The following is a 40999-nucleotide window of genomic DNA, read 5'->3' as shown; positions in this document are numbered from 1 at the left end:
AGGCATTCTCCAGGGGACCTACGAGACTTTCGCAGAGTGCGGTCGTCGCGACTTCGGCGGATCTCTTCGCGGGCGACTCTGTGTCACCGCCGGTTGCGGTGGCATGGGTGGTGCGCAGCCGCTGGCGATTGCGATGAGCGAAGGCACCTGCCTGATCGCCGAAGTCTGCCATGAGCGCCTCGCGAAGCGTCGCCACGATCGCTACCTCGATGAGATCCACGAGGATCTCGACACCGCGATCGATCGCGCTGTTGAAGCGGCGCGGCGAGGCGCGGCAATCAGCGTCGGCGTGCTTGCCAATGCCGTCGATCTCCTGCGACGCCTGCGGGACCGGGGCGTGACGCCCGATGTCATCACCGACCAGACGAGCGCGCATGATCCGCTGTGGGGTTACTACCCGGTGGGCTTCTCGCGCGAGGAGGCGGACGCGCTGCGGGTGAGCGATCCCGAGCGGGCCCGTGCCGCGGCCATCGACACCATGGTCGAGCATGTGAAGCTCATGCTCGAGTTCCAGACTCGCGGCTCGATCGTCTTCGACTACGGAAACAACATCCGCCAGCGAGCCCTCGATGCGGGCGTTCGCAACGCCTTCGACTTCCCGGGATTCGTGCCCGCCTATATTCGTCCGCAGTTCTGCGTGGGCCGCGGACCATTCCGCTGGGCGGCGCTCTCGGGCGATCCGGATGACATCCGCAAGACAGACGAAGCGGTCCTCGACCTCTTTCCGAAGGACGAGGGCCTGCGCCGCTGGATCAGGATGGCGCAGGAGCGGGTCGCGTTCCAAGGCCTTCCCGCGCGAATCTGCTGGCTCGGCTACGGCGAGCGCCACCGCGCCGGTCTGCGCTTCAACGAGATGGTCGCTCGCGGCGAGGTCAAGGCACCGATCGTCATCGGGCGCGATCACCTCGACTGTGGAAGCGTCGCGAGCCCCAATCGCGAAACTGAAGCGATGAAGGATGGCAGCGACGCAATCAGCGACTGGGCCTTGCTCAACTTCGCGGTCAACATCGCCTCGGGTGCGAGTTGGGTGAGCTTCCACCACGGTGGCGGCGTCGGCATCGGCTTCAGCCAGCACGCGGGCCAGGTCATTGTCGCCGATGGAACACCTGAAGCGGCGGCGCGCCTGGAGCGGGTGCTGATGAATGACCCGCTCATGGGCGTTTTGCGTCACGCGGATGCGGGGTACGACGAGGCGATTCGCTTCGCGCGGGCCAAGGGCGTCGCGCTGCCGATGGACCCCGCGTAAGCCGCGGTGACGGCCGCAGGACGCGGCGTGCACGGCGACCCTTGCGCGAGGCGCTGCGAGGCGCCGCTCGGGGCCACTTCGAGACTACGCGCTCTCAGGGCGCCGGGTGGCGCGCGTCAGCCGATCGTGCACGGCCAGCCACACGCCCTCACGCTCAGGAGGAAGCTCGATGAGGATCTCGTCGACCTGCACGGTGTCTGCCTCGCGCAGCGCCCGGTAGAGGTGCCGCGCGTAGCCATCGGCATCATCGGGCATCACGATTACCTGATGGGGCGCACCGACGAGCGTCGGTGTCAGCGCCAACACCGCGGCCGTCGCGTTGCGACGAGCCAACTCGTCCAAGCGCCCCGCGAGCGACTCCGATGGCACGATCGTCGCTCGCCGGCGCGGCGCGTAGTGAAAGGGCGATGTGCCCGGGGCGATGCCCTGCTCCGTGCCCTCGACCGCATAGGCGCGGCCAAGCACGCGGCGAATCTGCTCGAGCGTGATCGACCCGGGCCGCAGGACCGTCACGCGATCGCCGGTCAGGTCGACGACCGTGCTCTCAATGCCGTAGCCAGCCAACCCGCCGTCGAGAATGAGCAGGCGCTCCGAGTCGCGGAAGTCATCGGCGACATGCATCGCCGTGGTCGGCGAGACATGACCGCTTCGATTGGCGCTGGGCGCCGAAATCGGACCGCCGAATGCATAGAGCAAGGAGCGGGCAAGCGGCTGGCGCGGCGAACGCACCGCGATGGTGCCGAGACCCGCGACGCTCTCCTGGGGAACATCAGGATGTCGGGGCAGGATCATCGTGAGGGGCCCAGGCCAGAAGCGCGACGCCAGTCGATCGCATCGATGATCCCACCCTGTGACCAGGCGCTTCGCCGCGACCGCGTCGATGACATGGGCGATCAGCGGATTGTCGAGGGGGCGCCCCTTCAGCTCGTAGATGCGTCGCACCGCGCTGGCGTTGAATGTATCGGCGCCGAGACCGTAGACGGTCTCCGTGGCGAAGGCGACGATGCCCCCCGCGCGAAGCTCGTCCGCGGCTCGAAGGACGCTCTCATCGTCGTAAGGCAGGATGATCGGCATCGGCGAGGCGCGGTGAACCGTCAGCGGGGCGAGTCGTCAATGGTCTCGAGCTCGATGCGATTCATGGCGAGGCCGGTGCCCATGGCGCGATAGAGCGCCGCGATCGCCGAGTTGTAGTCCACGAGCGCCGCCGACTCCTGCAACTGGGCGTTGGCGAGGCCATCCTGTCGCTGGAACTTGAGGTTCAGGAACTCAGGGGTCAGCGAGGCGAGCGTCTGCTCATCGACGAGGAGAGCTCGGAGGTTCTCAGCCTGCGCCAACCGGAAGGCGCGCGTCTGGCCAATGAGCTGGTAGTTCGTCGAGACATCTCGCAGCGCATCCTTCACGCGGAAGACCGCGTCCTGCACCAAAGCGCGGTAGTTGATCACCGCCTGGCTGCGCTCGAGCCTGGCGCGGCGGTAGGTCGCCTCGCCGAAGCGATTGCCGATCGCCTGCGAGAAGGTGACGCCCACGATGTAGTCCACGAACTGCCCCTGTCCGATCTGCTCCCAACTGTTCCCGAAGGTGTTGTCGAGGCCGTTCCACTGGAGCTGCGCATTCAAGTTGAGCTGGGGCAGGCGCCCATTGTCGGCGACCACCTGCCGAATTGACGCATCGTCAATGTCCAGGAGCGCGCGAGCCACGGCGGGACTCTGCTGAATCGCCGTCGAAATCGCCTCCCGCAGGCTCGCCTGGAGCGCCTGGTCCACCATCGTGTCCGTCGGCAGGATCGTCGTCTCGTCGCCGATCGGCATGCGCGGGTCGTTCATCAGAAGCTTGAGCGAATCGACCGCCTGCTGCACATCGCGCTGGGCGCGGATGACCTGACTCTTGCGATTCTCAACGACCGCCACACTGTCGGCGTACTGGGCCAGCGTGGTGTCGAACTCGCGTCGCTTGGAGAGAACATCGCGCACCTCGACGCCCACTTCCACGAGCCAGAGGCGCACGGCGAGGTTGTGCCGCGCAAGGACGAGTCGCCAGTAGGCCGCCTCGGTGTCGGAGACGAGCGCCAGCAGGCGCTCGCGAAGCGCCTGGGTCGCCTTGCGATCGGCGTTCCGCGCCAGCCGGATCTGGGCAAGGCTGACATCACTTCCGAAGCCCTGAAGGAGCGGCTGCGTGATGCCGAGGTTGATGTTGTTGTTCCACGAGGAGTTCGGGAAGTAGAAGGCCTCGGGATATTGTCGGGTCCATTGCCAGTTCGTCGAGAGGCTCACCGAACCGCCGGTCACGAGCGGCTGCTGAATGCCCGTCGTGAAGTTCCAGTTCTGTGAGTTGTTGCCAAAGACCGTCGGCACGATCTCCCCAGGCGGCGCGAAGACCACCGTGGACTGGTCGATCCGGGCGAAGCCTGTACCCGCAAAGAGCACCGCGTCGAAGGCGGCCTCGGCCCGGACGATGTCGGCCTGCGAAACCCCCTGCTGGAGCCTGGCCCCCTGGATGCCCAGGTTGTTCCGAACCGCCGTCACGATCGCTTCCTGGAGACCGATCTGAAGGGCGCGGGGCTGGCGACCGTCGAGGTCGAGGCCGAGATCGATGGCGGCCCCCTTCGTCCAGACCTGCGGTCCGAGCTTCGCGAGTTCGTCTGCTCGCGGCGCGAGCATGGCGGGCACATCGCTGGGCGGCTGAACCAGCGGGCGGAAGTCGCCCGAACCGCTGCCCTCGACCTCCCGGGCCGCGGCGGCGTCGATCGCTGCTCGGAGCGAGGAGTCGTCGATCGGGTGGAACGGCGTCTCGCAGGCGACGAGAAGGAAGAGCGAAGCTCCCGCGATGGCCGCGGCACCAGCCCTCGGTGCAAGTGAGCTTGGACAACCACGCTTCGGGCGAACGGCGATTGACTCGGCCGACCGAGGCCTCTCCGGGTGCGACCGAGCTCGCCGGGCTTCACGACTGTGCAACATTGGCGCGGCAGTATACCGCCGCCGGTAAGATCCCGATCATGAGCCAGACTCGACGAATCCGCATGATTGCCGTGGCCTTCGCCTTCGCCCTTGGTGTGGTCGGCGTGCACTCCTCCGCCATCGCGCAGGGGGCACCGGCGCGCGGCACCGCATCGCCCAGCGAGGCTCCCTACTCCGCCGCAGTGAATGCGAACAATGTCTTCGTACGCTCAAGCCCGAGCGTGAGCAGCAGCTATCCCTTCCATCGACTCTCTTCCGGCGACATCGTGGAGGTGCTGGAAGAGAGCTACGGATGGGCGCGCGTGCGCTGCTCGGGTCCGGCCTTCGCCGAGGCCTTCGGCTTCGTCACCGCCGATCGGCGAGTCGAGCTCACGGATGACGGCTCCACGCTGCGCGTGACGGCTCGCACCGAGCTCAAGGCTCCGAACATCAACAGTCGGAGCGGTCCCGATTCGAGCTGGAAGCCTGTCGCTCGCCTCTCTCCGGGGGAGACGCTCCGAGTGCTGGGCACGGTCGAAGGTGATCGCGATCGGGCTTACAAGGTCGCGCTGACTCCCGCTGCCGAGGGCTTCGTCAACTTGAACTATCTGCGCCGCGCATCGGCGGCCGAGGTGGAGGCCTATCGAACCGGCGCGAGTGCTCGCACGCAGCCTGCCGCAGCAACGGGCACCCGCGCCTCAGACGCGCCGGAGCGCAACGCCTCCGCGCCGCGCCGTGGTGAAGGCGCCGGGGCTGCGTCAATCGCCGAGGAGCGACGGATAACATCTCGCCCGCGCGGTCAGGCCGCCGCGGCGACCGATGACGCACCGGCCATCGGCGAGATCGAGAGTGACCTCGTCGAAGAGCGGGTCGCGGTGCAGCGCCCGGATGGCACTGAAGCCATCGATGTTGTCGCCGAGTCCACCGAGGTGGTGACGACGCGCCGCGCCGCGACGCCGGAACCGGCGCTCTCCCCGCGCGAGGCTGAATCGCTCGCCCACCGCCGGGAGTTCGAAGACCTCGAGTCGATCTGGGAGACCGTCAAGAATCAACCGCTCGAGTCGGCGGAGATCTCCGTGCTTCGCTCGCGCTACGCCGACCTTCAGACTCGCCCGAATGTCCCCGCCGAGGTGCGGGCGATGGCGAAGGCTCGGACCGAGCAGCTTGGACTCCGCCTGGAGATCCAGGAGCGCATGTACACGCTCGAGCGCTTGCGGGCGCAGCGGACACAGGACCTCGACCGCATTCGGGCCATCTCGCTTGCGATGGAGGCGCGCAGCGATTACGACGCGGTGGGCGTGCTCAATGCGAGCACCATCTTCGATGGCACGCGTCTTCCCGCCCTCTATCGACTTCAGGATCCTGCCGTCGGCCAGACGGTGGCCTATGTGGCGCCTCGCTCCGACTTCCAACTCGCGACCATGCTCGGCGTGCTCGTCGGCATTCGTGGCGAGCGTCGCTACGACCCGGCGTTGCGAGTCACGGTCATCGAGCCGCGCACCGTCGACATTCTCACGCAGCGTCGAAGTCCGCAGGTGATCGCACCTGGTTCGCCGGAGCCGACGACCGTGATCATTGAGCAGTCGTTCACGCCGACGCCGTCAACCGAGGGCATGACCTTCGCGCCCGTTCCGCCGGACGCGCCATAAACGCCGAGCGTGGTATTCTCTTTCGCGTTCGAGACCGCACGCTGGGTGCACCTCGATCACGAGGGGCGTTAGCTCAATTGGGAGAGCGCCGCCTTTGCAAGGCGGAGGTTACCGGTTCGATCCCGGTACGCTCCATTTCGCGGAACGCTGGTGAGAGAGAGACGGTTCCGGAACGCTGGCGTCGCCGAGTCTGTGAGAGCGTGGGGCGCATTCGATCTCGCGAAGAATGCAAGGCGAGGCCGACCACCGAGACTCCGTCTCAAGGCGGTCGACTCAGTGCTGCCCAGATATCACGGGTCGATCGCAGCGCCTCCGACGGGGCTCACCGTAGCCGAAGCGCGGCGAGAAGCGCCGCCACCGCGGTTTCGATGCGCAGGATCGTCTCGCCGAGGGAGACCAAGGTTCCGCCCGACCGGGTCATGGCGTCGCACTCCCAATCGGTGAATCCGCCCTCGGGACCGATGACGAGAGCGATGCGTGAGGCGTCGCGTGGGACCACGGCGAAAAGCGGCCTGCCACCGGGATGAGCGACGATGAGCGTGGCGCCTTCCGCGACGGCGCGCTCGGCGAAGTGCGCCGGCGTCATGGCCTGCATGAGCCGCGGCGCCCACGCGGAGCGGGCCTGCTTGCACCCTTCGAGAAGAATGCGCTCCGCCCGAGGGCGATTGACCGAGGCGCCACGAATCACGCTTCGCTCGCACTCAAGTGGGGTGATCGTCGCGGCGCCAAGCTGAGCCGCCATGTCGAGGAGCGTCGACCAGCGATCCCCCTTCGGCACCGCCGTACCGACGAGAAGGCTCGGCGTTGGAGCGGGAATCTCGCGTCGCGCCATCACTTCAACCATGACGCCTCGTCCGCGCGCGTCGGCCACCACCAGTTGTCCTTCAGCCACGCCGCCCTTGCCATCGACGAGCACGACGGTGTCACCGGCCGCCATTCGACGCGACCCCGTGGCGTGGCGAGCTTCCTCTCGGTCAAGCGCGATCCGTTCGCCCACAGCCGGAAGCGGCGTTCGATTGAACCACGGAGCCGCGCTCATCGACGACCTCCATCGACGGGCGACCCGTCGCGCTCTCCATGGGCAGGCAGGTAGACATCGAAGCGCAGCAGCTTCGACTCGATGGCGTGCGCGACGCGAGGCGCAAGCGGCGCGGCGTGCGGCGGCCGCTTGACGATCACGCGACGAAGAGCGGCGCGGCGAGCCACCTCGAGCAACTCCAGAGCATCGCCGTCGTCACCGGCGATCGCGGCGAGGAACTGCATGTCCTTCGTCGGCAGGGCGCTCGCGCGGCGCTTCGGGGGGAACATCGGGTCCATGTAGATCGCCTCGGCCGGGGGTAACTCCGTGAGCCATGTCCGAGCATCACCTTCGAACAGGCGCAGTCGAGCAGCGGCGGCGGGACTGTGTTCTCGAGCCAGTGCAAGCGCATCCTTCAGCAGTTCGATCATGATGGGCGCTCGCTCGATGACCGTCACCTCGAGTCCCGAACAGGCGAGCGTCCACGCATCCGTACCGAAGCCGCCGGTCGCGTCGATCACGGAGCGACAGTCGCCGATCGCTCGGCGAAGATGCGATGAGCCGCCCGGGCGACGCCGTCGCGCATCACCTGCCAGGCCTGAACCCGATGTCGATCCATCGCATGGCCACCATCGCGCCCGCACCCCCTGCCCGGGTGCATCGCCAACGCCTCGAGCCTCAAGCGCGTCACCATGGCGCACCAGCGTGACTTCGCTCGGCTTCGGCGGTCGATAGCGCATCGCGGCTCTTCTCTTACACTGTCCGAATGGCCAAATCCAGCGAGGCGACCACCCCGCCGCGTGCCCCCGTCTTCGGCGGTGTGCTCGAGATGATCGGCAATACGCCCATGCTCGAGCTGAGGCGCATGGACACCGGCCCCTGCCAGCTCTTCGTGAAGATGGAGAGCATGAATCCGGGGAACTCGATCAAGGATCGCATCGCCCTCACCATGATCGCCGCGGCCGAAGGAGATGGCCGCCTCAAGCCCGGGGGAACGATCGTCGAAGCCACTGCGGGCAACACGGGCCTCGCCTTGGCGCTTGTCGCATCGCAGAAGGGCTACGCCTGCACCGTCGTCGTTCCCGACAAGATGAGCGACGAGAAGATCAGTCACCTGCGGGCGATGGGCGCCGAGGTGGTCCTCACCCGCTCCGATGTCCAGAAGGGCCACCCCGAGTACTACCAGGAGGTCGCTGAGCGCATTGCCCGCGAGCGGCCGAACAGCTTCTATGTCAACCAGTTTGGCAACACCGCCAATCCCGAGGCGCACTACACGACCACGGGTCCCGAGATCTGGGATCAGATGGAGGGACGCATCGACGCCTTCGTTGCCGGCGTCGGCAGCGGCGGGACGGTCTCGGGCGTCGGGCGCTTTCTCAAGGAGCGCAATCCCGAGTGCGAGATCATTCTCGCCGATCCCGAGGGCTCGATCCTCGCGCCGCTCGTCAACGAAGGGCGCCGCATCGAGCCCGGGAGCTGGCTCGTCGAAGGCATCGGTGAAGACTTCGTGCCAGGCATACTCGACCTCGAAGTGGTGACCAAGGCGTACGCCGTCTCCGACCGCGATGCCTTCCTGACGGCACGGGAGCTCCTTCGAGTCGAGGGGATTCTCGCGGGCTCAAGCGTCGGAACGCTGCTGACCGCGGCGCTCCGCTATTGCCGTGAGCAGAGTCGACCGAAGCGCGTGGTCACGCTCATCTGCGACTCGGGTGCCAAGTACCTGAGCAAGATGTTCAATGACTTCTGGATGATCGACAACGGCTTCATCGAGCGCGAGCGCTTCGGCGACCTGCGCGATCTGATCGCGCGACGACACCTCGACCGCGAGGACTACACGGTGGACCCGGAGTGCCCGGTCATCCAGGTCATCCGCCGGATGCACCTCTACGGCGTCAGCCAGATGGCGGTGGTCGATGAGAACGATCGCGTCGTCGGCATCATCGACGAGAGCGATGTCCTCCTGGCACTGACGCAGGAGCCCAAGGCCATTGCTCGCCGCCCCGTCCGCGACTTCATGGCGAGCCGGCTCGAGACGGTCAGGCCCGATCTGCCGATCGAGCACCTGCTGCCGATCTTCCGCGCCGACCGCGTCGCCATCGTCACCGACGAGAAGCACTTCTACGGCATCATCACGCGCATCGACCTCATCAACTTCCTGCGACGGCAGCTCCTGTGAGTTCCACCTCGAGCCTCCCCGCGCCGATCATCGACGACCCATGAGCGACCACACCCCTTCGCCTCACCCCGAACTTCATCTCGCCTCCCGTTGCATTCACGGCGGCCAGGCGCCCGACCCGACGACGGGTGCGGTGATGCCGCCGATCTACACCTCCAGCACCTTCGTGCAGGAAAGCCCCGGCCACCATCGCGGCTATGAGTACAGTCGAAGCCACAACGCCACGAGATACGCCTTCGAACGCTGCGTGGGTGCACTTGAGGGCTCAACGCTTCCCTACGGGAAGGATGTCACCGGCGGCGCCTTCGCCTTCGCGAGCGGCCTCGCGGCAACGGCGACCTGCCTCGAGCTGATGGACTCGGGCGCCACCATCCTCTGCATGGACGATGTCTATGGAGGGACCAATCGACTGCTGAATCGCGTGCGGGCTCGAAGCATGGGCCTGAAGGTGGTTCACGCCGATCTCACTCGGCCTGGCGCGATCGAGTCGCTCGCACGCGAGCATCGCCCCGCGATGATCTGGGTTGAAACACCGACGAATCCCACCCTCAAGGTGGTCGATCTTGAGGCCGTGGCGCGAGCAGGCCGCGAGATCGGTGCGATCACCGTCTGTGACAACACCTTTGCGACGCCCATTCTTCAGCGGCCGCTTGAGCATGGGATCGATGTCGTCATGCACTCGACGACCAAGTACATCGGCGGTCACAGCGACACGGTGGGCGGCGCCCTTGTCACCCAGCGGGCCGACCTCGCCGAGCGCCTTCGCTTCATGCAGAATGCGATCGGCTCGGTCATGGGCCCCTTCGACGCCTATCTCGGTCTGCGCGGCTTGAAGACCCTCTACCTGCGCATGAAGCGCCACTGCGAGAGCGCCAGCGCTCTCGCCGAGTGGATGAGCCGTCACCCGAAGGTGGCGCGGGTTGCCTACCCGGGACTGCCGGGGCATCCCCAGCACGCCATCGCCGCGCGGCAGATGCGCCTCGATGGCCAGCCCGCCTTCGGCGGCATGATCACGATCGATCTGAAGGGCGGCCTCGCCGAGAGCCGGCGTTTCCTCGAGCGCGTGCGTCTCTTCGCTCTCGCCGAGAGCCTCGGCGGCGTCGAGAGCCTGATCGAACACCCGGCGATCATGACGCACGCCAGCGTCCCCGAGGCGCAGCGGCGCGAGTTGGGAATCAGCGACACGCTGGTCCGTCTCTCGGTGGGCATCGAGTCGGTCGATGACCTCCGTGCCGATCTCGAGCGGGCGTTTGACGCGGTGTGACGCGTCAGTCTCGCGCGGACTCGGCGACCAGGAGTTCCGAACGAGCGCGCTTCACGAGGCAGGCGCCGCGTCGCGTTCACCACTCCTCGATCGCTTGGCTTCGAAGAAGCGCTTGAGCTTCAGGAAGTGCTTCTCGTAGAGGTGCCATGAGAGCCACGCGAGAATCAGCGTGGGAATGGTCGCCACCACATAGAAGATGAGCTGCGCCGGGATGAGCGATCCCATCACGGTGGGAAAGGTGATGAGCGCCGACTTGTCCGGGGGGCCGTAGACGAGGTCTCGCACCACCGCGCGCACCGGCACATGGAAGAAGTAGAGCGCGTAGCTGTACTTCCCGAAGATGACAAGAAAGCGGCTTGTGAGAAGCCGAGCGAGCGCCGATCCCGCCGGCGATGTCACCCCCCTGACGAGGCACGCGCCATAGAGCACTCCCGTGAGGCCGAAACCGATCACCCCCATCAATCGTCCCGACTGCGGAGTTGGGAACTCCATGCCGGTGCCGACATTGAGCCCTGTCACTTCATCGATGATCGCAATCGCCACGATCACGACGAGCGCTACCGGTGCAATCCACGCGGCCGGTCGACGGAACCTCGACAGTCCGCCCTCGCCGCGCGCCGCAAGCGCGAGCAGGGCTCCGATCGCCAGCACATCCATGCGCGCGGGCGTGAGCACATACACCGCGATGAAGTGAGCGCCCCCCAGCACCATGCCGAGCCGCACCAGGAATGCGGCGATGATGAGAGCGATGCAGACGCGCCCGAGCGCCCTCGCGCTCAAGGTCCAGACGAGGAGCGGCCAGACGAGATAGAACTGCTCCTCAATCGCGAGCGACCAACTGATGCCGAGAATGCCATGCTGGAAGTCGCCATGCCAGGCGATCGGGAAGTTCGAGAGATAGAGCCAGTACCAGATCTCCGATCCCTCGATGCGACCAAAGCGATCGAGCTTCTCACGGATCACCTCGGAGCCGGACATGGACGCGATCCACGGCAGCAGGACGAGCGAGGCGACGATCACCGCGTAATAGAGCGGGAAGATGCGCAGCGTGCGGCGCGCGTAGAAGTTCCTGGCACGGTGAGGGTCCCCCTTCGCATCGAGCAGGATGCCCGTAATCAGGAACCCGGAGAGCACGAAGAAGAGATCCACCCCGCTCCAGCCGAAGTCAACGCACCAGGCGAAGACCCGGTCGGCCTTGTCCGGCGAGAGCCAGATGAGCGTCTGGTGATGGAGCATCACCAGCAGGATGGCCATGCCCCGGAGACCATCGAGGGCCGGGATATGCCGCCCGGCCGAGGGGCGGCTGGATGGCGCCAGGGCCCACGAGGACGGCGGCGGATCGGCCATGTTCGCCCCGGATCTTGCAGTCCCGCCGTTCGGATGTCCAATAGAGGGTGACATGAACTCCCTGCTCATCGTCATCAGCGTGACCCTCGCCGCATCTCTTTCGAGATTCGATCAGGAGGCGGGTGGTCCGATTCCGCCTGACACGGAAGGTGCGGCGCAGGAGAAGTCGCCCGCCGAGGCGAAGCCCGACCCGATCATCGCCGACGATGCCGGGATCCTGCGGGGCCCGAGCGTCGGAGCGCATCAACCCCCGACCGCGGCGCCGCGTCCGATGGGTCGCGCGTCCCTGGTCAATCGGACCTTCGAGGGCCGCATCGTGCCGGTTGAGGGTGAGCCGGAAGCTGCGGCGCTGCGGGCCCTCGATCTGAGTGAGTCGGCGCGGCAGGCCGTCGATTCGATCGTGACGCGCCGAATCGAGGCGTTCGACGAGCTGGTTCGCACGAACTTCATCGAGATCGAGCGGGGCGCCGCAGCGCTGGCCCGGCTCGAGCATGTCACCAGCGGCACCGAACGCTGGGCCGCGCTCATGGAGTTCTCCGAGGCCTGGAAGGTCTTCGAGCCGTGGCGCGATCGCGGAAGTGTGATCGACGAGGTCGGTGACGCCGTGCCACGGGCGCAGCGACTCCAGGCGCAGCGGATGGTGCGGGCCTATCGCATGGCGCTGCTCCGCGAGCGAGCGGAGGATCTTGGCATCGAGCGAACGAGCGCTCAGGTTCAGGCGCATGTGCGCCTTGAACAGTTCGCGGTGCTGCTTCAAGAGTCCTTTGAACGCCAGCAGCGCCAGGGAAGTGAAGCGCTCGAGCAGGTCGCGCGTGAGTTGCAGCTCACACCGGAGCAGGCTGAGCAGGCGCGCACGATCTTCGGCGCCCTCGCTGAACGGGAGTTGCGCCGCGAAGCCACGGGATGGGATCGCTTCCGAGCGCTCGCGAGTTTCATGGAGACTCTGGAGCCGGCGCAGCGGGTGCGAGCGTGGCGCTATCTCAGGCGAGCCGACGACTCGGGCATGGAGCCGATGACCGCGCCGTGATGGTGCCTGAAGCACTCACTCAACCCACTGTCCGCCGCGCCATCGGGCGCGCTCCACATCGACACCGAGCTCCGGTCCCGGGCGAAGCGGATCACACGCCACCAGCGGCTCTCCCCCTCCTCGAAGCAGGTCCTGCACCAGCGAGCGCCGGCTCTCGAGCATGGCCGATTCGAGGAACATGAGTTCCATCATCCGAACATCGGTCTCGACCGGTCGATCTCGAAGACCCGCGATCGCGTTGCGAAGCCCCGCGGCCCCGCCCTCAAAGTGATCGCCGTGGAGTTCGACCATCTCGGAAACCTCTGGGTTCGCGAGCAGTTCCCGCGCGCGAGCCCCCTGCCCGCGCCGATAGGCGGCGAGCAATTCGCCGAAGAGTGCCGCCTGCGGAGAACTCGCACGCACACCCTGCCGCGCTTCGCTCCCCCCGCGCAGGGCCATGCTCAATCGAATGAACTTCGATCGCTCCGCCGGACGATCCGCCAGTGATGCGAGCGCCAGCGCCGCCGATGCCCCGAGGCCCTCGGGATCGAGCGCACCTGCCAAGCCGTAGAGCTCTCGCGCGAGGTCACGCTCTTCCGGCGTCCGCGCCCGAGCTTCGACTTCCTCGGCCAGGGTGAAGTACTCCATCGGCCGCGCCGGTTCGAGCGCCGCCAGTCGCTGCTCGACGGTCGGCGGGAAGCGACGGCCGGCACCCTGCGGCTCGCGCGCCGCCGCGATGGACATCGGCGACAGCAGCACGCACACCACTCCACAGAGAAGAAGTGGAGCGGAGATCTGGGCCATCGCTCGCCTGCGCCGTGCCAGGAGCCGTCTCATGCGCTTCCTCCAGTGCCGGGATCGAGCAACAGGCTCTGAATGACGATGCGCGCCCGCTCGATGATGACCGCCTGCTCGAGGACCGTCGTGGCATGAGACGCCTCATCCATCGCCCGCTCGACGAGCGTCGTCAGCGCCGCGCTCAAGGTGGGGCGATCGGCGACGGCGATGAACACCTCGAGTTCAAAGACGCGCCACAGCATCGCCACGAGGCGCTGCGGCTGATCGGCGGCGAGCGAGAGGCGTGCCCGATCGCGGCGATCAAGAACAGTGAGCGTCGCCGGAACTGGACGAAGCACCGCCCGGGTCTCGGCGCGCTGTCGAAGGAGTACGGCGAGGGCCTCGAGCGCCTCGACGGGATCCTGGACATCACGCAGCGACTCGGCACCACCCCCCTCGGCCTCCACGCGCTCCGCATGGGCCGCGCTGCTGCGCACGAGCAACGCCTCGACACCATGCCATGGATGCGCGGAGAGACGAAGCCGATGACCAAGAAGCGCCGAGAGCGCCGTCGCCCGGAAGCGCGGATTCGTGTGGGGCGGCATGCGCTCGCCCGTCAGGCGCTCGATGAACCTCGCATGGGTCATTCCTGGCGCCCCGAGCGTGGTGAACTGATCGACCAGCTCCTGCGCAACGCGGCGCGCCTGCCCGAAGCGATCGATGATGACCCCTTGCGCCGTCGATCGCAGCGAGGGTGGCTCTCCGACGAGCGCCTCGCGGACAAGCCGAGCGGCGTCGATCGGCCCAAGATCACTCGCCGACTCGACGCGTCGGCGTCGAATCGCGTCGATGCGCTCTTCGAGTGACTGCGCCTGCTCGAGGCGACGCGCCAGCAGGCCGTCGGTGCCCACTTCGCCATTCGGCGGCGCGACTCGACCACCGGGAGCGAGACCGGCGAGCGGCGGACGAGACATGGCCGTCTCGAGCGTCGCCATGCGCTGTGCCGCCTCGATGGATCGACCATCGAGAAGCCACGCGCCGACTACGCCGACTGCCGCGAGTCGATCGAGTTCAACGGCATGGGCAAAGGCCTTCTGCGCCGAGTCGGAAGAGCCCTGAAGCATCGTCTCAAGCGCTTGGCGACCGGGCGCCTGGCGCTCGCCGAGGGTGCCCGAACGGGCCTTGGCAAGGAGCGCACTCCGGCGGTCTAGCAACTCGCGCGGCGCGCGAGGCACCGGTTCCACGCGCTCCGATCCCGGGCGGAGCGCGGCAAGGATGCGCGAGAGCGCCGCCTGGCGCTGCTCGCGCGTGGCGCGCTCGCCCACCATCATGTCGGCATCGAACCATGGGGCCGAGCGATGCTGTCGGAGAATGCTGGCGAGCGCCCAGAGGCGCGCGGGCTCGATCGAGGCATCGAGCAACCACTGCTCCCAGCGCCGACGCGCGGCCTCGGTGGTCCGGACCTCGGGGCGCCAGTCGACGAGCGTCAGCAGGCGACCGAGGAGATCGGCGCTCGTTCCCGGGAGATCGGTCCGCATCGGCCGTCGCACGATCGCATCGATCGCGCGAAGCCATGCATCGTTGGCCTCTTCAGGCGTGCGGAGCTGCTGCTGCGCCTCGATCCACGCCTCCATCCGATCAAAGTCCTCTTGCGAAGTCCCTCGACCGACCCGTTCGAGGATGCCTGTCAGTGAGCGATCGAGCCATCCCGCGGCGAATCGCTCGAACGCATCGCCCCGTCCATCGGCGGGTGCTACTCGAATGGAGGCGAGTGCCTGATGCACTTCCGGTGAAAGGCCGGGCTCCGAGAAAATGGCGCCGACAATCCCCGCACCCCAAGCCCCGGCGCGGATCGACGCGGGATCATCAGGCGTCATCCCGGCGCTTGCTCGAAGCGGTTCGAGCAGGGCTTCCGCGAGGGAGGCGTCATCCACGGGCCGAACCACCGCGAGCGTGCGCTCGACGAGGCCGCGGCGGAGATTGCGATCGAGGCGCGGCCACGCCATCGCGATGGTGCGCTGAAGATCGGCCCAACGAGCGCGGTCAGCGAGGATGCTGCGCGGATCCCCGGCCATCGCCTCAAGGCGACTCGCCGCCACGCGCGCCTCGGCGATCGCCTGCATGAATGCCGGCGAGTCGAGAGCCGCCTTGAAGGTCGGCGCTCTTGGGTAGGAAACCGGAACTGACGCCACCGTGCTATCGCGTGGCCTGCCCGATGTGCTGCTGCCTTCGCTGGTCGCACGGGCGGGCTCCCGTCCCGAGCGACCTCGCTCATCGGTGGCGTCGCCGGTCCTGCTTAGGGCCGAGGCACGATCCGCAGAGTCACCCGCTCCTGCTCGCCCCGCCTCCCGCTGCGCCCGAGCGTGTTCCGCCGCATCGCTCCCTCGAGCCTTCGATGGAAACTCGCCCCAGATCAGCAGCACCAGTTGCGCAAGCAGCAGCACGGAGAGCACGAGGAGTGTCGAGACCACACCGATGAGCACTCGATCGCTGCGCGAGAGTGCAGGGCGGGAGGACGACTCGACCAAGGCGGCCGCGCCCAAGGCCGACCTCGTCTTCGCCGTGGTGGTCGCCTGCGCGCCCGATGTGCCAGATCCGTTCGACGACGACGCGAGTGATCGAATGGCCGCATGGAGCCGACCATCTCGCGCCGCGTCAGCAAGCCCGGCCAACACGCGCGATAGGCCAGCGGACGAGACTCCATAGCGCTGGGCGAGGACTGCGAGGCGCATCCGCGCCGAGGCGTTCCACCCACCATGGGCGAGCAGCACCGAGAGCACCTCGCGGTCGAAGTCGGTGAGCGCGAAGTGGCTCGGCCCTTGCGCCCCATTCGCTCCATTTGCCCCACTCGCCTTGCTCGGCTTGTTCACCTCACTCATGGAGCGCACCTCATGGCGTCGGCTCCGCGCGCGAGTGATCGGCGGCCGACCGAACGGACCCCGACTCATCGGGGCCGATCGCCGGTACTCGTGCATTGATCGCCCGCAGTTCAGGTCCCCAGGGTTCGGGGCCCCAGTCGGGAATCAATGCCCGATGCTGATTGAGTACGCGTCGCGCCTGTACCGGATCGGTGCGAGCGAGCGCCCGCACCTGGCGCACTCGGGCGTCGAACCACGCCCGATCGCCAAGTGTCGTTCCGGCGAGAATCATGCGCACACACTCAAGGAGGGTCGCATCGTCGCCCGCCCGCTCAGCAACGCGCGAGGTGAGTTCGAGGAGCTGCGCGTCGACCGACCGCCTCTCGCGCGCCTCGGCGAGCACCTTCAGGGCGATGTCCACACGCGGTCGTTCGCCATCCGCAGGAAGCGCTGCCGCCGCCTCGCCCACCGCCAGCGCGATGGCGTGGGCCGCAGTGTCATCAAGCGCTTCGCCCTCGTCGGCGAGTATCGCGGCGCCCATGTCGATGACCAGCCCACGCTGCTCGGGGCGAGCGTTTCGCTGGGCCGACCGGAGAATCGCGCGACGCCCAAGGCGAACGGAAAGCTGTGCGACCTCGCGCCCACCGTCGGCTGAGGCCGCCTGCGACTCGAGCCCTCGGAGCAAGCCCATCGCATCTTCGAAGCGACCTTCGAAGGCGGCCAACTGCATCTCGCGCAGTCGCAGCTCGCCCTCGATGTCGTCGAGTTCGAAGTCACCCGAAGCGCCACGCGCCCGAAGTTCGGAGAGCGCCGCATGAGCCTCGACGGGCTGTTCGAGGCCGGTCAGGAGCGCCACTTCGGCACGGCGTCGCAGCCAGATGCGCCGCATCGTCATGGTGGGGGCGTCCTCGGCGCGAGCGACCTCGAGGTAGCTTCGCGCCGCATCGCGTCGCTCATCCTCCCGGCCCCGCCTCACGCGCTGGTAGAGGATCTCCTCCGAGGCGACGAGCGCGTCGATCCACGCCGGTGAACCGCGCGGAATCGAGCGAAGCCGATCGAGCGCCGCGGTGTCGGTGCTGCGCTCGCCTCGAATCCGCGTCACCTCCGCACGGAGCGCCTGGGCGCTCTCCGGGAAGCGCTCGAGCAGTCGATCGAAGATTCTCTCGCGAGCCTCTTCGAGGGCCCGCCGATCGGCACCGCTGGCCCGCTGCGCCGCGCGCTCCGCCGACTCAGCCGCAAGCCAGAGGCTCTCGGCCGCCCGCACCGGAGGAAGCGACTCCGACGCCTGCTCGAAGAGCACGCTCGCATCGGCGAGGGAGTCTGCGCCGACCATGCTCCATGCCGCAAGATGCCGCGCGGATGCGACTCCCAGCGGCGTCGCCGCGGCATCTGACTCCGAGGCCGCGCCTCGCAGGATTGTGGCCGCGCGGAGGAACTCCGCCCGCCGAGCCTCAATGGGCGTCTCCGGTGGAAGTGCGAGCGCCGCCGTGTAGGCGCGAATCCCGCGCAGGTACCCGCCAACGAAGCCCCCTTCCGGCAACGCGAAGGCGGGCAGGAGATCGGCGAGGGCCAGCGCTTCAGCGAGCGCCTCCTGCGCACCCAGCACGGCCAGCGCTGACTGCACGAACCCGACGGCTTCCGGACGCGCGAGCACCTCGGGGCTGCGGCACTCAAGCACCGCCAGGCGAATCCACGAAGGAGGAACAACGCCCTTGAGCGCCAGCGCATTCAGCCACTTCGAGGCGAGGTCAAATGGACGCCCGAGCGCCAGTGCATAGAGACGCCATCCCGGTGCGCTTCGCCGAAGCGTCGGCGCTGCGCGGGAGTCTTCAAGCAATGCCCACCATGGCGCTGCGGCCTCCGGCCCTTCGAGTTGATGGCGCGACAGCGTGGCGCCGAGGAGCGCGCTCGCATAGAGGTCCTCGCCCAGCCGATCCATCGAGACATCCTCGGGACGAGGATCTTCGAAGCCCGTATCAAGAAGCGCAATGAACTGTTCGAGCGCCTGAAGCGTGCGCGGTCTCCAGGCATCACCCCGCTCGGTCACCCAAGTGGAGCGGGCCAGAAGGGCTCCGTGCAACAATGCCCACGCCTGCACGAATCGCGCCGTTTCGACAATCTCCCGCTTGCGATCCACCGCATCGAGGAGCTCCTCCGCCTCGATGCCCACACTCCGATCGAGCCGCCGCGCATCATCGCGCAAGTCGATCTCGAGGCGCCGCCGCATGCGATCGGCATCGGCGGCGAGCGCGGCGAGCTCGGGAAGAAGCTTGGCTGCATCTCCCTCTGGTGCGGCACCGAGGCGCACTTCGTCCGCCCTCCGCTCACCTCGCCGAAGCCTTGCGCGGAGAAGCTCCACATGCAGCTCATCCGCGTCAACAGCGGGAAGCAGCGGACGAAGACGCTCCGCAACGGACGACGCCACATCGACGCCGACGAGATCGCGACGAAGGCGCTCGAGCAGCACGCCTCGCAGGCGCTCGGCGAGATCCCGGCGATCGAGGTCGGCCGTCTCCCTCGCCAGTCGATCCTCGAGCAGGGCCTGAAGCAGTCGATCCTGTGCCTCACGCTCGAGCCAGAGCGTCAGGCGCTCATCGAGCTCGCGAGCCGTGGGCGCGCTTCGAGCAGCCTGCGGCTGCGGCGCCATGGCGCTCACTGCCGGCGCGACCGGAGCCGCGGCCGCGGCGAGGATCAAAACGAGAAACCCGCCCAGCCATGGGCGCTCAGACTCCCATCGACTGCGCGCGCGTCGCCCGCTCACTCCGTGAAGCGATCGGTTCGCCCGGAGAGTCATGGCCCATCCTCACCGGGAAGGTAGGTCACCTTCTCAAAGCCGATGTCATGCGCCACCTGCATGACCATCGCTGCCGCGCCGACGGTCGGCCCCGGATGCACGCGCACGAAGAGACCCTCGCTCCGCGAAAGCCCACGAAGCGCATCTTCGAGAGAGAGCCGATCGGCGAGACGCCGAGTCCCAAGGATGAAGACATCCTGGCCCGCTTCACGACGGACTTCGACAATCTGCGGCGCGAGGTCCTGCGCGCCGCCACCTCGGGCGCCGCCAAGCAGCGGCATCAATCGATCTTCCGGCTCACCGGCGGCGGTCGTGAAGAGGAAGTAGCAGAGGAGCAGGAAGGTCGCGTCGATCATCGCCGCCACGCTCAGCGTGATGCGCGATCGTCGTCGGGATCGTTGGGGCGAGAGACGCATTCAGCGACCTGGTCGTACCGCGAAGGTGACTCCGTCGATGCCCTCGGCGCGAAGCGCCTCGACCAGCGCGTTGAGCGACGACGCAGGCGCTCGATGGTCGGCTCGGACCACGGGGCGAAGTGGCGCTCCGTCGCCCCGGGCGAGCCGCTCGGCTCGAGCCCGCGCGGCAATCCGGCCCGCGGCCTCGGGCGGCATCACTTCGTCGAGCACCATGATTCGACCATCGTCGCGCAGATTGATGATGAGCCCCGGCTCATCGCCTCGCCCTCGCTGGACTCCGCGCTCCCTCGGCAGCTCAAGCTCGACGCGGACCATGGCGGCCAGTTGCGTGGTGGTGAGAAAGAAGATGAGCAACTGAAAGACAATGTCGATCAGTGGCGTCATGTCCATCTCGAGCGTTCGAGGCCGGAAGGCCGTGGTCCGAAAGATCATCCGCGACGCTCCCCACCGCTTCGGGGCATGGCACCGGAATCGACCAGGAGCACCATCTCGTCCATGAGTGCGCCAGCCTCGGCGGCGTAGGCATCGATCCTGTTCCGCAGCCACGAATAGACCGCCACGCAGGGAATGGCCACCACCAATCCCTGGAAGGTCGTGATGAGCGCAAGTGAGATGTTCGATGCAAGCCGCGCGTAGTAGTCGCTGTCACCGACGGCGCTCGTCGCCACGGTGTCGAACGCACCGATCATGCCGAGCACCGTGCCGAGCAACCCAAGAAGCGGCGCGACGGTCCCGATGGTGGCGAGACCGTCGGTCGAGCGGTAGAGGCGAGCGACCTGCTCTTCCCCAGCCTCGCGCAGAGCGTCCTTCATCTCGAAGGCGCCGAAGGGGCTTCTCAGGTAGCGCACGAGTCCGGGACCGAGCACTCGACAGAAGAAGGAGTCATTCGCCGGATCGGCGCAGTAGGCCGCGGCAGCTTCGACCTGGCGCTGTCCGAGCATCTGGCGCACCGCGCGGATGTCATCGGGAGGCAGCAGCGCCGCGCGTCGGATGAGCGCCGCGTGGATCACCACCAGCGCCACGGCGGCCACGCTCAGCAGGATGATGAGCCATCCGATCACTCCGCCGCCGGCAATGAACTTGAAGAGCGCCGAGTCGGTCTCGGCCACGATGAGGTGCGTCAGCATGATCATGGAGTCTCGGGAAGGATCGATCGGGCGCGGCGTCGGAGTTCAACAGCCTCCTGCGACTCTCCGAGGCGCTCGCTCGCGTCGGCGCTCAGCAGCAGGGCGCGGCGCGCGAGATGGGGCTGCACTTCGGCGAAACGCGCGGGCAGGTGCATCAGTTCGAGTTGAGCCGCGAGGGTGGCTTCGGGGGTCCCGTCGAGCAGCAGACCGCTTCCCGCCGCGAAACGCGCCCACGCCTCGGTCCACTCCGGCATCCGGCGTCGAAGCGAGGCGAGGACATCGCGCGCTCGGGCTCGCTCCGCAGGATCGGCGCTACGAGCTGCACGAAGCGCTCGAAGAAACTCGTCCATGCGACGCGCCTCCTCGCTCACACCCTCGGCGCTTCGCGCGCCACCTCGTGGTGGAGCCGGCGCTGGCGGCGGAGCAATCGACGGATCGACGATCGACATGATCATGTCACGCCAACTCGCGAGTTCCCCATCTTCGCCCACGCGAACGGCGCGAAGAACCTCGAGGAGCCGCGATCGCTCCGCATCGTCCGTCGGGAAGGGCGGGAGCACCGGACAGAGCCCCGTAGCGTCATCGACGAGCGCACGGCGCTCGAGCATGCCCGTCGGTCCGGGCTCGACCCAGGTCTCAAGCGCCGCGTCCCTGAAACCGGCGCGGCGCAGACGACTTGCGTCAAGCCAGGCGCGCCAGGCGCGGGGCCGATCATCGGCTGCGAGCGCAAGATGCAGGTCAACCAGCGCGGCGATGGCGCCAGTTGGGCCCTCCGGCGCATCAAGCGTCCACGCAGGCCCAAGCGCCTCGGCCGCAAGTCGCGCATCGCCTCGAACAAGGCGAAGTCGCGCCCGCCACAGGCGCTCGCCCTCGGCGAGCCACGCGGGAAGTTCAACTGGCGTTGCGCCGTCAACGGCGACCCGTGCCACGCGATCCCAACCGAGACGCTCGGAGGATTCCAGCGACGAACCCTGCCCCGCCGCGGGCGGTCGCGCTGGCCCTGCGCCGGGAGCGATCACCGCGCGACGAACGGTCACGCCGCCCCGATCCATGGCCGTGATCCGACCCTCGACGAGATCGCCGGATCGAAGCTCGACCACATCGGCGCTCGCGAGTTGAACGAGCCCAGTCGTCGCCCCCAGTGCCACCAGTGCCAGTAGAGCGGTCACCTTCGAAGCACGATCGCGCGCTGCGCCATGCTCCACCACTCGCTTGAGAGCAATGCACGGGGACACCGGCCAGTTCACTTCGCGCCTCCGAAGGGAATGAGCCGGAATGCACCACCCGTCTCGTCCGCCAGAGCGCGGAGCAAGCGCTCGTTGAGTCGGTCGCTGATCGCTTCAGCCAGCCCGCGCGGTGCCCCCGATCGTCGAAGGTCCTCCCAGACCTCGACCAGCCGATCGACTTCATTGTCGGCGCTGCTGAGTCGAGTGCGCATGTCGATCTCGGCATCGGCCAGCACACGCTCCTCCTGCGGAATGAGCAGCGGCGACCGATCCTGGAACTGAATGCAGTGAATCACGATGGGTCGTGCCCGCCGCAGGGCCTGAGCCAGCGCCATCGACGCCTGCTTCGGCGGGATCTCACCGTCGGTCATGAAGAAGATCGCGTCGGGAGCGACATCGAGCGAGAGCAGGTGATTGAATCCGTGGATCGGTTCGGTCCCCCCTCCGGGCCCGATCGGTCTCGCCCATCGAATGAAGCGTTCAAGGTCACCGCGACGGGCCCGCGCCCATCCCTCCTTGGCCGTGGGGAACGCCCGCGCACTCGTATCGAAGAAGACCACGCAGAAACTCGCCGAGTCGGGCAACTCGCGAAGACTGCGAAGGAGTTCATCGGCCAAGCGAATCCAGCGCCCATCAAAGGCCATGGAACCGCTCTTGTCGATCACATACCCGAAGCGCGTGCCGCGCGCACGAACGCCAAAGAAGGTCGTTCCGCCAGTCCCGCTCCCAAGCCCGGGGTCTCCGCGCCCCTGCCCGGTACCGGGTCCGAGCACACCATCGCCCGCGCCGGTACTCAGCGCACCCAAGTGGTCGAGCGCACCTGAGTCGCCACCGGCGACGGGAGTGTCGGGCAGATCCAGCGGATCGCTTTCACCCGAGGCCGCCTCAATCGCGGGTTGGGTCGGATCGGGGAGACGCGCCTCAAGCAACTGGTCGAGACCGACATCGGGCAGGAGCGCGATCTCCACGCCTCGCACGCTGCCTGCGGCGGGCTGGGGGCGCTCGATCACCACGAGCGCCAGCCACACCATGAGACTCAGGTGAATGGGCAGCGAAATGCCGATACCGAGAAGCAGCCATCGCTGTGCTTTCCAGAAGTCGATCGCCCGCCGGGAGAGCTCGGGTGAGTCAGGGGGTGCCGCAGTGCGATCAGCGGCAGCAACCCTTTCAGCGACGGGCGAAGGGTGTGGCATGCGCGGGTCTCAGTGCGGCGAGGCCCGGGGCGACACACGCCTGCACATGGCGATTCTACGGCGTTTGCTGCCATCCTCTCTGCGGATCCCGAGCCTTCGACTTCTCCGATCCCAGAGGGCTCGCTTGACCAGAGGCACGCGCCGTCGTCCAATCACCTTTCCACGGGTCGCGGTGGGTCTGACCCAGCGTCCCATCGGATGATCCCACCGCACGCGGACCAGCGCCTCATGTCACGCCCATCAGCCGATCGTTCGCCTGCCGTCTCGACCACGCCCGGCGCCGCACCCGCTCCGACGAGGCCCGCGCGGGGTCCCTACCGGCGCGTTGTGCTCAAGGTGAGCGGCGAGAGTCTCGCCGCTCCGGGCCAGCTTGGCATCGACACCGATGAACTGCGGGCGATCGCCGAGGAGATCGCGCAGGCGAAGCTCGCCGACGAAGGGCTCCAGATGGCGGTCGTCGTCGGTGGCGGCAACATCGTTCGAGGCGCCAGGCTCGCCGCCGAAGGTCGCATCAATCAGAGCACGGCGGACTACATGGGCATGCTGGGGACCGTCATCAACGGCCTCGCGCTGCGCGAAGCGCTTGAGCAGTGCGGAGTGCAGAGCCGCGTCATGAGTGCCATCACCGTGACTGCCGTCGCCGAGTCCTTCATCAGGCTCCGGGCACTTCGACACATGGAGAAGGGTCGCGTCATCATTCTGGTCGCGGGCACGGGCAATCCCTTCTTCACCACCGACACCTGCGCGAGCCTCCGCGCGATCGAGCTCAATGCCGAGGTGCTGCTCAAGGCGACCAAGGTTGACGGCATCTACAGCGCCGACCCGCGGACCGATCGCACGGCGGTGCGCTTCGAGCACCTCACTTTCAAAGACGCGGTCGATCGTCGGCTGCGCGTGATGGACCTCACCGCGCTGACCATGTGCATGGAGCATGGTCTCCCGGTCTGCGTCTTCGACTTCAAGACCAAGGGCAACATCCGCCGGGTCATCGCCGGCGAGCGTATCGGCACGCTCGTCGCGAATGAGTAATCCGCTCGGAGAAGGGATTCGTCATGGACATCGATACCGTCCTCCTCGAGTGCGAGGATCGCATGAACAAGTCCGTCGAGCACCTGGCGCGCGAACTGCGCGGGATGCGGACGGGCCGCGCCTCGACGGCCCTGCTTGAGTACCTCAAGGTGGACTACTACGGATCGAGCACCGATCTCCGCGAACTGGCGGCGATCAGCGTGTCCGAGGCCACGCAGCTCGTCGTCAAGCCGTTCGACCCTGGCGCTCGTGCGGAGATCATGAAGGCCATCGAGAAGGCGGGGTACAACCCGATGTCGGAAGGCGGCATCTTCCGGGTCAATGTGCCGCCGCCCAGTGCCGAGCGGCGCCGACAACTCGGCGGGCAGGTCAAGAAGCTTGCGGAGGACACCAAAGTCGCCATCCGCAACGAGCGGCGCGATGCCAACAAGCAGATTGAACAGATGCTCCACGACAAGGTGGCGGGCGTGACGGAGGACTCAGCCAAGAGCGCCAAGGCCGATGTCGACAAGCTGACCCAGGATCACACCCACAAGGTCGAGGAGATGAGCGCCAAGAAGATCTCGGAGATTGAGGAGATTTGACGATGGTCGGGGTCACTGCCGCTGGGAGCAGGGCGATCAGCGCGTACGGCGGGATCATCTCCCACTGCATCGGCTTTCACCGATCTTCATTCCTCGTGGCGCTGATCGCCGCGTCACTGCTCGGACTCACCCCGCTCTCCGCGGCCCAGACTCCTCCGGCGGGCGCCGCCGTCGAAGAACTGCCGATCCTTTCGATCGAGCGCGCCGGCCAGCGCGTCACGCACTCGGCGCGCCTTCGACTTCCATCCACGCCGCTTCCCGATCTCGATGGCGCCGGCGCCGTGGTCATCGAGGGCGACGGTCTCGTCATCGACCTCGATGGCGGAGTCTTGCGCGGCACCGCGGATTCGGTCGAACCCTGGGAGCGAACGGGGACGGGAGTTGTCCTGCGAGGTCGCGGGATCACTCTCCGCAACGGCTCGATCCGGGGGTTCAAGGTGGGCATTCTCGCCAGCGGCTGTGATGAGCTGCACCTTCACGATCTCGATGTCTCGGGCAACTGGGGCGAACGGCTCTCCAGCAGCAGCGCCGCCGAAGACGCCGGAGACTGGCTCTGGCCCCATCGCAACGATTCCCATGAGTGGCGCACCCGCTACGGCGCCGCGATCTGCGTCGAGCGCTCCGATCGCTGCCGGATCGAGCGCGTCCGCGCCGTCGGCATGGGCGCTCAGAATGGCATCGTTCTCGACCGCGTGAACGACTCGATCGTCGCCGACTGCGAGTGCTCCTTCCTCTCCGGGTGGGGGCTGGCGCTCTGGCGATCTAGTCGCAACACGATCGCCCGCAATCGCTTCGACTTCTGCGTGCGCGGCTACAGCCATGGTGTCTACAACCGAGGCCAGGACTCCGCAGGCATCCTCCTCTTCGAGCAGTGCTCGGACAATGTCATCGCCCTCAACTCCGCGACCCACTCCGGCGATGGAATCTTCATCTTCGCGGGGCTCGAAGCGCTCGGCCCCGAGTTGCCCGAGGAGGCCGAGGCCACCGACCCGGCGATGACCTTCTCGCTCGGCCGCGGGTGCAATCGAAACCTCATCATCGGGAACGACTTCTCCGATGCCGTGGCGCATGGGATCGAGGTGACCTTCTCCTTCGATACGATCATTGTGCTCAACACGCTGCGCCGCTGCGGAATCACCGGCATCTGGGGGGGCTACTCGCAGGGCACTCGCATCATGGCGAATGTCTTCGAGTCCAACGGCTCAACGACGAACTCCGGAGAGGAAGCGGCCATCTCGATCGAGCATGGCTCCCGGCTGCTGATCGCCCAGAACCAGTTCCGAAGCCAGGGCGTCGCCATCAAGCTCTGGTGGGATGACGATCGCGAACTCCTTCGGAAAGCATGGGCCCGCGCCAACGGCGCCGAGTGCCGCGAGAGCGTGGTTGTTGACAACACCTTCGTTGACTGCGGAATCGGGCTCCAGAGCCGGGAGTGCACTTCGATCTTCGTCGCGGGCAATCGAACGGAGCGCGTTGCGGTCGAGGTCGACGCGCTCCCTCCCATCGATCGCGTGGAGGCCGCTCAAATCGAGGCGGTCAAGACACTCCGCGAGGAAGCCAAGGGCAGCAGCGCCATGCTTCTCGCCCTCCGCGATCGACTCGACCGCATGCCTGGCCGCAGCGAGGCGATCGGAAGCCGCGCGTTTCTGGCGGGACGCGAGCACATCGTCATGACCGAGCGGGGCCCATATGACTGGACGGAGCCGCTGCTCATCTTCGATCGAAGCGAGGGGGGGACGGATCTCTGGAGGCTGCTCGGACAGGAGCCCTTCCGATCAGCCACAATTCGGGGCCCGGGCGGCGCGAGACTCGGCGGAGGGAGCGGCGGCCAGCCGATCGTCGTCTACTCCCCCTTCCCGAATCGCTTCACTTCCTACGAGTTGCGAGTCCATGTCGGCGAACAGCCTCAACCCATCGCGGTGCGTGGAGCGCTCTTCAACGCGGAGTGGGAAGCAACCTTCTTCGCCTGGACGGTCGATCCGCGCGAGGACCTCGAGGGGTGGCGCCAAGAGGCCACCCACGGAGTGCGCGTGCCTCTCAAGTCACTCGAACTGCGCTACGGTCACCGCGGCCCGTCGGATCTTGATGGCCCCGAAGATCTGAAAGGTGCGAGGCTCCCCGCGGACTTCTTCGGCATGATCGCCACCACCGAGGCGGAGCTTCCGGCAGGGCGCTATCGAGTCCGCACCTTGAGCGACGACGGCGTCCGCCTCCGCATCGACGGAAACACAGTGATCGAGCGATGGGACTGGCATGGTCCGACCGTCGACACGGCGGAGTTCGACATCGCGGAAGAGCGCCGCGTGCGCTTCGACTTGGAACACTTTGAACTCGATGGCTACGCCGTGCTCGTCTTCTCGATCGAGCAGATCGATGGTGAGCCAACCTATCGACCAGGTCGCCTGCCCTTCAGTGACCGCGCCACGCGGCCCGCGCCGCAGGGGCCGAGCGCGCCGCGGGTCGTTCCCCTCGGACGCCGCGGCGCCGAACAGGCAAACGACCCACCACCCTCTCCCGACGCCAAACCCACACCTGCCGCGCCTGGCGCGACGCCGGAGTGAACGCTCTCAGTGCGCTGCCCCGCCTGCCAACACGAGGAGTCGAAGGTCATCGACAGCCGCTCGGCCGAAGATGGCGCCTCCATTCGGCGTCGTCGGGAGTGCATGCGGTGCAGCCGTCGCTTTACCACCTATGAGCGGATGGAACTCCAGGCGCGCCTGGTGGTGGTGAAGAAGGATGGCTCGCGCACTCCCTTCGACGGGTCGAAGATCCTCGGCGGCATTCGCGCCGCGTGCGGAAAGCGCCCCATCTCGGAGAGTGACAAGGAGCAGATCGTGCAGCGCGTCGAGCAGGAGATCGTCAGGGACTTCGATCGCGAAGTGCCCAGCGTTGAGATCGGCCGGCGAGTCGCCGCGCACCTGCGTGAGCTCGACGAGATTGCCTATGTGCGCTTCGCCAGCGAGTACTTCAAGTTCAGCTCCCTCGATGAACTTCAGAAGGAGGTCGAGGAACTCCAGTCCCGGCCGAAGCCGCTTCCGAACCAAGTCCCACTCTTTGGCGATGGCCCGCGACCCGGCGGATCGCGGGAGTAGAAGCCTCGGAGCATCGTGATTGGAGGAGCCCGGTCACACAGGCCGCTTCCTCGAATCAATCGCCCATCCTCAGGCTCGCCGGAGGCGCAGGCTGTTGAGCACCACGCTGACGCTGGAGAGAGCCATGGCGGCACTCGCGAGAATGGGCGAGAGCAGCCAACCGGTGAAGGGATAGAGCACTCCGGCCGCAATGGGAATGCCGAGCGTGTTGTAGGCAAACGCCCAGAAGAGATTCTGGCGAATCGTTCGCATGGTGAGGCGCGACAAGGTGATCGCCTCGGCCGCAAGGCGCGGATCACCTCGCATCAGCGTGATTGGCGCGCTCTCGATGGCGATGTCCGTGCCAGTCCCGATGGCCATGCCGACATCGGCCTGCGCAAGCGCCGGGGCGTCATTGATGCCATCGCCCACCATGGCCACAATGTGCCGCTCCTCTTGAAGTGAGCGCACGGCGGCGACCTTCGCCTCGGGGAGCACCTCGGCCACCACTTCATCAACGCCCACGCGCCTCGCCACCGACGCGGCCGTACGACGGTCATCGCCGGTGAGCATCACGACGCGCACCCCCATTGAGCGCAGCGTGGCGACGGCATCGGGCGATGCGCTCTTGACGGGATCTGCCACCGCGATCACTCCCGCCATGGCGCCATCCACCGCGACGAACATCGGTGTGGCCCCCTGTTCGGCGAGCCGCCCGGCCTGTTCGGCGAGCGCTGTCGCCACGCCGTGCTCGCGCAGGAGCGACTCGCGCCCGATCAGAACTTCGCGCCCATCAACACGCGCCTGCACGCCATGACCGACGAGGGCCTTGAACGCCTCTGGCTCCACGAGAATGAGGCCCATCGCCTCGGAAGCGCGCACGATCGCCTGCGCAAGCGGATGTTCACTCCGCCGCTCCGCCGACGCCGCGATGGCAAGAAGCGACGCCTCGCTCCAGCCAGGCATCGGGTGGATCTCGGCGAGGGCAGGACGCCCCTCGGTCAAGGTGCCGGTCTTGTCAAAGACAACAGCATTCACCTGGTGCGCTCTCTCGAGCGCTGCGCCGCTCCGGATCAGGATGCCTCGCTCGGCGCCGCGACCTGTGCCGACCATGATCGCAGTCGGAGTGGCGAGCCCCAGCGCGCAGGGGCATGCGATGACGAGCACCGAGACGGCAGTCACGAGCGCCATGTTCAATCGCACCGCATCGGGTGCCGCGAACCACCATGTGATGCCGGCCCCCAGCGCGACCACCATCACGATCGGGACAAAGACGCCACTGATCCGATCGGCGAGTCGGGCGATCGGAGCCTTCGAACCCTGCGCCTCGCGCACGAGCCGCACGATCTGCTGAAGGGTCGTCTCGGCGCCGACTCGCGTCGCGCGAACCCGCAACGCTCCAGTGGTATTCAGCGTGGCGCCGAAGACCGTGGCCCCGATGATCTTCTCAACGGGCACGCTCTCGCCGGTGAGCATCGACTCATCCACAGCCGAAGCGCCCTCTTCAACACGGCCATCGACGGGGATCTTCTCGCCGGGTCGGACCAGAACCAGGTCGCCCGCGCGCACTTCGTCGAGTGGAACTTCGACCTCGGCGCCCTGCCGGATCACGCGCGCTGTTCTCGGGGCAAGTTGCACCAGTCGGCGAATCGCCTCGCCGGTGCGGTGCGATGCACGAGCCTCAAGAGTCCGTCCCAGGAGAATCAGCACGATGATCACCGCGGCCGCTTCGTAGTAGACAGGGGCCCCATGCGCGCGCCCGCCCTGATCCGAACTGAGCACGGTCATGAAGAACTCGGGGTGAATGGTGGCTGCAAGTGACGCGAGGTACGCCGCGCCTGTTCCAAGCGCCACGAGCGTGTCCATTGTGGCGCTCCCATGCAGAGCCGCGCGCCACGCCGAGCGAAAGATCGGCGCACCGCACCAGAACAGCACCGGCGTCGCGAGGAGACACTGCACCCACTCCGTGCCGGGCCGATTGAGGAGCGGAATCGCTCCGTGACTCATCGCGATCACCACCAGCGGCAGCGCGAAGAGCGCTCCGATGATCGTTCTCCACAGAAGGCTCCGGGCTTCTCGAAGCGCCGCGTTGTCGCCGCCGCCCGAGCCGCCGATCAGGCCACCGTGGTGGTGGTGGTGGCTGCCCTGACCATGGTCGGCACTCGCATCGTCAACGGAAGCGCCGACCCCGAACCCGATCGACTCCACCGCCCTCGTCAAGGAGTGCTGCGTCGCGGAACCGGGGGTGAAGTGGATCGTCGCAATGCGCGTGGCGAAGTTGACGCTCGCCGAGCCAACCCCGGGCTGGGCCAAGAGCTGTCGCTCGATGCGCGAAGCGCAGGACGCGCACGACATGCCCTCGATCGGAAGATCAAGGCGGCAGGACGCCGATGAGTGCTTCACTTGGCCGTGTGGCCCCTCGTCGGCCGGCAAACCCTGAGTTCCGCCTGAACCATGCTGTTCATCCGCGGCGCTCACGAGCCCAACCTCCCCCGCAGGAGAGGCTCTCTCAAGTCCCGCTGGGCGCGCTGGCCGTCGCCTTGGTGGCGCTGACGCTCGAGGTCGAGATCGTCAGTGGCTGAACCAATCGGAGCGTGGTGGCCGCGGCGCCCTCTCCGGATGGCGACGGACAGAAGCCCCCTCGGCAAGGCTTGCAGACACATCCCTGGGCAAAGAGCGTCACGGTGACCATGACCGCGACCGCGAGCGCCGAGCGCAGAATGTTGAAACGGACCGTGCTTCGGTGGGCGTGGCTCATGCAGATCTCCTCGGGCGACATCATCGCCGCTCGGGAGTTCATCGTCCAATCCGGCCGCGAACGGCCGAAAAATCGCTCTTCGGCGCCTCGTCGCCACGGCGATACAGTACGCCCCATGCCCGTGATCAAGCTGCCGGATGGCAGTGAGCGCACCTACGACTCCCCCGTCACTCCCGCCAAACTCGCCGCGGACATCGGCCCCGGCCTTGTCAAGGCGGCCATCGGCGCCAAGATCAATGGCGCCCTCAGTGACCTCTCGACGCCGATCAGCGCCGACAGCGCCGTCACGCTCCTGACCGACCGAGCCCGAGACGGGACGACTGACCCCGACGCCCTCTGGCTCATTCGCCACAGCGCGGCCCATGTCATGGCCGAAGCGATCGAGCGCCTCTATCCCGGGGTCCGGCTGGTCTACGGCCCGCCCGTCGAGAATGGCTTCTATTACGACATCGCCTTTCCCGATGGCCGCGCGATCTCCAGCGACGACTTCGCAAGGATCGAATCTGAGATGGCGAAGATCGTGGCTGAGAACCGTCCCTTCACGCGTTATGAGCTCGATGTCGCCAAGGGTCTCGAGAAGCTCCGTGGCGAAGGCAGCAAGTACAAGCTCGACAACGCCGAGAGGGCCATCGCCGCGGGCAGCACCTCGCTCTCCTGGTATGCGACCGGCGCGCCCGGTGCGAACTGGGAGGATCTCTGCCGCGGTCCGCATGTCCCCTCAACCGGACGGATCGGCGCTTTCAAGGTCATGTCGCTCGCGTCGAGCTACTGGCACGGCGATGAGAAGAGCGATCGCCTGACTCGCGTCTACGGCACCGCCTTCGCGCGGCGCGAGGATCTCGACGCCTACCTGCTCCAGCTCGAGGAGGCACGGAAGCGCGATCATCGCGTGATCGGCAAGCAACTCCGGCTCTTCGCGATCGATGAACTCGTCGGGCAGGGTCTCATTCTCTGGACGCCGAACGGCTCGGTGATCCGGCAGGAACTCCAGACATTCATCAGCGAGGAGCTCCGCAAGCAGGGCTATCACCAGGTCTTCACGCCACACATCGGTCGACTCGGGCTCTATCGCACCAGCGGGCACTACCCCTACTACCAGGAGAGCCAGTATCCGCCGCTGATTGATCCTGACGAACTTGCATCACTCGCCGCCGAGGGCTGTTCATGTGGCGAGCTTTCCAATCGCATGAAGGCGGGCGAGATCGACGGCTATCTCCTGAAGCCGATGAACTGCCCGCATCACATTCGCATCTTCGCGAGCGAGAAGCGGAGCTATCGCGATCTCCCGGTGCGCCTGGCCGAGTTCGGCACCGTCTATCGCTGGGAACAGTCGGGCGAGATTGGCGGCATGACCCGCGTCCGCGGCTTCACGCAGGACGATGCCCACCTCTTCTGCCGCGAAGATCAAGTTGCCGACGAAGTCCGGGGCTGCCTCGGGCTGGTGAAGCTCATCTTCTCGACCCTTGGCATGAGCGACTACCGCGTGCGGGTCGGCCTGCGCGATCCCGACTCGAGCAAGTATGTCGGCGATCCGGCGAACTGGTCGCGCGCGGAGGCGGCGTGTCGCGCGGCGGCCGAGTGGCTGGGCGTTCCCTTCACGGCGGAGGCTGGCGAGGCAGCCTTCTACGGCCCGAAGATCGACTTCATCGTGAAGGATGTCATCGGTCGCGCATGGCAGCTCGGCACCGTGCAGGTCGACTACAACCTGCCGGAGCGCTTCGACCTCTCCTATGTCGGCTCCGACAACTCTCTGCATCGACCGGTGATGATTCACCGTGCGCCCTTCGGCAGCATGGAGCGCTTCATCGGTTGTCTCATCGAGCATTTCGGCGGAGCGTTCCCGCTCTGGCTCAGCCCCGAGCAGGTGCGCGTGCTGCCGATCAGCGAGAAGAGCGAGGCCTACGCCGCCGAACTTCAGACGGCGCTTCGGGCGCAGGGACTTCGCGCCGGTCTCGACAGTGGAAGCGATCGCATTCAGGGTCGCATCCGGACGGCAGCCGAGGAGCGCATTCCCTACATGGCGATCGTCGGACCACGAGACGCCGAGGAGCGGAAGGTGAGCGTGCGAGTCCGCGGGCGACCGGAGAATGCCGGAGTGCTCGACTTCGCCGAGTTCGTGGATCGGCTGGTCGATGAGTATCGATCCCGGGGGGCCCGAACCCTCGCGAGCGTGCTTGCTCCTTGAAGGGCGGGATGAGGGCGCTGGGCCGCGATTGAGGTCGGCGGGCAAGCCCCGGGCCGTTCGGCCGGATGCGAACGCGAAGCGAGGTGGGACAAGCGGAAGATGGCACATTGAACGCAAAGAATGCATGGAAATCGGGGGTTGAGTGTTGCCTCGCCGCGATCGGGCCGATACCTTCCAGAAGTTGGCGGGAGCGTTTCCCGCCCGCGACTCCCGTGGATCAGGACTTCATCCGCTGATGATTCCCAATTTCTCTGCGACTGCATGAGCATGCGTGCCGTGCAGGTCCGAGTCGCCCCCGGTCAATCCGGTTCCGGTGCCCACCGCCGACGACGGTTCGTCGGTGCGGCGATTGTTCTGTAACCGTCATCACGAGGATCTTCGTATTCCCCCGTTCCCGCAACGCCGCCCGATGTCGCGCTATGACGCCCCGATGGGGCCGCGCATCAATGATCGCATCCGCATCTCCCCCATCCGGCTGATTGACCAGGATGGCACGGTAGTCGGAATCGTGGAGACCGATGACGCGCGTCGCCGCGCGAGCGAGCTCGGTCTCGATCTCGTCGAGATCGCCCCGGATGTCCGTCCGCCCGTCTGCCGGATCATGGACTTCGGAAAGTACAAGTACGAGACCGCCAAGAAGGAGAAGGCGAGCAAGAGCCGCACGAAGACCTCCGAACTCAAGGAGGTGCGCCTCGGTCGCTCCATGAAGATCGATCCCCATGATGTGGAGATCCGCATCAACCAGGCGCGTCGATTCCTTCTCGAAGGGCACAAGGTGCAGATCGTGCAGAACTTCCGCGGACGCGAACTCGCGCACAAGAGCCGAGGCGACGCCCGCATGGAGGACATTGCCCAGCGCCTCGGTGACCTCGGACGCGTCGAACTCGCGCCGCGATTGAACGGCAAGCGGCTCAGCATGATCATCAGTCCCGACCGCACAAGGATCGAGGCGTTCAAGCGCAAGGAAGCCTCGCAGCAGCCCGCCACCACGGGTTCCGCGGCTGTCGCGCCCCCCGCCGATCGTGCAAAGGAGTCCCACGAGGAGTCTCCCGACCGCTTGCCCGCCGCTTCGGAGAGCGGGGATCCCTCGCCCACCACCCCCCGTCCGGCGGCCGCCTCGCGGCCGAGCGAGGCGATGGAAGCCACCCCATCAGCCGCGTCGATCCCGAGCGAGTCCGCCCACGCTCTTATGCAATGACCTGACTGAACTTGACTTTGGTATGCAGCCGTGTGCATAATCATGCCCATGGTTGCCAGAGCCCATCGCTGCCATCTCATCGAGCGCATCATTGGTGAAGAGCGCATCGCCAGTCAGGCGGAGCTCCTTCGTCGTCTTCACGAACATGGCGTGGTCATCACGCAGGCAACGCTCTCGCGCGACCTGAGCGCCATCGGAGTGGTCAAGGGACCTCGCGGATATCAGCTCGCGGAGCCGGCGGCGGATGAGCGCGAGGGAGAGTCGGAGCACCTGGCTGCGGCCGTGCGCTCCCACCTTCGATGGGTGACCTGTGCGGGACAGATTGTCGTCCTTACCACGCCATCGGGGCACGCCTCCCTCCTCGCCGCGGAGATCGACAAGGCTCGCCTCCCGGAGAAGCTCGGAACCATCGCCGGCGATGACACGATCTTCGTGGCCTGCCGAGATCAATCGGCCGCTCGCCAGCTTTGCGAGCAGGTCCGCTCTTTGGCGGGACTTGAACAGGTCACGCCTCGCTCGGAGCGGCGTCGCCCGCTCGAGGTGCGACGCGCGTGACCCACGACCACATCACCGTCTGCATCGTCGGCGCTGCCGGGTACAGCGGCGCCGAACTGGTTGGCCTGTTGCTGAAGCACCCCGCGGTTCGACTCGCCGGACTCTTCGGCTCCGACCGTCGCGGTGGCACCCCTGAGCGATTCGACGCGCTTCATCCGCGCTTCCTCGGCGAGACGGAACTGACGATAGAGGCCGCCTCGGTCGAGGCGATCATGGCGCACGCCCCCGACGCGGTCTTTCTCTGCACCCCTCATGAGGCGAGCGTGGAGTTGGCCCCCGCACTGCGAGCGGCGGGCGTGGTGGTCCTCGATCTCTCCGCGGCCTTCCGGCTCCGCTCACCCTCGCTCTACCCCGAGCACTACGGCTTCGAGCACGGCGCCAGCGAACTTCTCGAGAGTGCGGTCTATGGCCTGCCTGAACTGCGCCGCGAGGAGATCCGGCACGCCGATCTCATCGCCTGCCCCGGCTGCTATCCGACCAGCGTCATCCTGCCCGTGGCGCCGATCCGCGCCGCGGGCCTGCTGCGCGAAGGAGGCGTGCTCATCGTCGACTCCGCCAGTGGTGTCAGCGGTGCGGGGCGCACCCCCAGCCTCAAGAGCCTCTTCTGTGAGGTCTCCTATCAGCCATACGGAGTCCTCCAGCATCGCCACGCGCCAGAGATGGCGCAGGAGTGCGGAGTGGAAGTGCTCTTCACTCCCCACCTCCTTCCGCTCGATCGCGGCATCGTGAGCACCATCCATCCGGCACTCGCCCCAGGCGTCGCCGCCGCCGATCTCCGCGCCTGCCTGCGGCACGCGTATGCCGAAGCTCCATTTGTCCGAGTCCTTCCCGAGGGGCGATGGCCTTCGATTGCCTCGGTGGTGCACACGAACTACTGCGACATCGCCGTTGGCTCCGATCGATCAGGACGACACGCCGTGATCGTGAGCGCCATCGACAACCTGCTGAAGGGCGCCGCAGGCCAGGCGGTCCAGGCCTTCAACATCCGCTTTGATCTTCCCGAGGGAACCGCCCTTTCCTCCACGCCACTCTCCGGGGTCTCAGGACGCACTTCATGACCAAGGCTCCACGCTCCAGCATCACGGTGATCAAGGTGGGCGGCGCCCTCCTCGACGATCCCCTCGCCACGCGCGCGATGCTCGACGCCGTCGTCGAAGCCGCGCGTCACGGATCACGATCGGCTGCCGCCGAAGCGCGCCCTCGGGTGAAGGCCCGCGAAGCGATGGACAGCGCGAACGGAATCATCATCGTGCACGGTGGCGGGCGCGCCGTCGATCGCCAGCTTGAACGCATGGGTCTCGGCACCGAGAGGCGCGATGGCATTCGCATCACACCGCCCGAGCAGATGGATCAGATTGCGGGAGTGCTCGCCGGGGTCATCAACACCGCGCTCGTCGGTCACTTCACCTCGCGCGGAGTTCCGGCGGTGGGACTCGGGCTCACCGATGGCCTCTGCTGTCGAGTCGAAGTGGCGCGGCGCTATGCCTTCGATCCCGGTCGCGTCGGCGAGATCACAGGAGGCGATGGACTTCTGCTCCAGCATCTTCTTCAAGGCGGGTTCCTTCCCGTGATGAGCTCCATCGGTCTCGATCCTGATGGTGGCCTTCTGAATGTGAACGCCGATGACGCAGCGGCGGCCGTTGCGGCGCTGGTGGGTGCGTCGACACTCCTTCTGCTGACCGATGTCCCGGGAGTGCGCGGTCTCGATGGCGAGATCGTTCCCTCGATCGACCGCGCTCAGGCGGAGTCGTGGATTGGTGAAGGCGTCATTTCCGGCGGCATGACCGTGAAGGTGCGCGGCGCCCTCGATGCCGCCGAACACGCGGGTTCCGCGGTCGGGCGCGTGCTGATTGCCTCGTGGAACGACCCGGCGACCCTGCGCGAGATTCTGACCGGTGGCCACGCGGGCACGCGCGTGATCGCATCCCGGGACCGATCGGTCAAGTCGTCGCCCGGTTCGACCGAGACCCCTGCGATGAAAGCGCCTTTGATCTCTTCAACCTCACACCCCACCGGAGCCCCTTGTGCCCACCACGCGTGAATCCACCCGTCCATCCGTTGAACTCGGCTGCAAGGACCTGCTCCGAATCACCGATCTCGCGGTCCACGAGATCCTTCCGCTGCTTGAAGATGCGCGGCGCCTGAAGGCCGACTACGCCCCTTGGCGACACGCTTTCGCGCAGAAGTCGATCGTGCTCCTCTTTGAGAAGCCGTCGCTGCGTACGCGCGTGAGCTTCGAGATCGGCTTCGCGAAGTTCGGTGGAATCGCCGTCTATCTCGATCACGAAACCCGGCCGATCGGGCAGCGCGAGTCGATCGCCGACTACGGCCACAACCTCGAGCGATGGGCCAATGCCATCGTGGCTCGGACAGCGCACCACGCCACCATCGAGGTCCTCGCGCAGAACGCGCGGATTCCAGTCATCAATGCGCTGAGCGATCTTCATCACCCCTGCCAGGCGCTCGCGGACTTCATGACCCTCGCCGAGCACGGGTTCAAGTTCAAGCACGGTCGCCTCGCGTGGGTCGGTGACGGCAACAATGTCTGCCACTCCGTCATCGAGATGGCCGCCACGGTCGGCTGCCGACTGGTAGTCATCACACCTCGCGGCTGCGAGCCGTCGGACGAGGTGCTCCGAACCGCCGAGGCGCGCGCCTGCCGCACGGGTGCCGTCATTGAGGTGACGAATGACCTCGACCGGGTCGCCGGATCCGACGCGGTCTACACCGACATCTGGACCAGCATGAACCAGCCGGATAGTCCGGAGCGCACGGCGCTCTTTGAGCCCTACCGGGTCGATGAGGCGTTGATGGCCCGAGCCGGAGGATCCGCGCTCTTCATGCACTGCCTGCCGGCCCACCGAGGCCAGGAAGTCACCGACGCCGTCATCGACAGCGAGCGATCGATCGTCTTTGATCAGGCGGAGAACCGCATGCATGTCCAGAACGCCCTGCTCCTTCACCAGCTCTCGAAGCCCCGCTGACCCCACCACCATGACCACCTCATCCAACCATCCTCCCCGCAAGATCTGCGTTGCCTACTCCGGCGGCCTCGACACGAGTTGCATCATTCCATGGCTCAAGGAGCGCTGGCCCGGCTGCGAAGTCATCGCCGTCGTCGCCGATGTCGGCCAGGGGGCGGCTGAACTCGAAGGCGTCGAGGCGAAGGCTCTGCGCACCGGCGCGAGCCACTGCGAAGTCGTCGACCTGCGGCGTGAGTTTCTCGAGTCCTTCGTCTTCCCGATGGTGGTGACCGGCGCGGTCTATGAAGGCCGCTACCTTCTGGGCACCTCGATTGCGCGCCCGATCATTGCGCGGGCGCAGGTCGATGCCGCGCGGGCACACGGCGCCGATGCCGTGGCCCATGGCTGCACGGGCAAGGGCAACGACCAGGTGCGCTTCGAGAGCACCTATGCGGCGCTCGCGCCGGAACTCCGGGTGATCGCCCCGTGGCGCCTCTGGGAGCTGCGGAGCCGCGAGCAGATGCTGGCCTACCTTCAGGAACGCAACATCCCGACCACGGCGAGCGCCACCAAGATCTACTCGCGTGATGCGAACCTCTGGCACATCTCCCACGAGGGTGGCGCGCTTGAGAACCCGTGGAATCCGCCGCCGGAGGACATCTGGACCCGGACGGCGAATCCGGAGAAGGCGCCCGATCGCGCTGACGAGGTCATCGTCTCCTTCCGGTCGGGCATGCCCGTCGCGGTCGATGGTCGCACGCTCGATCCCGTCGCGCTCCTGACTCGGCTCAACGAACTCGGTGCACCCCATGGCGTCGGGCGGGTGGATCTCATCGAGAATCGACTCGTCGGCATGAAGAGCCGAGGCTGCTATGAGACCCCCGGTGGCACCATCCTCATGGAGGCGCTGCGCGGGCTCGAGGAACTGGTCCTCGATCGCAAGACGCTTCACCATCGCGAGCGGCTTGCACTCGACTTCGCGGAACTCGTCTACAACGGCGAGTGGTTCACGCCGCTGCGTGCGGCGCTCTGGGCCGCCGCTGAGACGATCGCGAGGCCGCTGACCGGCGATGTCGCCGTGCGCCTCTTCAAGGGTCGCGCCGTGACTGTGCGTCGCCGCAGCCCGAACGCGCTCTACCACGAAGCGTTCGCCACCTTCGGCGCCGACGAGGTCTACGACCAGACGCACGCCGAGGGCTTCATCAGGCTCTTCGCCCTGCCCTCACGCATCCGAGCCCTGTCGGAGGCGGAGCGAGCGGCGTCGACCCAGCCCGGCTCGCCGCCGACCTCGCCCACCACCGCTTCGGCACCCGCTCCCGCCTCACCCGCGCGATCGGCGAACTCCCCTGCCCGCACCTCGGCACCGGCCCGGTAAGGCCGCCCCGTCACTCCCTGCGCGCCACGACTTCGAGAGGAGTCCACCCTTGACCACGCTCTATGCCGGCCGCTTCAGCGGCGCTGCGGATGATCTCTTTCGCTCGCTCAACAACTCGCTCCCGTTCGATCGCACGCTGGTGCAGGAGGATGTCGAGGGGTCCATCGCCTGGGCCAGGGCGCTCGAGCGCTGCGGCGTCCTCAATGCGGAGGAGCGCGACCGCCTGATCGCGGCCCTGCGCGAAGTGGCCCGACTCGCCATCGAGTCGCCCGAGTCGATCGAGGATGCCGACGACGAAGATGTGCACAGTTGGGTCGAACGCGAGCTGGTCGCTCGCGTCGGCGACCTCGGCAAGAAACTTCACACGGGCCGGAGCCGCAACGACCAGGTTGCAACCGACCTCCGGCTCTGGACGCTGCGCCAGATCACACTGCGCCAGCAGGAGCTCGAGGCAGCCGTCAGCTCGTTCGTCGCCCTGGCCGAGCGGGAGCGCGGCACCGTCATTCCCGGCTTCACTCATCTCCAGCGGGCCCAGCCGATTCTCTTCAGCCACTGGTGCCTCGCCTACGCCGAGATGCTCGCGCGCGACCGCGATCGCTTCGAGGACGCCGCGGAGCGAGCGTCGGAGTGTCCGCTCGGCTCAGGCGCCCTTGCAGGAACGGCCTACCCGATCGATCGAGAAGCCCTGGCCGGTGATCTCGGCTTCTCAGGCCCCACGGCGAACAGTCTCGATGCGGTGAGCGATCGCGACTTCGTCGTCGAAGCGCTTGCCGCCGCCGCACTCTGCGCGGTGCATCTCTCGCGCCTCGCCGAGGACCTCATCTTCTACACCTCGGCGGAGGCGGGCTTCATCGAGTTGCCCGACTCGGTGACGAGCGGCAGCAGCCTCATGCCGCAGAAGAAGAATCCCGATGCCTGTGAACTCCTTCGAGGAAAGACCGGTCGGATGCTCGGCTCGCTCGTGAGCGTGCTTACGGTCCTCAAGGGCCTTCCGCTTGCCTACAACAAGGATCTCCAGGAGGACAAGGAGCCACTCTTCGACGCGATGGCCCAACTTTCGATGTCACTGCGCATCGTGCCGCGCATTCTCGAAGGCCTTCGAGTCGACCGCGAGCGCACGCGCCGCGCCGCCGAGGGTAGCTACGCCAACGCGACGGAACTCGCCGACTACCTCGTCGGCAAGGGAGTTCCCTTCCGTGACGCCCACCATCAGGTGGGACGACTCGTTCGCAAGGCGATCGAGCAGAAGACACCGCTCGAGGCGCTCCCAGTCGAGGAACTCGCGGAGCTGGCACCGCGCATCTCCGGCGATGTCTATGTGAACCTGACCGTCGATGCCGCTTTGAACAAGCGCTCTGTCGCTGGTGGAACGGCCCCCGAGCGCGTCGCCGAGGGCATCGAGCGGGCGAAGCGTCGTCTCGGCGCCCGTCGCAAGGGCGCGACCGTGCGACGGACCCGGCGCGGAGATCCCCGAGCGCCCGTGGTTGAGTTCCGTGACGCGCGCATGGAGGACATCGATGACCTCTGCCGTCTCGTCGATCTCTGGGCGCTGCGCGGCGAGAACCTGCCTCGCACGCGTGATGACATTCTGGAGAAGATCACCGACTTCGGCGTCGCCACGGTTGATGGCGCCGTCGCCGGGTGCGCAAGCCTCTGGGTCTACACGCCGCAACTCGCCGAGATTCGCTCTCTCGGCGTCAATGAGACAACCCACGGTCAGGGGCTCGGAAGCGGGCTGGTGCAGTTCTTCCTGGAAAAGGCTCGCTCGCTCGGCATTCCGAAGGTCTTCGTCCTCACGCGAGCGCCGAAGTTCTTCGAGCGCTGCGGCTTCCGCCAGGTGAGCGTCAACAGCCTGCCCGAGAAGATCCTGAAGGATTGCTCCAAGTGTCCGAAGAACACCGCCTGCGATGAGATCGCGATGGTGATCGAGACCGGCGCGACGATTCCCCAAGCCGCGCTCGCGGAGCCGCACGATGCCTGAGCACACGAGCGCGAAGGCACGCTCGGCGTCCGCAGCGCCGAGCTCTTCCGCGGTGCCAGCGTCTGCGGAGGCGACGACCGCCGAGTCGATGGCCGCCGCACCCCAGTGGCCACGCGGCTTTGCCGCCGCGACAGGATCGGCCGCCATCAAGGCGCCGGGGCGCGACGACATGGCGCTCCTCGTCTGCGAGCGCGGTGCAACGGCAGCGGGCGTCTTCACACGCAACCTCGTCTGCGCGGCGCCGATTCGGATCTCCCGCACTCATCTGAG

Annotated in this window: 33 protein-coding genes and 1 tRNA gene (1 of these 34 cut by a window edge); 19 read left to right on the top strand and 15 right to left on the bottom strand. The window is 67.0% G+C overall.

What is annotated here, in order from left to right:
* Nucleotides 1–1246 (top strand): urocanate hydratase (gene hutU / locus KF724_08005; GenBank protein MBX3355626.1); only part of this gene is annotated, 1246 nt, incomplete at its 5' end.
* A gap of 84 nt (nt 1247–1330) precedes the next feature.
* Here the strand turns inward: hutU and KF724_08000 are convergent.
* Nucleotides 1331–2320 (bottom strand): threonylcarbamoyl-AMP synthase, encoded by a 990-nt coding sequence (locus KF724_08000; GenBank protein MBX3355625.1) that lies wholly within the window; start codon nt 2318–2320, stop codon nt 1331–1333.
* Nucleotides 2321–2340: 20 nt separating this feature from the next.
* Nucleotides 2341–4200 (bottom strand): TolC family protein, encoded by a 1860-nt coding sequence (locus KF724_07995; protein MBX3355624.1) that lies wholly within the window; start codon nt 4198–4200, stop codon nt 2341–2343.
* Nucleotides 4201–4238: 38 nt separating this feature from the next.
* On the opposite strand from KF724_07995, the gene KF724_07990 reads away from it, so the two are divergent.
* Nucleotides 4239–5828, top strand: coding sequence for a hypothetical protein (locus tag KF724_07990; GenBank protein ID MBX3355623.1), 1590 nt, complete (start codon nt 4239–4241; stop codon nt 5826–5828).
* Between the two features lie 62 nt (nt 5829–5890).
* Nucleotides 5891–5963, top strand: a tRNA-Ala gene (locus KF724_07985).
* 187 nt (nt 5964–6150) lie between these two features.
* Here KF724_07985 and KF724_07980 read toward each other — a convergent pair.
* Nucleotides 6151–6867, bottom strand: a complete 717-nt coding sequence (locus KF724_07980) for a 16S rRNA (uracil(1498)-N(3))-methyltransferase (protein ID MBX3355622.1) — start codon at nt 6865–6867, stop codon at nt 6151–6153.
* Nucleotides 6864–7586 (bottom strand): class I SAM-dependent methyltransferase, encoded by a 723-nt coding sequence (locus KF724_07975; protein MBX3355621.1) that lies wholly within the window; start codon nt 7584–7586, stop codon nt 6864–6866. The genes KF724_07980 and KF724_07975 overlap by 4 nt, the downstream gene beginning before the upstream one ends.
* Nucleotides 7587–7612: 26 nt before the next feature.
* On the opposite strand from KF724_07975, the gene KF724_07970 reads away from it, so the two are divergent.
* Nucleotides 7613–9022 (top strand): pyridoxal-phosphate dependent enzyme, encoded by a 1410-nt coding sequence (locus tag KF724_07970; GenBank protein ID MBX3355620.1) that lies wholly within the window; start codon nt 7613–7615, stop codon nt 9020–9022.
* Nucleotides 9023–9062: 40 nt separating this feature from the next.
* A complete protein-coding gene (locus tag KF724_07965; GenBank protein MBX3355619.1) occupies nt 9063–10286 on the top strand; it encodes a PLP-dependent transferase in 1224 nt (407 codons plus the stop codon).
* Between the two features lie 51 nt (nt 10287–10337).
* Here KF724_07965 and KF724_07960 read toward each other — a convergent pair whose 3' ends face one another.
* Nucleotides 10338–11540 carry an acyltransferase gene (locus KF724_07960; GenBank protein ID MBX3355618.1) on the bottom strand — a complete coding sequence of 401 codons (1203 nt, stop codon included), beginning with the start codon at nt 11538–11540 and terminating at the stop codon, nt 10338–10340.
* Nucleotides 11541–11685: 145 nt separating this feature from the next.
* Here KF724_07960 and KF724_07955 point away from each other — a divergent pair, with 145 nt between their 5' ends.
* Nucleotides 11686–12660, top strand: coding sequence for a hypothetical protein (locus KF724_07955; GenBank protein MBX3355617.1), 975 nt, complete (start codon nt 11686–11688; stop codon nt 12658–12660).
* Nucleotides 12661–12675: 15 nt separating this feature from the next.
* Here the strand turns inward: KF724_07955 and KF724_07950 are convergent, their stop codons facing one another.
* From KF724_07950 to KF724_07915, 8 genes are read right to left on the bottom strand one after another with little or no spacing between them, the layout of a single operon-like run.
* A complete protein-coding gene (locus tag KF724_07950; GenBank protein ID MBX3355616.1) occupies nt 12676–13476 on the bottom strand; it encodes a hypothetical protein in 801 nt (266 codons plus the stop codon).
* The gene (locus KF724_07945) at nt 13473–16295 is read right to left on the bottom strand and encodes a hypothetical protein (protein ID MBX3355615.1); all 2823 of its coding nucleotides are present in this window, start codon (nt 16293–16295) and stop codon (nt 13473–13475) included. The genes KF724_07950 and KF724_07945 overlap by 4 nt, the downstream gene beginning before the upstream one ends.
* 10 nt (nt 16296–16305) lie before the next feature.
* A complete protein-coding gene (locus tag KF724_07940; GenBank protein ID MBX3355614.1) occupies nt 16306–19068 on the bottom strand; it encodes a hypothetical protein in 2763 nt (920 codons plus the stop codon).
* Nucleotides 19065–19484: a hypothetical protein gene (locus KF724_07935; protein MBX3355613.1), complete on the bottom strand. Its 420-nt coding sequence runs from the start codon at nt 19482–19484 to the stop codon at nt 19065–19067. The genes KF724_07940 and KF724_07935 overlap by 4 nt, the downstream gene beginning before the upstream one ends.
* Nucleotides 19485–19868, bottom strand: a complete 384-nt coding sequence (locus KF724_07930) for a biopolymer transporter ExbD (protein ID MBX3355612.1) — start codon at nt 19866–19868, stop codon at nt 19485–19487.
* A gap of 44 nt (nt 19869–19912) precedes the next feature.
* The gene (locus tag KF724_07925; protein ID MBX3355611.1) at nt 19913–20611 is read right to left on the bottom strand and encodes a MotA/TolQ/ExbB proton channel family protein; all 699 of its coding nucleotides are present in this window, start codon (nt 20609–20611) and stop codon (nt 19913–19915) included.
* A gap of 2 nt (nt 20612–20613) precedes the next feature.
* On the bottom strand, nt 20614–21858 hold the full coding sequence (locus KF724_07920; GenBank protein ID MBX3355610.1) for a hypothetical protein: 1245 nt from the start codon (nt 21856–21858) through the stop codon (nt 20614–20616).
* Nucleotides 21855–23030, bottom strand: coding sequence for a VWA domain-containing protein (locus tag KF724_07915; protein MBX3355609.1), 1176 nt, complete (start codon nt 23028–23030; stop codon nt 21855–21857). The genes KF724_07920 and KF724_07915 overlap by 4 nt, the downstream gene beginning before the upstream one ends.
* A gap of 228 nt (nt 23031–23258) precedes the next feature.
* Between KF724_07915 and pyrH the strand changes: the two genes are divergently transcribed.
* From pyrH to nrdR, 4 genes are read left to right on the top strand one after another with little or no spacing between them, the layout of a single operon-like run.
* A complete protein-coding gene (gene pyrH / locus KF724_07910) occupies nt 23259–24059 on the top strand; it encodes a UMP kinase (GenBank protein MBX3355608.1) in 801 nt (266 codons plus the stop codon).
* A gap of 23 nt (nt 24060–24082) precedes the next feature.
* Nucleotides 24083–24643 (top strand): ribosome recycling factor, encoded by a 561-nt coding sequence (gene frr, locus KF724_07905; protein ID MBX3355607.1) that lies wholly within the window; start codon nt 24083–24085, stop codon nt 24641–24643.
* A 2-nt stretch (nt 24644–24645) separates the two neighbouring features.
* The gene (locus KF724_07900) at nt 24646–27204 is read left to right on the top strand and encodes a right-handed parallel beta-helix repeat-containing protein (protein MBX3355606.1); all 2559 of its coding nucleotides are present in this window, start codon (nt 24646–24648) and stop codon (nt 27202–27204) included.
* Between the two features lie 9 nt (nt 27205–27213).
* On the top strand, nt 27214–27735 hold the full coding sequence (gene nrdR / locus KF724_07895; protein MBX3355605.1) for a transcriptional regulator NrdR: 522 nt from the start codon (nt 27214–27216) through the stop codon (nt 27733–27735).
* A 69-nt stretch (nt 27736–27804) separates the two neighbouring features.
* On the opposite strand, the gene KF724_07890 is transcribed toward nrdR, so the two are convergent.
* Together KF724_07890 and KF724_07885 are read right to left on the bottom strand one after the other, a co-directional pair.
* Nucleotides 27805–30069 (bottom strand): copper-translocating P-type ATPase, encoded by a 2265-nt coding sequence (locus tag KF724_07890; protein ID MBX3355604.1) that lies wholly within the window; start codon nt 30067–30069, stop codon nt 27805–27807.
* Between the two features lie 154 nt (nt 30070–30223).
* Nucleotides 30224–30514, bottom strand: coding sequence for a hypothetical protein (locus tag KF724_07885; protein MBX3355603.1), 291 nt, complete (start codon nt 30512–30514; stop codon nt 30224–30226).
* A gap of 73 nt (nt 30515–30587) precedes the next feature.
* Here KF724_07885 and thrS point away from each other — a divergent pair, with 73 nt between their 5' ends.
* The 9 genes from thrS to argJ form a co-directional block, all read left to right on the top strand.
* Nucleotides 30588–32657: a threonine--tRNA ligase gene (gene thrS / locus KF724_07880; GenBank protein MBX3355602.1), complete on the top strand. Its 2070-nt coding sequence runs from the start codon at nt 30588–30590 to the stop codon at nt 32655–32657.
* 409 nt (nt 32658–33066) lie between these two features.
* Nucleotides 33067–33855 (top strand): translation initiation factor IF-3, encoded by a 789-nt coding sequence (infC, locus tag KF724_07875; protein MBX3355601.1) that lies wholly within the window; start codon nt 33067–33069, stop codon nt 33853–33855.
* A 48-nt stretch (nt 33856–33903) separates the two neighbouring features.
* Nucleotides 33904–34410, top strand: coding sequence for a hypothetical protein (locus KF724_07870; protein ID MBX3355600.1), 507 nt, complete (start codon nt 33904–33906; stop codon nt 34408–34410).
* On the top strand, nt 34407–35468 hold the full coding sequence (gene argC, locus KF724_07865) for an N-acetyl-gamma-glutamyl-phosphate reductase (GenBank protein ID MBX3355599.1): 1062 nt from the start codon (nt 34407–34409) through the stop codon (nt 35466–35468). Before KF724_07870 ends, argC begins: the two co-directional genes overlap by 4 nt.
* The gene (argB, locus tag KF724_07860; GenBank protein MBX3355598.1) at nt 35465–36451 is read left to right on the top strand and encodes an acetylglutamate kinase; all 987 of its coding nucleotides are present in this window, start codon (nt 35465–35467) and stop codon (nt 36449–36451) included. Before argC ends, argB begins: the two co-directional genes overlap by 4 nt.
* A complete protein-coding gene (gene argF / locus KF724_07855) occupies nt 36435–37394 on the top strand; it encodes an ornithine carbamoyltransferase (protein MBX3355597.1) in 960 nt (319 codons plus the stop codon). The genes argB and argF overlap by 17 nt, the downstream gene beginning before the upstream one ends.
* A 10-nt stretch (nt 37395–37404) precedes the next feature.
* A complete protein-coding gene (locus KF724_07850; protein ID MBX3355596.1) occupies nt 37405–38748 on the top strand; it encodes an argininosuccinate synthase in 1344 nt (447 codons plus the stop codon).
* Between the two features lie 49 nt (nt 38749–38797).
* Complete coding sequence (gene argH, locus KF724_07845; GenBank protein MBX3355595.1) at nt 38798–40729, top strand: argininosuccinate lyase; 1932 nt, start codon at nt 38798–38800, stop codon at nt 40727–40729.
* Nucleotides 40722–40999, top strand: partial view of a bifunctional glutamate N-acetyltransferase/amino-acid acetyltransferase ArgJ gene (gene argJ, locus KF724_07840; protein ID MBX3355594.1) — the start only. It continues 985 nt past the right edge of the window; only the first 278 of its 1263 coding nucleotides appear in the window; the start codon lies at nt 40722–40724; the stop codon falls past the right edge of the window. Before argH ends, argJ begins: the two co-directional genes overlap by 8 nt.

It is taken from the genome of Phycisphaeraceae bacterium (assembly GCA_019636735.1).
Classification (GTDB): Bacteria; Planctomycetota; Phycisphaerae; order Phycisphaerales; family SM1A02; genus VGXK01.
This window is presented reverse-complemented; position numbering and strand designations above follow the sequence as displayed.

Bases quoted from the DNA above. Each gene is read 5' to 3' on its own strand.
- KF724_07890 (MBX3355604.1), bottom strand. From the start codon at position 30,069: ATGTCGTGCGCGTCCTGCGCTTCGCGCATCGAGCGACAGCTCTTGGCC.
- KF724_07900 (MBX3355606.1), top strand. From the start codon at position 24,646: ATGGTCGGGGTCACTGCCGCTGGGAGCAGGGCGATCAGCGCGTACGGC.
- KF724_07970 (MBX3355620.1), top strand. From the start codon at position 7,613: ATGGCCAAATCCAGCGAGGCGACCACCCCGCCGCGTGCCCCCGTCTTC.
- KF724_07940 (MBX3355614.1), bottom strand. From the start codon at position 19,068: ATGACTCTCCGGGCGAACCGATCGCTTCACGGAGTGAGCGGGCGACGC.
- KF724_07995 (MBX3355624.1), bottom strand. From the start codon at position 4,200: ATGTTGCACAGTCGTGAAGCCCGGCGAGCTCGGTCGCACCCGGAGAGG.
- KF724_07945 (MBX3355615.1), bottom strand. From the start codon at position 16,295: ATGAGTGAGGTGAACAAGCCGAGCAAGGCGAGTGGGGCAAATGGAGCG.
- pyrH (MBX3355608.1), top strand. From the start codon at position 23,259: ATGTCACGCCCATCAGCCGATCGTTCGCCTGCCGTCTCGACCACGCCC.
- KF724_07950 (MBX3355616.1), bottom strand. From the start codon at position 13,476: ATGAGACGGCTCCTGGCACGGCGCAGGCGAGCGATGGCCCAGATCTCC.
- KF724_07980 (MBX3355622.1), bottom strand. From the start codon at position 6,867: ATGAGCGCGGCTCCGTGGTTCAATCGAACGCCGCTTCCGGCTGTGGGC.
- frr (MBX3355607.1), top strand. From the start codon at position 24,083: ATGGACATCGATACCGTCCTCCTCGAGTGCGAGGATCGCATGAACAAG.
- KF724_07990 (MBX3355623.1), top strand. From the start codon at position 4,239: ATGAGCCAGACTCGACGAATCCGCATGATTGCCGTGGCCTTCGCCTTC.
- KF724_07870 (MBX3355600.1), top strand. From the start codon at position 33,904: ATGGTTGCCAGAGCCCATCGCTGCCATCTCATCGAGCGCATCATTGGT.
- KF724_07960 (MBX3355618.1), bottom strand. From the start codon at position 11,540: ATGGCCATCCTGCTGGTGATGCTCCATCACCAGACGCTCATCTGGCTC.
- KF724_07965 (MBX3355619.1), top strand. From the start codon at position 9,063: ATGAGCGACCACACCCCTTCGCCTCACCCCGAACTTCATCTCGCCTCC.
- argB (MBX3355598.1), top strand. From the start codon at position 35,465: ATGACCAAGGCTCCACGCTCCAGCATCACGGTGATCAAGGTGGGCGGC.
- KF724_07975 (MBX3355621.1), bottom strand. From the start codon at position 7,586: ATGCGCTATCGACCGCCGAAGCCGAGCGAAGTCACGCTGGTGCGCCAT.
- KF724_08000 (MBX3355625.1), bottom strand. From the start codon at position 2,320: ATGCCGATCATCCTGCCTTACGACGATGAGAGCGTCCTTCGAGCCGCG.
- KF724_07930 (MBX3355612.1), bottom strand. From the start codon at position 19,868: ATGACGCCACTGATCGACATTGTCTTTCAGTTGCTCATCTTCTTTCTC.
- KF724_07935 (MBX3355613.1), bottom strand. From the start codon at position 19,484: ATGCGTCTCTCGCCCCAACGATCCCGACGACGATCGCGCATCACGCTG.
- KF724_07925 (MBX3355611.1), bottom strand. From the start codon at position 20,611: ATGCTGACGCACCTCATCGTGGCCGAGACCGACTCGGCGCTCTTCAAG.
- KF724_07915 (MBX3355609.1), bottom strand. From the start codon at position 23,030: ATGCCACACCCTTCGCCCGTCGCTGAAAGGGTTGCTGCCGCTGATCGC.
- thrS (MBX3355602.1), top strand. From the start codon at position 30,588: ATGCCCGTGATCAAGCTGCCGGATGGCAGTGAGCGCACCTACGACTCC.
- KF724_07850 (MBX3355596.1), top strand. From the start codon at position 37,405: ATGACCACCTCATCCAACCATCCTCCCCGCAAGATCTGCGTTGCCTAC.
- KF724_07955 (MBX3355617.1), top strand. From the start codon at position 11,686: ATGAACTCCCTGCTCATCGTCATCAGCGTGACCCTCGCCGCATCTCTT.
- infC (MBX3355601.1), top strand. From the start codon at position 33,067: ATGTCGCGCTATGACGCCCCGATGGGGCCGCGCATCAATGATCGCATC.
- KF724_07885 (MBX3355603.1), bottom strand. From the start codon at position 30,514: ATGAACTCCCGAGCGGCGATGATGTCGCCCGAGGAGATCTGCATGAGC.